Genomic DNA, 56,077 nt, shown 5'->3' with positions numbered 1-56,077 from the left:
GCCGGTGAGGTGCTCACCGCCCACCGCCACGGCGAACAGCGCGGCGAACACCGGCTCCATGGTCATGATGATCGCGGCCCGGGTGGCCGTCAGGTGGGCCTGGGCCCACGTCTGCGCGATGAGCGCGCCGGCGCCGGCCAGCACGGCGGTGTAGAGCACCGCGAACCACGCGCCGGACGTCGTCGGGAGGCGGACGCCGCCGGGCAGCGCAGCGAGCGAGCACAGCGTGGCGATAGCCACCATCTGCACGGTGGCCAACCCCAGCGCGTCCTTGCCCCCCGACCACGCGCCGAGGGCCACGATGTGCAGGGCGTAGAGCAGCGCTGAGGCCAGCACGAGCAGCTCGCCGGTGCCCACCGAGAGCCCGCGCAGCGCCAGCAGGGCGAGGCCGGCGGTCGACATCGCGACCGCCACCCACGTGGCGGCCGGGGCTCGCTGACGCAGCAGCACGGCACCGAGCACGGGCGTGAGCACGACGTACATGCCGGTGACGAAACCGCTCACGGCTGCCGAGGTGTGCGACAAGCCGAAGGTCTGCAGGATCTGGGCGAGTCCGTAGACGACGCCCAGCACCACGCCGCGGCGCACCTGGTCACGGTGCATCCGGCGCAGCGGCACCCAGAACGCGATGACCATGGCGAGCGCCGCGATGACGAACCGGGCGGCCAGGAAGTCGACGACCGGCAGGCTGCGGACGACGTCCTTGATCATCACGAACGTGCTGCCCCACACCGCCGTCACGCCGACGAGCAGCAGGGCGGCGATGAGCGAGGTGCGCGACGCGCGTGCGCCGGCCGGGGGTGCGGGTTCGACCTCCGGGCTGACCAGCCCCTCGCTCACAGGACGGCGATGGTGACGGTGGAGCCCGGCTTGACCTTGCCGCCGGCGCCTGGGCGCTGGGCGATGACGCGCCCGCCGCCGTTACCGAACACCGAGGTGACGCTGACCTTCAGGCCCGCGGCCTCGAGCTTGCTGCGCGCATCCTCAGCCGACATGCCGACGACGCGCGGGACCTCGACGAGCTCGGGACCCTTCGACACGACGAGCTTCACGGTGTCGCCCTTGAACGCCGTGCCGGGGCCGGGATCCTGGCTGACGACGCTGCCCTTCGGCACCTTGTCGTCGAACGCCTCGGTGGTGGTGACCTTCAGCCCGGACCCCTGAAGCGCCTTCGTCGCCTCGTCGGCCGGCTTGCCCACCCAGTCGCCGACCGCCACGGGCTCGCGGCCGCGGCTGATCACCAGGTCGACGGCCGTGCCGCGGCGCACCTTCGTGCCGGGCTTGAGGGACGCCGACACGACCTTGCCGTCGGGGACGGAGTCGTCGAAGGAGCGCGTGACCTTGCCGACCACCAGGTGGGCGGAGGCGATGGCGGCGCGGGCGGCGTCCTCGGTGAGTCCGGCGAGCTTCGGGACTGCGTAGCGTTCTGGCCCGCGGGAGATCACCAGCTGCACCGCGCTGCCCTTGCGGGCTCTGGCGCCCTCAGCAGGGTCGGCCGACACGACGCTGCCCGCGGCGACCGTCTCGCTGAAGGCTTGCGAGGTCTCGGCGTCCAGGCCCCGCTTGGTGAGCGCGGCGGTGGCCTCGGCCTGCGTCAGGCCCACCACGGTCGGCACGCGCACGTACGCGCCGGGCCCGGCCCCCACGTACCAGCCTGCGACGCCCAGCAGGAGCGCCAGCCCCAGCACCACGGCGAGCGCGATGCGGCCCCGCGAGCGCCGGCGCCGCGCGGGGGCCGGGCCGATCGTCGGTGCCGTGACGGCGTCGAGGGCCATCGTGCGCTCGGCGGGCGCGTCGGCGGGCGCGTCAGCGGGTGGCTGGTGCGGCTCGGGGACGACGGTCACCGGGCGGGCGTCGAGGGCCGGCCCGGGCAGCACCCTTCGCGTCTCGCGCAGCGACATGAGCAGCTCGCGGGCGTCCGCAGGCCGCTCGGCGCGATCGCGCGCCGTGGCCAGCAGGACGAGGTCGTCGAGCGCCGGGTGGATCCCCGCAGCCCGGCTGGAGGGCGCCGGCACGCGGCTCGAGACGTGCTGAAGCGCGACCTGCACGGGCGTGTCGCCGCCGAACGGCTTGGTGCCCGTGAGCATCTCGAAGAGCACGACCCCCGTGGCGTAGACGTCGCTGCGCGCATCGGCCGTGCCGCGCTCGACCTGCTCGGGTGCGAGGTACGACACGGTGCCGATCAGCAGGCCGGTCTGGCTGTGCGTGGTGGCGGCACCGACGGCGCGCGCGAGCCCGAAGTCAGCCACCTTCACCCGGCCGTCGTCGCGGATCAGGACGTTCTCGGGCTTGATGTCGCGGTGCACGATGCCGGCGCTGTGCGCGGCCGCCAGGGCGTCGAGCACGGGCTCGAGCAGGTCGAGGGCCTCGTGGGCGGTCATCGGGCCGCGGTCGCGCATCACGTCGCGCAGGGTGCGCCCCGGCACGTGCTCCATGGCGAGGAACACCACGCCGCCGTGGCTGCCCTGGTCGAAGACCTGCACGATCCCCGGGTGGTTGAGCCGCGCCGCCGAGCGCGCCTCGCGGGTGAACCGGCTGACGAACGCCTCGTCGTCCACGAGGTTCGGGTGCATGACCTTCAGTGCCACCTCGCGGTCGAGCCGCTGGTCGAGCGCGAGGTACACCGTGGCCATGCCGCCGCGCGCGATGCGCGAGCGCACCACGTAGCGCCCGTCGAGCTCGCGCCCGACGAGCGGGTCGGCGACCGTCACGTCCACGGCCCCGAGTCTACGGTGGGCCCGGGCCGAGCTACGCGAACTGCCGCCTCAGCGCCAGGACGTTGCGCACGTACTGCTGGGTGTCGGCGTGCATGCCGTGGCTGCGCACCGAGCCCAGGCCCTGGTAGTAGCCGGCGATCGCGTGGTCGAGCCGCCCGGCCGACGTCGTGAGGGCCTTCAGGATCACCACTCCCGCGGTGACGTTGTCCTCGGCGTCGAGCAGGTTGAGGCGCCGGCCCACGAGGGCGCTGGCCCACTGCCCCGACGAGGGGATCACCTGCATGGCACCGATCGCGTTGGCCACCGAGACCTGGCGCTGGTTCCAGCCGGACTCCTGGTAGCCCACGGCCAGCGCGAGCGAGGGGTCGACGCCGTAGCGGCGCGCGGTGCGCTCGATCAGCCGCCTCGTGGCCTCGCGGCTGGGCACGGCGCGGCTGGCGAGGTGGTGGCGGTTCGTGGCCGCGGCACGCACGACGGCGTCGGCGTAGGTGCGGCCGGCGAAGGTGTTCGCGCTGGACCGGCTCGCGGGCTTCGTCGTCGCGGACACGCGGGGGACCCGCAGGTGCTGACCCGGGTGGATCACCGAGGTGACGCGCAGCCGGTTCGCCTTGATGATCGTCGCCTGTGACGTGCGCAGCCGGGCGGCGATGTGGCTCACGGTGTCACCGCTGCGCACCGTGTAGGTGGTCCAGCGCGCCGCGATCGCGCGGGCGGCGGCGGCCTTGGCCTGTGCGCGCGCGGCGGCTGCCGGCACTGCCAGGTGCTGACCGACGTAGATGGTGCCTCGGGCGTCCAGGTGGTTGAGGCGCAGCAGCGTGGACGGCGAGACCTTCAGGCGCAGCGCGATGTGGCTGATCGTGTCGCCCGAGCGCACGACGTAGCGCGCCGTGCGCGCCGGGGTCGTGCGCGTGGCCTTGCGGGCGGGGGCGCGGTGCGGTGTCGCCGCCTTGGCGCGGCCGGGGACGCGCAGCGTCGCCCCGGCGCGGATGAGGTGGCCGCCGTCACTGAGGTGGTTGGCCCGCACGAGCGTGCGGACGTCCGTGCGGTGCTTGCTGGCGATGTCCCAGACGGTGTCACCGGGGCGGACGGTGTAGGTCGTCCACCCCGACGCCGCGGTGCCGAGCAGCAGCGGGGCGCCGGCGGCGGTGGCGATGGCGGCGGTGACGATCGGCATGGCGTTCTCCCCTGGGAACCGGCCGGGCAAGAGGTGTGCCGGGTGTGGCAGGTGTGACTCGTGGTACGACGGTTGACGGTACACGAAATCCGTCGTTCAACAGGACTTACACTGATGTAATTCGTCGCATCGGGGGACGGTTACGCACCTCGCGGCCGGGCGTGGCAGGCTGACCGCCGTGGATGAGCTCGAGAACCTGGTCGACGAGTGGCTGACCCTGCCGGACGTCGCGGAGCGGCTCGGTGTCGACGTCGGCAAGGTCCGCCGGATGGTGCAGGAAGGCCACCTCGTCGCCGTCCGGCGAGGGGAGCGCAACGTGTGGTCGGTGCCCGCACGGCTGCTCGGACCTGAGGGCCTGATGCCCGAGCTGCCCGGCACCGTCACGGTCCTGGCCGACGCCGGGTACACCGGCGCCGACGCGCTGCGGTGGCTGTTCACGCCCGACGACTCGATCCAGGGCGGGAGCCCCATCGGTGCGCTGCACGCCGGGCACAAGACCGAGGTGCGCCGGCGCGCCCAGGCCCTGGCCGTCTGAGCCCCGCGTGCGCCATCTCGGCTACGCCGCGATGCTGGCGTTCTGCGTCGTCGGCACCCTGCCGCTGGAGCTCTACCTGCGGGTGGGCGTCTACCGGCGGCTGCGGCGGCTCGCGCTGACCCTGCTGCCCGTCGTTCCGCTGTTCATCGCGTGGGACCTGTACGCCGTGGCGCACCGGCACTGGTTCTTCGACCGTGGCCAGACGATCGGTGTCGACGTCCCCGGCGGCCTGCCGCTGGAGGAAGTCGCCTTCTTCGCCGTCGTGCCGCTCGCGGCGGTGCTGACCATCGAGGCGGTGCGCGCGGTGCGCGGCTGGCGCGTGGGGGACGAGCCGTGACCTACACCCAGCTGTGCCTGGTGGCCGTGCCCTTCGCGGTGCTGCTCGACGTCGCGCTGCTGCGCACGCGCCTGGTCACGCGCGCGTCGTTCTGGGTGTCGTACGCGATCGTGCTGTTCTTCCAGCTGCTCACCAACGGCTGGCTCACCGGACGCGGGATCGTCACCTACTCCGGTGACGCGATCCTCGGCACGAGCCAGGCCGTGGCCCTCGGTCAGTGGCGGGTGCTGTTCGCGCCGGTCGAGGACATCGCCTTCGGCTTCTCGCTGGTGCTGCAGACCCTCGCCTGGTGGGTGTTCTGGGGCCGCCGCGGGGTGCAGCGCAAGCCGGTGCGCCGGGTCAGGCGCCAGCCGGCGCCGCGTGCCAGCGCGCGCTCTCGCGCCGAGCGCTGACGGCGCGAGCCAAGGCGGGCAAGGCGACGGCCGCCCGCGTGCGGTTCGGCACGCTGACCCGCCCGGTGAGCACCTGGTAGCCGGCGCGTTCGACCTCGTCGAGGATGCCGCCGTACAGGCGGATCGCCGTGCGCAGGCACGGCCGGCTCTCGGGGCGCACCAGCGCCACGCCCTCGGCCGCGAACCGGTAGAGCTCGCGCGTGCGGGCGATCTGGAACTGCAGCAGCGCCTGGACGTTGGCCGTCACGGCGCCGGCGCGCAGGTGGTCGACGGTGACGCCGAAACGGTGCAGGTCAGCCATCGGCAGGTAGACGCGGCCGCGTTGGAGGTCCTCGCCGACGTCCCGGATGAAGTTCGCGAGCTGGAACGCCTCGCCGAGGGCGATGGCGTGCTCGCGGGCGCGCTCGTCGAGCGGGCCCAGCACCGGCAGCATCATGAGGCCGATCACAGCGGCCGAACCCCACATGTAGCCGCGCAGGTCGTCGAAGGTCTCGTAGCGGGTGGTGTCGATGTCCTGGCGCATGGCGGCGAGGAAGTCCTCGAACAGGCTGACGTCGAGCCCCAGCTCGCGCACGGTGTGGGCCGTCGCGCGCACGATCGGGTCGTCGGTGGGGCCGCCGCGCAGCGCGGCGAGCGCCTCGTCGCCCCACCGCACCAGACCGGCGGGATCGGGCTCCACCAGGTCGTCCACGAACTCGTCGGCCGTCCGCGCGAAGGCGTACAGCGCGTAGACGTGCGGACGGCGGTCGGCCGGCAGCAGCAGCGCCGACAGGTAGTAGGTCTTGCCGTGGTCGGCGTTGACCAGGCGGCAGCGCTCGTAGTCCGAGCGCAGCTGCGGGTCGCGGAGCCCGGCGGCGTCCAGAGCCCGCTCGTGCACCGACTTCACGTGGTGGCCCCCGTCCACAGATCGCCAACGACTTGCAGCGCGGCCGGCTGGGACGCCCGGGTCATCGGCGCGCCCGTGAGCGGTAGGTGGGATCGACGCCCAGGATCCGTTCTGCCGCAAGGCGACCGGACACCAGCACCATCGGCACGCCCACACCTGGCTGGGTGCCCGACCCCGTGAAGACGACGTTCTCGCCCCAGATGTTCTTGGGACGAAACGGCCCGGTCTGCAGGAACGAGTGGGCTGCCGCGAAGGGTGCACCGCGCTCCATGCCGCGGGCCGCCCAGTCGAGCGGCGTCGTGACGTCCTCGACCTCGATGGCGTCGCCGAAGCCCTCGTACCCGCGCTGCTCGAGCACCTCGATGACGTGCTGTCGGTACGCCGGGCCGATCTGACGCCAGTCGAGGTCGGAGTCCAGGTTCGGCACGGGGAAGAGTGTGTAGTAGATCTGCCGGCCGTCCGGCGCGAGCGAGGGGTCGGTGCGGGTGGGGTTGGTCACGAGCACCGACGGGTCGCTCATCAGGCGGCCGGACGTGAGGTCCTCGAACACCTCGCGCCACTGGTGCCCGAAGTGGATCGTGTGGTGGGCTCCGTGGTCGTAGCTGCGCCGCGAACCGGCGAGGAGCAGGTAGCACGACGGCGAGTACGTCAGCCGGCGCACCGACCACGGGCTGCGCCCGAGCAGCTCGCGCTGCGCCACGGGCAGGTCAGGGTTGAGCACGACCGCGTCGCACGCGATGCGCTCACCGGACGCCGTGTGCACCGCCACCGCGCGCCCGCCTCGGTGCTCGACGCGGGTCACCTCGGTCGACAGCCGGATCTGCACGCCGTGCTTCTCCGCGGCCGCGGCCATGGCCTCGGGCACGGCGTGCATGCCGCCCTTGGGGAAGAACACGCCCGCCACGGAGTCCATGTACGCGATGACGGCGTAGATCGCGAGCGCGTCGTACGGCGACAGGCCGGCGTACATGGCCTGGAAGCTGAACAGCCGCTGGGTGCGGTCGTCCTTCAGGTACTGCTCGACCTTGGGTGCCAGCCGTCGAAAGCCGCCGATCGCCACGAGGCGGGCCAGGTTGGGCGTCAGCAGGTCGAGGGGGGAGTCGATGTTGCGGTCGATGAAGTCGCTCATCTCGTAGCGGTAGAGCTTCGAGACGAAGTCCACGTACCGCTCGTACCCCGCCGCCTCCGCCGGGCCGCACACGCGTCGCAGCTCCTCGGCCATGGCCTGCGGGTCGGCGTGGACGTCGATCTGCGAGCCGTCGGCGAAGAAGCTGCGGTAGAGCGGGTCGACCGGCAGCAGGTCGAGCCAGTCGGCCATGTCCTCGCCGAGGGCGTCGAAGCAGTCGGCGATGAGGTCGGGCATGGTGAGCACCGTCGGGCCGTTGTCGATCCGGTACGTGCCGGCGCCGTCCGGCGCCTCGAGCTGCACCTGGCCGGCACGACCGCCGGGCCGTGCCTCGCGCTCGAGCAGGGTCACCTGCCGGCCCGCGCCGGCGAGGCGCATGGCCGCCGACAACCCGGCCAGCCCCGCTCCGACGACGACGACGTGGTCAGTGGGGCCCTTGACCGTGCGGGGGCTCATGCCGCACGCGCCGTGGCGGCGTCGACGAGGTCGAACAGCACCGAGCGCGCGGGCTCGTCGACCGGCGCACCAGCCAGCGCGTCGCGCGACTGCTGGGCCAGTGAGGCGATGAGGCCCTCGACGTGGTCGAGCGCACCCGTGGCCGTCATGGCCTCGCGGGCGGCGGCGAGGCGCTGGCCGTCCAGGTCGGCGCACCCGAGGGCGTCGCGCACCGCAGCGGCCTGCGCGGCGTCGGCCCGCTGCAGGGTCTCGGCCACGAGCACGGTCCGCTTGCCCTCGCGCAGGTCGTCACCGGCCGGCTTGCCGGTCTGTGCCGGGTCACCGAAGACGCCGAGGACGTCGTCGCGCAGCTGGAACGCCTCGCCGAGCGGCAGCGCGTACGCCGAGTAGGCGGCCAGCAGCTCGGGGCGGGCCCCGGCGAGCTCGCCACCGACCAGCAGCGGGTGCTCGATCGAGTACTTCGCGCTCTTGTAGATGATGACCCGGCGCACCCGCTCGGCGCTGCCGCCCCCGGCTGACTCGGGCAGCACCTGCTCGAGCACGTCGAGGTACTGACCGCCCATCAGCTGGGTGCGCATCAGCTCGAACGTCGGTCGCGCCCGCTCGATCGCCGCGCGGTCCAGGCCGCTGTGGCTGAGCAGCTCGTCGCTCCACGACAGGCACAGGTCACCGGCCAGGATCGCCGCGGCGGTGCCGTACCGCTCCGCGTCACCGAGCCAGCCGTTCGCCTGGTGCAGCGCAGCCATGCGGCGATGCGCGGCGGGCTTGCCGCGCCGGGTGTCGCTGGCGTCCATGACGTCGTCGTGCAGCAGCGCCGCGGCCTGGAACAGCTCGAACGCGCTGGCGGCCTGCACGATCTGCGGGACGTCGGCGCCCCCGGCCCCCCGCCACCCCCAGTAGCAGAACGCGGGGCGCAGGCGCTTGCCGCCGCTCGTGAGCTCGGTGATCGTCTCCAGCAGCGGCACCAGGTCGGGGCCGAGCGGTTCGAGGCGGCGCGCCTGCAGGCTGAGGTGGTCGTCGAGCACCTTCTGCACCCGCGAGCGCAGGTCCTCGACGTCCAACGGGTTCGTCACGCGTTTCTCCTCGCCTGGTGGGTACGTCGAGCCTAGGCCGCGCCCAGCACGTGAGCAGCCACGGTGAACAACTGTGACGCGGTTTAGGCTCTGAGCATGGCTCTCGGACTCCCGTCGACCCTGCCCAGCGGGGCCGCGACCGTGCACGAGAGCCTGCGCGACCTGCTCGCCGCGGGCGGGCGTTCGTTCTCGTTCGAGTTCTTCCCGCCCAAGGACGACGCGGGTGAGGCCCTGCTGTGGACGGCGCTGCGCCGGCTCGAGCGGCTGCGGCCCACGTTCGTGTCCGTCACCTACGGCGCGGGTGGCTCGACGCGTGACCGCACGGTGCGCATCACCGAGCGCATCGCCCGCGACACCACGCTCACGCCCGTGGCCCACCTGACCTGCGTGTCGGCGTCCGTGGGTGACCTGCGCCGGGTGATCGGCCAGTACGCCGACGCCGGGGTACGCAACGTCATGGCGTTGCGCGGCGACCCGCCGGGCGGTCCGGGCGCCCCGTGGCAGTCCCACCCCGAGGGCCTCGACCACGCCGACCAGCTGGTGCGCCTGCTGCGCGAGATGGGCTCGTTCTGCGTCGGCGTGGCCGCGTTCCCCGACAAGCACCCGGAGTCGCCCGACCTCGACCACGACGCCGACGTGCTGGTGCGCAAGGGCGAAGCGGGGGCCGACTTCGCCGTCACCCAGCTCTTCCTGGACCCGCACGCCTACGTGGGCCTGGTCGAGCGGGTGCGGGCGCGCGGCAGCGACCTGCCGATCATCCCCGGCATCATGCCGATCACCAGCCTGGCGCAGGTGCGCCGCTTCGGTGAGCTGTCGGGGGTCGCGGTGCCCGACGTGGTCGAGCAGCGCCTGCGCCGAGCCGGTGACGACCCCGCCGCGGTGCGCGCAGAGGGGATGGCGATCGCCGTCGAGCTGTGCCGGGACCTGCTCGACGCCGGCGCACCCGGCCTGCACTTCTACACGCTGAACCGCTCGACGGCGACCCTCGAGATCTACGAGACCCTCGGGCTCTCGGCGTGGCCCGCAGCGTCGTGACCCTGCCCAGCCTGGGGGAGTACCTCGCGGGCTGGGAACGGCTGCACGGCACCGACCCCCGGGCGTCGCGGCTCGTGCACGGCTGGCTGCGCGCGAGCTACCTGCTGGCCCGGCCGCTCGCCGGCCGCGGCGTCTCGCCCAACGCCGTGACGGCGGTCGGCGTCGTCGTCGCGGCGGCCGTGGTGCCGCTGGCGCTCGCGGGTGGGCGGTGGCCGCTGCTGGCCGCGCCGGTGGTGGTCGTGTCCGGGGTGGTCGACAACCTCGACGGCGCGGTCGCCGTGCTCACCGGTCGCACCAGCCGGTGGGGGGCCCTGGCCGACGCGCTCGCCGACCGGGTGAGTGACGCCGTCTACGTCGTGGCGTTGTGGCTGCTCGGTGCGCCGGGCTGGCTCGCCGTCGTGGCCGGCGCCCTGGCGATGCTGCACGAGTACGCCCGGGCCCGGGCGGGCGGTCTCGGCCTACCGGACGCCGCCGTGATCACCGTGGCCGAGCGGCCCACCCGCGTCGTCGGAGCGACGATGTTCCTGCTGGCGGCCGGGGTGTACCCGGGTTCGGTCGCGTGGCCGACGGCGGGGGCCGTCTTCGGGGCTGTGGTGGGGGCCACCGGCCTGCTGCAGCTGCTCCCCACCCTGCGCCGCCGCCTGCTCGATGATCACGTGAAGTAGGCCGCCGAGCACTTCACGCGGCGCGCACACCGCGTGAAGTGCTGGCACCCCGTGCAGAGCTCAGGCGCGGCCGATCTGCTCGGCCACGATGGCCGCCGACAGCCCGACCAGCGGCAACCCTCCGCCGGGGTGCGACGACCCACCCACCAGGAACAGTCCCGGCACCGGCGAGCGGTTGGCGGGGCGCAGGAAGGCCGACCGGACGCCGTTGCTCGACGAGCCGTAGATCGAGCCGCCGACGCTGCCGGTGGCCCGGGCGAGGTCGGCCGGGGTGCGCACCTCGCGCCACATCACGCGATCGCGGACGTCGAGCCCTCGCGCGGCCATGACGTCCAGCACCCGGTCGGCGTACGACGAGGCAAGACCTGGCGCGTCCCAGTCGAGACCGGCGGTGGGGTCGTCCGTGCTGTGGCGTGGAGCGTTCACGAGCACGAACCACGACTCGTGCTCGGCGTCCGGTCGCAGGGCCGGGTCGTCCGGCGCGCTCACGTACACCGTGGGGTCGGGCACGGCGCGGGGCCGACCAGCGTGCGGTCCGGTACCGAACACGGAGTCGAACTCGTCGTCATAGTCGCCGGGGAACAGCACCGTGTGGTGGGCCAGGCCCGGGGTGCGACCGCGCAGCGCGAGCAGCAGCACGAACCCCGACAACGACGGCGTGCTGCGGGCCAGGGAGGCTCGCGCGGGGTCGGCCGCCTGGTCGGGCACGAGCTCGCCGTACAGCTGGGCCGCGTCGGCGTTCGACACCACGACGTCGGCCGGCAGCGTCCGCCCGTCGCCCAGCCGGACGCCCACCGCGCGTCCGGACTCGACGAGCACCCGCTCGACCCGCGCGCCTGTCAGCACGGTGACCCCGACGTCGAGCACCCGCTGGTGCAGCGCCTCGCCGAGGCGGCGCAGACCACCGCGCACGTACCACGCGCCGAAGGTCTGCTCGACGTACGGCACGGTGGCCAGGGCCGCCGGCGCGCGGCGCGGGTCGGAGCCGGTGTAGGTGGCGTAGCGGTCGAGCAGCGTCACCAGCCGCGGGTCGCGCAGGTACTGCGAGCCCAGGCCTCGCAACGTGCGCCAGGGCGCCACGGTGGCGACGTCGCGGGTGCGCCGGGCCAGCCGCATCAGGGTGCGGGTGCCGTCGAGCGGCGACTCCAGGAACGGCCCGCGGGTGACCTCCCAGATCTGGCCCGCGCGGTCGATGAAGTCCGCCCACTGGCGTCCGGCACCCGCGCCGAGCGCCTCGTCGAGCGCGGCGGTCAGGCGTCCGCGCGAGGCGTTGGGTACGTCGAGCTCGGTGCCGTCGGCGAAGCGGTAGTGGCACACCGGGTCGACCGGCACGAGCTCCACCGACCGTTCGAGTGCCGACCCGGTCTTGAGGAACAGGTCGCGGTAGACCGCCGGCAGCGTGAGCAGGCTCGGCCCGGTGTCGAAGGCGAAGCCGTCGCGCTCGAACCACCCCAGCTTGCCGCCCACGACGTCAGACTGCTCGCACACCGTGACCTCGTGGCCCTGCGCGCGCAGCCGGGCGGCCACCGCGAGGCCACCCATTCCGGCGCCGACCACCACGATGCGTGCCACGAGGCAGACCCTAGCCAGGGTCCTGGACGTCAGGGCAGGGGGCGGCCCTTCCATCGCAACGCCGCGCGGCGGTGCAGCCGCACCGAGCGGGCCGTGAGCCAGCCGAACAACGCCACCGACGCCGGGTGAGCCAGGGCGTCCGGCCACACCCGTGCGCCCGTGCGGCGTCCGGTGACGACGCGCCCCGCGACGCCGGCGGCGTAGCCGAGCGCACCGACCGGCGACCCGGCCAGCGCGGCGATCGCCGGCCACACGTAGACGGCGGCCAGGCCGCTCGCCACGGCGACCCCACCCGCGGGCGAGCCGAACGCGCGCCAGAGTGACTTGGTGTAGCCCGCCTCCACCTGGTTCCACCCGTCGTACATGCGGCAGGTGGCCAGCTGCGTGCCGTCGGTGACGCCTCCGCGGCCGCCCGCGGCCTTGACGGCACGCAGCAGCGCGACGTCGTCGAGGACGTCGGCCCGCACCGCGGCGTGGCCACCGGCCCGGTCGTAGGTGGCCCGGTCGACGCCCAGCAGCTGACCGTTCGCCGCCACCAGCGACGGGCGCGGCGACCGCTCGGCCAGCCGCAGGGGGAGCGTCGTCAGCCACGACCACTGCAGCAGCGGCTGCACGAGCCGCTCACCCCATCCGCGGGCCTCCTGCCGGGGGTAGGGGCACACGAGGTCGAGGTCGGCCTCGCGCAGCTGCGCCACCGTGGCGCAGATCGCGTCCGGCGCGACGACGACGTCGGCGTCGACGAAGACGAGCACGGAGCTGAGCGAACTGGCCTGGGCCGCGAGCTGCGCGCACGCCCAGGGCTTGCCGAGCCACCCCTTGGGCGTCGGTTCGCCGGTCACCAGGCGCACCCGCACGTCGTGCCCGCAGACCTCGCGGACCAGCTCGGCGGTGCCGTCCGTCGACTCGTCGTCGAGCACGACGAGCTCGGCGCGGTGCTCACAGGCGTCGAGCGCCCGCATCAGGGCCCGCAGCGTGGGTTCGAGGCGGTGGGCCTCGTCACGCACCGGCAGCAGCACCGAGACCCACTCGGCCGGGGCGCCGGCGGGACGCGGCGGCCGGCGCAGCTGGCGGGCGTTCCAGACCGAGTGGGCGGTGAGCGCCACCGCCGCCGCCGAGCTCACCCAGGTCAGCCGGCGGGCGGCCCGGTGCAGCGGGCCGGCGGCCGGTGGGGTCACGGGCGGCCGTCCCACCAGCTGTAGAGGTACGGCACGACGACGACGCCCATGGCCGCCCCACCCCAGACCGCGACGGCCGGGCGGTCGAAGAACACCGCGTTGCCGAGCACCGAGCCCGCCCACGTCCAGGCCAGCAGCGCTCCGGGCACGTCCTCCGAGGCTCGCGGACGGGCGGGCAGCAGCACGTGCAGTGCCGCGACCATGACGAAGGCGACGAGCAGCCAGCCCAGGTAGTTGCTCACCGGGACGCCGGGGACGCCCGGCAGCGCGGGGTGCGGGTCGTGCCAGGCCCAGTGGCCGGCCGCCACCATCTGGGGGTCGAGGAACAGGTCCCAGGCAGCCAGGCAGAGGGCACCGGTCGCCACCGTGACCGACCCGGACGGCGTGCGGGTTCGGCCGCGCCGGGCCGCCGCACGGGAGAGCCGGCGCCCCAGCAGCAGGCTCGGGTAGGCCATCATCACCCAGGCCAGCGGCACGATCACCGGGACGTCCAGCAGCTTCGGCCCGAGCGTGTCGGCGTAGGAGTAGTCGCCGAACGGCAGGCCCGTGCGCACTCCCACCGACTCGGCGGCCAACCCGATGCCGCCGGCCACGACGAGCAGCCCGAGGCCCCAGCGAGGCCCGCGAGACGCCACGGCGTGCAGCACCGAGGCGGCTGCGAAGAGCAGCACGGTGGCGATGGTGAGCAGGCGCAGCGGCTCGCCCTCGGTGAGCGGGTAGGCGATCTGCGCCAGCACGGTCGCGACAGCCAGGGCCACCGACCCGGCGTGCAGCCCGGCGCGCCGCCTGCCGTGGCTGGCTCGGGGGGCTCGCGTGCGCTCTCGGACGGTCACGCTGCCGGAGTCTAGGTGGCGGGCGTCCGCGGCGCGTCGCCCCACCGCCGACGGCGCCAGCCCCGCCAGCGCCGCCGTGCTCGCCGGATCCGCCGCCAGAGCAACGTCACGAGCACCGCGCCGACGACGAGCAGGGTCATCGCCAGCACGGCTGAGACCCACGGGTTGAGCACCGCCAACGAGACGACACCCGCCACCGTGAGGTCCTCTCCGGTGCTCACCACGACGTTGCTGGCCGGCTCGGGGGAGGTGTTGACCGCAGCGCGCAGGCCGGCCTTGACCAGGTGGCTCGCGAGGGCGGACCCACCGCCGGTCGCGGCCATGACGGCCTGCTCCAGGCTCCCTGCGTCGCCTGCCAGCAGCGCGGCGATCGCCGCACCCACCACCGGACGCACCACGGTGTGCACGGCGTCCCAGGCCGAGTCGACGTACGGCACCTTGTCGGCCACCAGCTCGACGACGAACAGCACGGCCGCCACCACGATCACGTCGGTGCGTTGCAGCGCCGAGGGAACGGCGTCGACGCCGAGGCGGCCGAAGGCGCCCATCAGCAGCACGACGGCGTAGGCGTTGATGCCGCTGGCCCAGCCGGAGGTCAGCACCCACGGCAGCAGCTCGGCTCCCATGACGTCTCCCAGTGGTCGGTGGGCGGGTGCGGCGCCTAACCGGTGGGCTGGTCGAGCGGGCGCCCGCGGTAGGTGCCGCGCACGTCGAGCACCGCGAAGCGGGCGAACAGCTCCTCGGCGTACCAGCCCTCCAGCGCGGTTCGACGGATCGCGTCGACGTGCGGTTCCCTGCGGTGGGCGAAGCGCATCAGCGCCTCGGCGTCGTCCCACAGCGAGAAGGTGCCCTGCAGCCCCACGGGGGCCTCGCCGATGCCGAGTGCGAGGCGCAGTCCCTCGACCTGGTGCAGGTCGTGAGACACCGGCGGCACGGCGCGCCAGAAGGTCACCGCCTTGCGTGCGGTGATCCGGGCCCGGGTGATGCTCGCGACCGGCCCGGTGACCTTCTGCGGGGTCGGGTCACCGAAGGGCCGCTGTCGCGACCACTCGCCGCGCGAGGCGATCGGCCGCAGCCGCACGACCAGCTCCTCGTCGGCGATCTGGTGCCAGGAGCGCAGAGCCGGGTGGTCGGCCTCAGCGGCCGCGAACGCGGCGGCGGCGTGGTCGTCGTCCCAGACCGTGAGCAGCGCCCAGTGGTGCGGGTCGGCGTCGCGCACGGTGAAGGTCCGCCCGCTGCCCGTGCCCAGCGCCTTGGTGAAGCGCAGGTGGGGCGTGCGGCGCAGCCGTGCCGGGGTGGTCGCCATGCGCAACAGCGCTCCCGGGACCCGCCGCGCCGGGACGTACCACAGGTGCAGGACGGCGGTGCGCGGGTCGGACACGGGCTCACCGTACCGACGCGCCTGCGGATCGGCCGTGCTGACGGTGGTGGCTGGCACGGTGAGCTCATGACCGAAGTGCGTGACCCGTCCGACCTGCTCACCGCCGCGTCGCCGGACGACGCGCTGCCGGTGGTGCGCGACTCAAGCTTCCGCGAGGCCACGGCGACCCCGCGCGCCCGCACCGGCACCGGCCTGTGCCTGTCTGGCGGTGGGTACCGCGCGGCCCTGGTGCACCTGGGGGCGTTGCGCCGTCTCGACGAGCTGGGCGTTCTGGCGCACGTGCGCACGGTGAGCGGCGTGTCGGGCGGCTCGCTGGCTGCGGCGATGCTGGCGCACCCGGCACTGGACTGGAACCGCGACGACGGTCGGGTCGGTGGTTTCGATGAGCACGTCGCCGCGGGCCTGCGTGCGCTGACCGCGCGCAACATCCGCACACCGGCGCTGCTGTCCCGCCTGCTGCCGTGGCGGTGGTTCGATCCGGACGCCGCCGTCGAGGAGCTCGCGCGTCAGCTCGCGCAGCAGACGCCGTTCGACCAGCCGCTCGCCGCGCCTCGACGGGCCGGCCCGCGGGTCGTCGTCAGCGCCACGGACCTGGTGTTCGGGGTCGACTGGATCGAGCAGACGGCCTGGGGTGACGCGCCCGCTCGCGTCGGCTCGTACCGCGCCGGCTACGCCGCGCCCAGCTCGCGGTGGCGGCTCGGCGACGCGTGCGCGACGTCCTGCGCGGAGCCGCCGTTCTTCGCGCCTCGCCGGGTGGCCCGCGAGCTCACGCAGCGGTTGTCCGGTGGCTACCGCGAGCTCGAGACAGCCGAGCAGCATCGCCGCTTGCTGCGTCGGCTGCAGCTCGTCGACGGCGGCGTCTACGACAACCTCGGGTTGGAGCCGGTCTGGAAGTCGCACCACGACGTCCTCGTCAGCGACGGCGGTGGAGTGTTCCGCGCCACGACCCAACGCACCGTGGTGGGCCGGCTCGCGCGCTCGCTCGAGATCCTCGGGCGCTCGGGCAGCAACACCCGACTGCGCTGGCTGCACGCCGCGTACGCCCGCGACGTCCTGGCCGGCTGCACGTGGGGGATCGACGACGTCGTCGCCGACCTCGACGGCCTGGTCGACGCCGTTGGCTACCCGTTCGAGGTCGTGGAGCTCATCGCCCGCGTGCGCACCGACCTCGACGCGTTCTCACCCGGTGAGCAGCAGGTGCTCGAGCGGCACGGCTACCTCGTGGCCGACCACGCGGTGCGCAAGCACGCGCCCGCGCTGGTGCGGATCGACGCGCCGGTGCGCCCTCCTCACGAGCAGGTCGCGGACCCGCGCGTCGCCGCCGCGGCGTTGCGCGGTTCGGCCCACCGCACGCTGCTCGGGCGCCGGCGCGTGGCCGGGCGCACGCCCTGAAGTGATTCACGATCTTGGAGAACGCTGCTCGGCTTGCTACGGTTCGTGGTGACTCGTCCAGAGACGCGGCGGGCCTGCCACCACGGCACCGACCCTGTCAGGGGACGGCGACCCGTGGGCAGCCCTCGGGGGCCGCGACTGGAAGGCCCTGACTCATGCCTCGAGCGACTCATCTGAGCGCCCCGCTGGTCCCACCGGCGACGCACGCCGGATCGGTGTCCCTGCTCGTCGACACGGACGCCCACGTGCTGGTCGTGCTGCACGGCTGCATCGACTCACGGCTGCAGCCGGAGATCCGCGAGCTCGTCGACGATCTCGTCACGAACCGAGCCGACACCACGGGTCTGCCCGTGCGCGTGCTCGCACAGAACGTCACCGGCTTCGAGCTGGCCGGCGTGTGGCTGCTGCTCGAGCTGCGCCGCGCGGCGCAGCCGGCGAGCGTCACGGTGGTGGCACCGTCGCCTGTGGTGCTGGAAGCCATGCAGCGGCACGGCATCCAGCGGGTGCTGGTGCAGGAGCGAGCGGTGCAGCAGCGAGCGGCCACCGAGTTCAGCGAGGCCTAGACGCGACGCAGCACCGCCTGCACCCGCCCGAGCACTGTCGCCTCGTCGCCGGGAATCGGCTCGTAGGCGGGGTTGTGCGGCATGAGCCAGACGTGCCCGTCACGCCGCTTGAACGTCTTGACCGTGGCTTCGCCGTCGAGCAGGGCCGCCACGATGTCACCGTTGTCTGCCGTCGGCTGCTGGCGCACGACCACCCAGTCGCCGTCGCAGATCGCGGCGTCGACCATGGAGTCCCCGACGACCTTCAGCAGGAACAGCTGCCCCTCGCCGACGAGCTGACGGGGGAGCGGGAAGACCTCCTCCACCGCCTCCTCGGCGAGGATCGGGCCACCGGCCGCGATCCGGCCCACCACCGGCACGTACGACGGGGTGGGTCGCTCGTCGCCTGACCCCGTGACGTCGACGTCCTGAGCGTCCGGCACGGCCTGGGGCGCGCTCGTCGTCACCGGCGGCGCGTCGGGCGACATGACCTCGATGGCCCGAGGCCGGTGTGGGTCACGCCGCAGGTATCCCTTGCGCTCGAGCGCGGCGAGCTGGTGCGACACGCTGCTCGGGCTGGCCAGGCCAGCCGCCTCCCCGATCTCGCGCATGCTCGGGGGGTACCCGCGGCGCTCGACGCTGTCGCGGATCGTCTCGAGCACCCGCCGCTGGCGGGCGGTGAGGCCGTCACCGGTGTCGCGCTCCGGCAGCTCGTGCACGTCGGCCGGTCGTCCCGCCTTGGCCATCGCCCCTCCAGGTCGCATCCGGGCGCCCGCGGCCCGTTCGTCCCCTGACCCTAGGGCCAGCAGGCCCCGGTGTTCAAACACCTGTTCGAACGTGTCGCCCGCGCGTGAGCCGGGCCCGGACTGTCGGTGGTCTCTGGTGGCATGGGGTTGAGCACGAGGAACAGCCCACTTCGAACGTCCGTTCGATTCCGACTCGACAGGTGTCGGCACTGGGTGCTAGAACTCGTACAGGCGTTCGATCGAACAGACGTTCGATCCTCTTCCCCCGGAGGCCCCCATGACCGCGATCACCTTCTCTGCCCCCGTCAGCAACCCGCGTCGTCGCCCTGCGCGCACCGCGGTGGTGGCTGTTCCCGACACCCGCGCTGGCCGTGCCCGTCGCCAGGGCGCGCCGCTGCGACTCACCCGGCGGGGGCGCCTGGTTGTCACCGGGCTGCTCGCCACCGCGGGCGTCGCGGTGTCGCTGTTCGCCGGCGGCGTCGCGGGAGCGGGCACCGACGCCCAGCGCGTCCCGGTCCGTTACGTCACCGTCGCTCCGGGCGACACGCTGTGGTCGATCGCGGGAGAGGTGGCGCCGAGCGAGGACCGTCGCGACACCGTCGCTCGCATTCTCGAGCTCAACGCCCGCGACACCTCTGGGGTCCGCGCTGGCGACCGCATCGCCGTCCCGGCGCGCTGAGCCGGCGCGCTGAGCCGGCCCGCGACCGCCTGGCTCACGTCCGTGATCTGGGTCACTGAGCACGGCGACGTGGATTGTTCGGCCGACACGCCGCGCAACACGCCCAACCTGCTTGCGTAGTCGGTCGGTCACGGCCTAGCGTTCACCCCAACATCTAGTAGTTACACCGATGTGACTCGTCCACAGATTGTGGTCGTCAACCCACAGGTTCTCCCCAGGCAGTCCACAGCTCCATCCACACGGAGCGGCGGGATCACCTCTCGGAGGTCTTCGAGGGCCGTCGGTGCAACGCGTGAAGGGAGGGGCGAGGTGCACTGTCCGTTCTGTCGGCACACCGACTCGCGCGTCGTCGACTCTCGCGCCACGGACGACGGCGCCTCCATCCGTCGCCGGCGCCAGTGCCCCGACTGCGGGCGACGGTTCACGACCGTCGAGACGGCGAGCCTGTCGGTAGTGAAGCGCTCCGGCGTCACCGAGCCCTTCAGCCGCGCGAAGGTGCTGTCCGGCGTCCGCAAGGCCTGCCAGGGCCGCCCCGTCGGCGAGGACGACCTGGCCCTGATCGCCCAGCGAGTCGAGGAGTCGGTCCGGGCCACCGGCTGCGCGGAGATCGAGGCGCACGAGGTCGGTCTGGCCATCCTCGGGCCGCTGCGCGAGCTCGACGAGGTCGCCTACCTGCGCTTCGCGAGCGTCTACCAGGCCTTCGAGTCGCTCGAGGACTTCGAAGCCGCGATCACCCTGCTGCGCGCCGAGCGCGAGCCGACCGGCGTGGAGCCGGCCGCTCACGACGCCGGCGGCGCTCCCTAGTCACCGCTGGTGGCGGCGGAGGGGAAGCCGACGCCACCAGCGGTCACCACTGACTTCCTCGGGGGGACTCGCCCCGAACAGCACCACACGAGTCACGACAGTCACAGCAGTCACAGCAGTCACAGCAGCAGCACCGCAGGCAATACGGCCGACGACGGGTGCGTTGAACCACTTAAGGCGAGGGGACGACGAGATGACAGAGACCACGAGCGGTGCACGCGCAGGCGCGCGCCGTCCGGGCAAGAGCGGCAAGGGTGTGCGCGTCGAGCGCATCTTCACGACCCCTGGCGTGCACCCGTACGACGAGGTGACGTGGGAGCGACGCGACGTCGTCCAGCAGAACTGGAAGACCGGCGAGACGATCTTCGAGCAGCGCGGTGTGGAGTTCCCCGACTTCTGGTCGGTCAACGCCTCGACCATCGTCACGACCAAGTACTTCCGTGGCGCCGTCGGCACCGAGCAGCGCGAGCAGAGCCTGCGCCAGCTGATCGACCGCGTGGTGCTCACCTACGTCAAGGCGGGCAAGGAGCACGGCTACTTCAGCGCCGACGAGGACGCCGAGGTCTTCGAGCACGAGCTCACCTGGGCCCTGCTGCACCAGGTCTTCAGCTTCAACTCGCCCGTGTGGTTCAACGTCGGCACCAGCTCGCCGCAGCAGGTCAGCGCCTGCTTCATCCTGTCCGTCGACGACTCGATGGACTCGATCCTGAACTGGTACCGCGAGGAGGGGTTGATCTTCAAGGGCGGCTCCGGCGCGGGCCTCAACCTCTCGCGCATCCGCTCCAGCAAGGAGCTGCTCCGCTCGTCCGGCGGCACGGCGTCCGGCCCCGTCTCGTTCATGCGCGGCGCTGACGCCAGCGCCGGCACCATCAAGTCCGGTGGCGCCACGCGGCGCGCGGCGAAGATGGTCGTGCTCGACGTCGACCACCCGGACATCGAGGAGTTCGTCGAGACCAAGGCGCGCGAGGAGGACAAGATCCGCGTCCTGCGCGACGCCGGCTTCGACATGGACCTCGGCGGCCACGACATCACGAGCGTGCAGTACCAGAACGCCAACAACTCGGTGCGCGTCAGCGACGAGTTCATGCGCGCCGTCGAGGCCAAGGGGAAGTTCGGGCTCAAGGCCCGCACCACCGGCGAGGTCATCGAGGAGGTCGACGCCGCCGAGCTGTTCGGCAAGATCGCCCAGGCCGCGTGGGCGTGCGCCGACCCAGGTCTGCAGTACGACGACACCATCAACGACTGGCACACCAACCCCGAGACGGGCCGGATCACCGCGTCCAACCCGTGCTCGGAGTACATGAGCCTCGACAACTCCTCGTGCAACCTCGCGAGCCTGAACCTGTTGAAGTTCCTGCAGGACGACGGATCGTTCGACGGTGCGACGTTCGCCAAGGTCGTCGAGCTGGTCATCACCGCGATGGACATCTCGATCTGCTTCGCGGACTTCCCGACCGAGCCGATCGGTGACACCACCCGCAAGTACCGCCAGCTGGGCATCGGCTACGCCAACCTGGGTGCGCTGCTCATGGCCTCGGGCCTGGCGTACGACAGCGACGGCGGCCGCGCGCTGGCGGCGTCCATCACCTCGCTCATGACCGGCACCGCCTACAAGCGCTCGGCCGAGATGGCTGCGGTCGTCGGCGCGTACGAGGGCTACGCCCGCAACGCCGACGCCCACCAGCGGGTCATGCGCAAGCACGCTGCGGCCAACGACGCGATCCGCACCATGCACACCATGGACAAGGACGTGCAGCGGCTGGCCACCAAGGCGTGGGACGACGTCGTGAAGCTGGGGGAGAAGAACGGCTACCGCAACGCGCAGGCGTCGGTGCTCGCCCCCACCGGCACCATCGGTTTCATGATGGACTGCGACACCACCGGCATCGAGCCCGACTTCTCGCTGGTGAAGTTCAAGAAGCTCGTCGGTGGCGGCTCGATGCAGATCGTCAACCTCACGATCCCGCGGGCCCTGCGCAAGATCGGCTACACCGAGGAGACCGTCGAGGCGATCGTCGAGTACATCGCCGAGCACGGCCACGTCATCGACGCGCCGGGTCTGAAGCCCGAGCACTACGAGGTGTTCGACTGCGCCATGGGTGCGCGAGCCATCGCCCCGATGGGCCACGTGCGCATGATGGCGGCGGTGCAGCCGTTCCTGTCCGGCGCGATCAGCAAGACGGTCAACCTGCCGCAGACGGCCACGGTCGAGGAGATCGAGGACGTCTACCTGCAGGGGTGGAAGCTGGGCCTGAAGGCTCTGGCCGTCTATCGCGACAACTGCAAGGTCGGCCAGCCGCTGTCGGACGCCAAGGCCAAGGGTGCCGACAAGGCGCACGACGGTTCGGCGGAGGCTACGGTCGAGAAGGTGGTCGAGTACCGCCCGGTGCGCAAGCGCCTGCCGAAGCGCCGTCCGTCGCAGACGATCTCGTTCGCGGTCGGCGGGGCCGAGGGCTACCTCACCGCCGGCTCCTACCCGGACGACGGCCTCGGTGAGCTGTTCCTGAAGTTCGGCAAGCAGGGCTCCACCCTCGCCGGTGTCATGGACGCGTTCTCGATCGCCGTCTCGATCGGCCTGCAGTACGGGGTCCCGTTGGAGACCTTCGTCGAGAAGTTCACCAACCTGCGATTCGAGCCGGCCGGTCTCACCGACGACCCGGACATCCGCATGGCGCAGTCGATCATGGACTACGTCTTCCGCCGCCTGGCGCTGGACTACCTCGACTTCGACACCCGGTCGTTCATGGGGATCCACACCGCGGAGGAGCGGGCTCGCGAGCTCGAGACCGGCTCGTACGCGCCGGTGGACGACGCCGGCTCGGCCGACGACGAGGAGGCCGAGAACGAGATCGAGGCGCTCTCGCAGTCGGTGTCGATGAAGCCGACCACGAAGCCGGCTGAGGTGTCGGACAAGACCGGCAGCGGGGCTGCGGCTGCCAAGGCCGTCGACTCCGGCGTCCACTCCTCGGCCGAGCTGCTGGAGAAGTTCCAGGGCAAGGCGGCCGACGCGCCGATGTGCATGACCTGCGGTACGAAGATGCGTCCCGCCGGCTCCTGCTACGTGTGCGAGGGGTGCGGCAGCACCAGCGGCTGCAGCTGATGTGAACGACCAGGGAATGTCCCTGGTCAGTCGTTCAGCAATGTCCAGCCAGCGGTCAGCAATGTCGCGGATCCGGTCAACGGAATGTCCGTGGCACGCGCCGACCGAGTACGTCGCAAGTGACTGCACGACCGCCGGCCCGGCCCCCATGGGGCCGGGCCGGTGTGCTTGACGGCCAGACCGGCAGCCTGTCGGAGGGTTGTGATCGACTAACAAGTGCGGACCAACCGGTCCGCGGCAGCACGAAGTGAACCGCCCCGGGTTCAGTGGAGGCTCTGGTCTGCCCCGGGTTCCACGGAGTCGTGATTCTTGGATTCTCATGCCACCGTGATGGTGTTGATGCGTTCGAACTCTATCGGCGTGAGCCACCCGAGTTGGCTGTGACGCCGACGTCGGTTGTGCCAGATCTCGAGGTAGTCATACATCGCGTTGGCCAGCTCGACCCGGGTCTTCCACCTCTTCCGGTCGAGCAGCTCGACCTGCATGCGGGACCAGAACGACTCGATCATCGAGTTGTCGTAGCAGTCCCCGACACTGCCCATCGACGGCACCAGCCCGGACGCCTTCGCGCGATCGGTGAAGGCCCAGGACGCGAACTGGACGCCCTGATCGGAGTGGATCACGGTCCCGGCTTCGGTCGTCTTCCCGAGCCGGCTGTCGATCGCCATCCCGAGCGCGTTCGTCACCAACGCCGCGGTCGGAGAGGCGTCGATCGACCATCCCACGACGCGTCGCGAGTAGGTGTCGAGGACGACGCAGCAGTACACCTTTCCCTCCCGCGTGGGGTGCTCGGTGATGTCGGTGACCCAGAGCTGGTTCGGGCCGTTTCTGCCGAAGGCCCGGTTGACCCGGTCGGTGGCGATATTGTCCGGCTTGGTCCGCTTCCACTTCGGCCGGCCAGTGACGCCGCGCAGGCCGGCTCGCTGCATCAACAGTTCGACCTGACCGTGCCCGACTGCGACCCCGCGGCCGAGGGTGAGCTCGGCATGGACGCGTCGGCCGCCGTAGATGCCGCGCGATTCGAGGTGGATCTGGGTGATCAGGTCGGTCAGCCAGGCGTGCCGGACCGCCCGCTGCGAGGGTGCTCGCTTGATGCGCTCGTAGTAGCCGGACTCCGACACGGCGAGCACGCGGCAGGCGACCTGGGCAGGGATCTTCTCGGCGACCATCACCTCGACCGCCGAGAACCGCCTTTTGGGTCCGCCTCCTCCCGCAGCAGCTCGACTGCACGGCGGGCTGCCTTCAACTCGGTCTCGAGCTCGGCGATCCGCTTCTTCGCCGTGGTCAGCTCGGACTTCTCCTTGGTCGTCAGACCAGGGACGAGTCCCTTATCGATGCGGTCCTGGCGGCGCCAGGTGTAGATCGACTGTTCGCTGATGTCGAGGTCGTGTGCGACCTGGGCGACGCTGCGACCCTCCTCGAGAAGGTCGAGGACCTTGCGACGAAACTCCGGCGGGTAACCCCGTCTTCCCAACTTGGCCTCCTGGTGTCAGGCACCAGAATCCAGAAATCCGGACGCCGCGGAAGCCGGGACACACCAGGTCGTGGACCACTACTTTCCCAACGTGATTGTGGGGCGCGTGACAAAGAACATCATCACGGCATGGCCGACGGGCACACAATGCGCGTAACCATGCAGAAGCTAGCCGAAATCTGCAGACGAGCCGGCCTCACGGTCACGTCCGTCGCGGAAGACCTCGATGAAGTCCACTGTGTCCACGACCGGTGGCCCGACGGCGTGGTCAGCGTCGCTGCCGACGGCGCGGTTCTCGAAGGCGCGTTGTCAGGCGCAGCGGCTGACGTGGAGTACCTCTGGCCCGGTCGGGATCCGGAAGACGGGGCGATGGCGCTGCTCTCGACGTCCTTGCACGCAGTTCTCGACGCGCGATTTGCCACTCCGACGCGAGCGGTGCTCGGCGGCTCGCTCACGTGGGAGGTGACGCCGCCGGAACAGTTCCCTCAGCGCGGTCGTTCTCCCGGGCCCGCCCACTGGGAGGCACCTCGGCGAGACCGACATCGGTGACTCGCACGTTGCCGTCGGTAATGCTGAGCCCAGGGGGCTGTCAGCCTTGGTGGCCCCCCCGCGGAGATTCCGTGACCGTTGGACGGACATTGGATGACCGTCGACAGCTGATGTGAACGACCAGGGAATGTCCCTGCTCAGTCGTTCAGCAATGTCCTGCTAGCGATCAGTAATGTCCCGGGTTCGGTCACGGTATGTCCGTGGCCGGAACCGGGGCGTTGTCGCTTCGGCGCATCAGCATCTCGGCATCAGCGCCCGCGCTCGGCGAGGCGCCCAAACGGTCACCGCCCCGCCCAACGCCCCAGCGCGAAGCTCGACGCGGTGCTGGACAGCGGCAGGTCGATGACCTGCGGGATGTCGAGCTCCATCCGCTGAGCCAGGCGAAGATCGAGCTGCACGTTCTGTTGGTTCATCATCAGCAGCGCGTTGTTGATGAGCTTCGCGGTCTGGCCGGTGCCGGGGCCGCCCACGTGGGCGACCTTCGTCGAGAACGTCTGGAAGATCGGCCGCATTCTCTCCAGCGCGCCGTTGTCGCCGCCCACGATCGTGGTCAGTGTCTTGGCCACTGCACCGAGATGACCGCCGCTCACCGGCGCGTCCAGCGCCGTCACCGCGTGGTCGGCGGCCCGAGCGGCCAGCGACACGGCGTAGTCGGGAAGGCCGGTGCCGTGGTTGACCAGGATGGATCCAGGCGACATGGCCGCCAGGAGTCCGCCGTTCAGTGCCACGTCGGTGATGTCGGAGTCCTCGCGAAGGCACAGGGGGACTGCGTTGGTCGCCCTCGCCAAGCCTGCGAGCTCGTCGTGGACGACGAACGGGACGCCGGCGAGGGCTGTCAGCGAAGCGTCGCGCCGAACCCAGACGTGCAGCTCGATCCCCGCCTCGCTCACGCGCGGGCCATCGGGGCACCTTGGTCACCGGGACCGATCCATCCGAGCGTTCGTTTGTCGGTGTTCATGTCAGACGTCCTTCCAGCGACCGTGGACCGGTCGAGCGATGGGCGTGCACGTGTGCCGCCGATCAGGCGAGGAGCTGCAGGGACAGGTCCCAGAGCCGTTCGGCGCCCTGGGGGTCCAGGGCGTAGGGGGCGACGCCGGTCAGGTCGGGGCTTCGGTGGTCGACGACGGCGGCCTCGTTGTTGTCCTCCAGGTAGCGGCCTCCGATGCCCTTGAGCTGGGGGGAGGTGGCGGCGAGCAGCGTGGTGGACGCCCCCTGAGCGGGCGACTTGCGTCGCTCAACTGGGGCGCGCAGGCCGCCGGTGTGCCGCTGGAGGTTCGTGGGAATCGCCCGCGGCATCACGGCATTCGAGGTGATGCCCTCGTCGACCCATCGGGCGGTCGCCCCCACCGCGAACAGCGTGCAGGCGGTCTTCGACTGCCCGTAGGCCACGATGGGGTCGTAGGGCGTGAAGCGGAAGTCCGGGTCATCGAAGAGCACGGGCGAGAAGAGGTGTCCGCTGGAGCTGACCGAGATGATGCGGGCTTCGTCGGCCCGCGCGAGGGCGCCGTGGAGGCCGAGGGTGAGCGCGAAGTGCCCGAGGTAGTTGACGGCGAACTGCATCTCTCTGCCCTCAGGGGTCCGTTGCAGGTCGGGCAGGGCCATCACTCCGGCGTTGTTCACGAGGATGTCCAGGACGCCCTCCCAGCGGTTGGCGAAGGCAGCGACGGTGCGCAGGTCGGCGAGGTCCAGCGGCTCCACGTGCACGTCAGGGTTGCCGGTGGACGCGGTGATCTGGGCAGCGGCCCTCCTGCCGGCGTCGACGTTGCGCACTGCCATCGTGGTCTGGGCGCCGAGTGCGGCGAAGGCTCGGGTGGTCTCGATGCCGATGCCGGAGGCGGCTCCGGTGACCACGACGCGCTTACCGGTCAGGTCGATGCCGGCGGTGACGTCGGCAGTGCTCGAGCTGAAGCCGAAGGGAGTGTTGATGCGGTCCATGGTTGGTCCTTCTCGTCGGGATGGGGGAGGTGCTGGGGTGTGGCGAAGAGCTGCTTGCGAACGAGCGCGACCACGGTGCGGATGCCGATGCCCCCGATCAGGACCGTCGCCGAGACCAGAGCGAGCCACTCCCACGCCACGTAGCCAGGCGGCCGGGTGCCCTGAAGCCACTGCTGAGCCGCGATAGCGACGGCGGCCCAAGAGAACGTGAACGACCAGAACCCCAGCTGGAACGGCAGTCGTCGAAACAGCGGCACCAGCCGCAGCTGGGCCAGCACCATGAGGACGCCGTAGCCCGCGAGCAGCTGCGTCACGACGTCGATCCGGCCGTCATGGAGGCTGAGCCACGCCGTCGTGGCGACAGCTGCGGGCGCCACCTCGATGGCGAGGGTCGGCTGCAGCGCCTGGGGCAGTGGCGGCCCGGTGATGAGGCGTCCCAGGATGATCGACCCGAGGATGATCCAGCACAGGACGCCGTAGCCGAACAGCGCGAGTCCGAGCCCGCGCTGGCCGACCTCGGCGGCGCTCGTCGCGGCGAGCAGTCCGCCGGCCACGGTGGGCAGGAAGTACCCCGGGTGGATCTGGTGCAGCGGGTAGTCGCCGTAGATGAGCTGCCCGGTGAACCAGCACCCGTGCAGCACGAGCACCACGACGAGTGCGTCGACGACCACCCGGCCGGCGCTGGGTGCGTACGGACGCAGGCCCAGGGCGGCCAACCGCATCGGGGTGATGGCCATCAGAGTGACGAACGGCGCGAGCACCGGGTGCACCAGGTCGGCACCGATGGTGCGGGTGCCCCCGGGCTGTGCGCAATAGGCCACCAGCAGCGCAAGCCACACCACGGCGGTGAGCGCGAGCAGGCCGGTGCCGGCCCAGTGCGGCACCAGCGCTGCGGTGGCGGCGGTCAGCCAGCAGCCCGACAGCCCGATGAGCCCGAAGGCCATCCCGAAGGCGTTGGGCGGTATGCGCCTCTGGAAGGACATGGCGGTCGCCTACGCGATCTGGACGACGACCTTGCCGGCCGGAACGCCGCGCGCCACCTGTCGCAGTGCCTGCTCGGCCTCGGCGAACGAGAAGGTCTGCGCGACGATCGGGCGCAGCTGACCCTCCGCGCCCAGTGTCGCAGCGGAGGCGAGAATCCGACCGTGGGCGGCCCGCTGCTCGCCGGTGATCAGGGGGAGCAGGGTGAAGACCCCCGAGTACGAGGCGCCGCGGAACGACAGGGGAGCCAGGCTGTGGCTGCCCCAGCCGAGGCTGCTCACCACGTGGCCGGTGTAGCGCTTGACCGCCAGGAACGATCGGTCGAGGTTGCTGCCGCCGACGGTGTCGTAGACGATGTCGAAGCCCTCGCCGCCCGTGTGCTCGGCGACGTACTTCTCGACCGGCGTCGTCTCGTAGTCGATCGGGACGGCGCCGAGGCCGCGCAGCACGTCGGCCTGCCCCGCGGCTCCCGTGGCCCAGACGCGGGCGCCGGCAGCCAGTGCCACCTGCACCGCGACGTGACCTACGCCGCCGGCGCCACCGTGGACCAGTACGTCGTGACCCGGGCCGACGCCAGCCCGGTCGACGAGTCCTTCCCACGCGGTGATGACCGACAGCGGCAGAGCGGCCGCCTCCTCCATCGACCATCGCGCCGGTTTGTGGGCCAGCAACGCGACGTCGACGGCGGCGTACTCGGCGAGGCTGCCCTGCACCCCGCCGACCCCGCCGATCATCCCGTAGACCTCGTCACCGGGCCGGAAGCCCTCCACCCCCGAGCCGGTCGCGACGACGACGCCCGCGGCGTCGAGGCCGAGAACGGCCGGTGGTGTGACCTTTGCGTGCGCCGCCTCGCCGGCGGCGATCTTGGTGTCCAGCGGGTTCAGTCCTGCTGCGGCGATCCGCACCAGTACCTCGCGGTGACGGGGCGTAGGCACGGACAGCTCGGCGAGGTGCAGCGGCTCTTCGACGGCGGTGAGCAGCTGCGCCCTCATGACGGTGGGGATGGAAGTGGCCATGGTGGTGTCCTTCGGTTCTGTCGCAGCGGTTTCAGGACTTGAGGAAGTCGAGCAGGGCGGGGTTGACGATCTCGGGGTGCGTCCAGGCGATGTTGTGCGGGCCGTCCTTGACCGTGACGAAGGTGATCCCGGGCACGAGCGCGGGCAGCCGCGCCGCGGTCGATGCGTAGGGCAGGATGCGGTCGGCGTCGCCGTGCACGAGCAGCATCGGCACGTCGACCTTGGCGAGGTCGGGGCGGAAGTCGGTGAGCCAGGTGTCGACGCAGGCGTGGACGGCGTGCGGGCCGGCCTGCAGCGCCATGGCGAAGGCGGCCTGCCAGGCCGGCTCGCTGATCCGGGTGCCGCCGAGGACGTCGACGTTGAAGAAGTCGTCCAGGAAGTTCTTGAAGTAGGCGGGGCGGTCGGCGACGATCGCGGCCTTGATGCCCTCGAACACCTCGCGGTCGACGCCCTCGGGGTTGTCGTCCGCCTTGAGCAGGTACGGCGGGACGCTGGCCATCAGCGCCGCCTTGCTGATGCGGGCGGACCCGTGACGGCCGAGGTAGCGCACGACCTCACCGCTACCCATCGAGAAGCCGACGAGGACGACGTCACGAAGGTCCAGGTGCTCGAGCAGGGCGTGCAGGTCGTCGGCGAAGGTGTCGTAGTCGAAGCCGATGGTGGTGCGGCTGGACTCGCCGAAACCGCGGCGGTCGTAGGAGATGACGCGGTAGCCGGCCTCCAGCAGCACCCGCTCCTGCTTGTCCCACGATCGCCCGTCGAGCGGGAAGCCGTGGATGAGCACCACCGGTTGGCCGATGCCGTGGTCCTCGAAGTGGATCTGGATGTCGTGGCCGTTCTCCTGGCCGACGGTCAGCTTGGTCATGTCGGGCTCCTCAGCTCGTGGGCGGGCGTTGGAGCCAGTCTTCGACCCGGTAGGGCCACCGAGCATCAGTCGATCGACCGCACTGCGGTCGACAAGTTCCTAGTCGGAGAACTCGGACAACGCGTCGCGAAGGCCGGCCCGAGAGGTCACCCCCAGCTTGGGAAACGCCTGGTACAGGTGGGCGCCCACCGTGCGCGGCGACAGGAAGAGCCGCTCGGCGATGTCCCGGTTGCTCAGGCCGGTCGCGGCCAGCTGGGCGACCTGCAGCTCCTGGGGAGTGAGCCGCGGGCGACCGTCGTCGTGCGCCTGTGACCTGGTGCGGCCAGTCGCCCGCAGCACCGCCTCGGTACGGGCGACCCAGGGCTCGGCGCGAAGCCCGGTGAAGAGCTCGAGGGCCCGCTCGAGGTGCGGCCGCGCGCGGCGCATGGCACGGTCGCGCCGCAGCCGCTCACCGTAGGTCAGCTCCACACGAGCCAGCTGGAACGGCCAGCGGTGCGCCTGCGGGTCACCAACCACCCGGTCGAACAAGGGGGCGTAGTCCCTGACCGGCGCGACGAACGCGTCGGCCGCCGCAGCCTGGAACCCCATCCGCGGTGAGATCGCGGCCAGTGTCGTCGTCGCCACGTCAGCGTGCCGCCGTGCCTGCTCGGGGTGGCCGCTGCAGATCGCGGCCTCGACCACGTCGAGCGCGTTCCACACGAGCACCTGCGCGAACGGTGCGAGCTGACCGGGCTCGCAGATGGAGCGATAGGCCGCGTACGCCTCGCCGTACCGGCCCTCGCTCAACGCCGCCAGACCCTCGACGTTCGCGGTGAAGGTCCGTGCGGCGAGCATCTGCCGCGGGACGGCCCACTGGTGCAGGCGGTCACGCACACCAGCCAGGTAAGCCTCGTCACCGCGGGCCGCCGCCACCAGCATCTTCGGGTTGAGCAGACCCCACTCCAGCAAGCGGTACCCGTGCTCGCGGCACAGGGATATGCCCTCGTCAGCCAGCGTGGTGGCGTCGTCCCAGCGCCCCTCGTGCACGGCCGTCATCGCGCGCATTATCAGTGCCTGCGCCGCCAGTGCCACCGGCCCGCCGGACCGGCCCGCGGCCACCACGCGATCCAGAGCGGCTGCGGGCTCGCGGTCGACGTACTGCCCAGCGATGGCGACCTCGAGCACCTGCACCACGTCCGTCGTGTCAGCGACGGAGGCCGTCAGCTGGTCGAGGTCGGCCAGCTCGGAGCCGCTCGCGCGAGCCGGATCGGCGAAGGTGACGGCCGCGAGGCGCAAGGCGGGCGACAGCCAGCTCGACCAGCGGGCGACCGCCTCCTCGAACCCTCTCCACAGCTCGACCCGACCACCGAAGGCACAGACCAGCATCAACGTGTGCACTGCCTCCTGGACCACCTGCGGTCTCAGGCCGTCAGGGACGTCGGCAGCGAGCGCTCGAACGAGCATCTGGTGGGCCGTGTCGACGCCCGCATCACTGTTGAGCAGGTGTGCGGCGGCGGCGGTCGCGACCTGCAGCGTCGTGGTCGCGTCCGGGTCGGCCGAGCGCGCCCGCGCCAGGAGGGCGGTGGCGCCGCTCAGGGTTCCCGTGACGTTGGCCCCGAGGTAGGCAGCTGCTGCCAGCCGGCGTGCTCGGTCGGCGGGTGTGGCCGTGAGGTCGGCCGCCCGCAGGAGCACCGCGACGGCCCGGCCCGCGTCTCCGCGGGCCAGGGTGGCTTCGGCCACGTCATCAAGGAGGGCGGCCACGTCGTCGTCGGTGCCGAGCGCCGCGTCCGCGAGGTGGAGGGCACGGACCTGCGGGTTGGTGGTCAGCTGCGAGAGCCGGCGGTGCGCACTGCGGCGCTGCGGCGGCGAGGCGACGTCGACGACGGCCGCCCGCACCAGCGGGTGCGTGAAGTGCAGCCGGCGCCTGGCCGTGTCCACGACGACCAGCCCAGCGGTCTCCGCCGGGCCGAGGTCGGCGGACGACGCCGCGACGATCTGCATGAGCTCGTCGCCGTCGCCATAGTGCAGCGCAGCCAGCAGCAGAAGCAGCCTGCTGGGCTCCGGCAGCGCCGAGACGCGAGCGGAGAGGTGCTGGCGCAGCCGCTCGCTGAGGGGCAGCGTCGCCGGTAGGGCGGCGGCTGCCGTCTCCTGGTCGGCGCTCAGCCCCCGGGGGAGCTCGATGAGCGCCAAGGGGTTGCCGCGCGCATCCGCGACGATCCGCTGCCGTACCGAGGGATGAAGTCGAGGGTGGTGGGCTCGCAGCAGCGCGTGCGCGTCGAGGTCCGGCAAAGGGGGTAGCGCCAGCGTCGGCACGTCCGTTCGGTCGAAGAACGTGGTGTGTCCGGATCGATGGGCGAGTACGACAGCCACGCCCGAACCGTCCAGGCGACGGCAGACCAGGCTGAGCAGCTGCGCGCTGCTGTGGTCGAGCCAATGCACGTCGTCCGCCACCAGCAGCAACGGGCCTCGTCGTCTCAGCTCACGGAGGAACGTGAGGAGCGCCGTGGTGAGGTGCAGCAGCTCGGGAGCACGCCCGGACTCCAGGCCGAGTGCAGCACGCAGAGCGCCAGCCTCGCGGTCGGGCAGGTGCTGCAGGTCGTCGAACACGGGCAGCAGGAGCTGGTTCAACCCGGCATAGCTGAGGTCCGCCTCGAACTCCACACCGGACACGCGCAGAACGCGGCTGTCCGACTGCGCCGCGACGACGTATGCCGCATGCTGCAGCAGCGCCGACTTGCCGGAGCCAGCCTCGCCGGTGACCAACAGGGCACCGCCCGACCGAGTGGAAGAAGCGACGAAGTCTTGGAGGGCGTCCAGCTCCAGGTCGCGCCCGATCAACCCCTCGGCGGCACTCCCACGTGTGGTCACGCTGCTCCCTGAGGCGGTCCCCGCGGCAGAAGGCTATTCGCGGAGTGGGACAAGATCAACGACGAACCGCGCCGACGCCACTCAACTGCTTGAACCGCTCCATCACGGCCTGCCGTGCCAGGGTCCCGACAGCGATGGGTGCGAATGCGGTCGATCGACTGATGCCCCGAGCCTCCCCGGGACCGCACGATGCGGACAAGGACGACTCGAGGAGGAACCCCAGATGCCTGAAGTGCTGGAGATCACCGCGCTGAGCCTGGTGGCGGGGCTGTCATCGGCCGATTTCATCACTGCCAACGAGGACATCAACGCCTACCTGCGCCGCCAGCCGGGCTTTCGCTGGCGACGGATCGTCGAGGCTGACGACGGCCGCGTCGTCGACATCGTCGCCTACGACAGCCGCGAACGGGCGCTGGCCGGAGCCGCCGGCATCACCGGAGAGATGGGTGACTCGCCGGTGCATGCGACGATCGACCACGGCGACGTCGACTGGCAGTTGACGACGGTGCTCCAGCTGGTCACGGCGGACCGATGAGCCGCCCGTTCGACGACCCCATGGTTCGGGACGGACTGCTGCTCGAGTCGGCGACTGGTGCCTCGGGTGCCGTGCTGGTGCGTGCGGCTGGACGGCTCACCCTCGACACCCGGGCGAGGTTGCGCTGGCTGCTGCGAGCGGTGACGCCGGCTCGCGGCGGCGACGTGCACCTGGACCTACGTCAGGTGACGGAGGCGGACGCGGCGGGCGTGTCGATCCTGCTGGTTCAGGCGAGGTCCTGCCGCGCCACCGGCGGGCGGCTGCGCGTGGTGGCGACCAGTCGGGCGGTCCATGACGTCTTGGTCAAGGTGGGCGCATCGGACCTGGCGCTGGCCGCTGAGCGGTCCACTGAGGCGTCATGAGCGAGCTGTGCCTCACCTCGGGCGCCCACGGCTGCGAGATAATCGGTGGGCGTTGGACGGCCATCGGATGACCGTTGACAGCTGATGTGAACGATCAGGGAGTGTCCCTGGTGAGTCGGTCAGCGATGTCCTGCTAGCGGTCTGACAGCGCTGACGGAGGCCCAGCTCCGCCCGTCAGGCAGGCAGCGTCAGGCGTAGGGGCCGCGGGTGGGCGTGAACTCCACGATCTGGTAGCGGGCGGCACCTGCCTGGACGAAGGGGTCGTGGCAGATCACCTGCTCGAGCTGGCTACGCGACTCGCCCGTCGCCAGGATGGTGCCGCCCTCGCGGGGTACCCGAGGTCCGGACACCAGGAAGGTGCCGTCCGCGAAGTGCGAGTCGAGCCAGGCGCGGTGGGCGTCGAGCAGCTCGTCGATGCGTTCCAGAGGTGCCGTGTACTCGACCAGGAGGACGAAGGCCTGGCCGGCGAAGAGTCGGCGCCCGATGGACGGTGACGCGCTGTTGAGTGACATGAACCTGGGCTCCTGGTCTATCCGGTGCGGTGAGTAGCGAGGCCACCGCCACTGTGCCGCACGGTCCAGGACGCGGCACCGGTGAGGTGGCGCAGCCGCAGCGTGCGGATGCGACGCGCCACGCCTCGCCGGAGGGCAGAGGTCCGCGGCGGCGGCGCCCACGATGGTCTGGACGTCGTCCCACCAGTTCGTGCATCCGCTCGCCTGCCGCTGCTAGGGATGTACCCACGGGGGGTTCTGCCACGTGAAGGGTGAACGTGAAGATGCAAGAGCTAGCCGAGATCTGCAGACGAGCCGGCCTGACGGTCGCGTCCGTCGCGGACGACCTCGACGAGGTCCGCTGTGTCCACGACCGGTGGCCGGACGACGTGATCACCGTCGCCGCCGACAGGGCCGTCCTTGAACGCGGGTTGTCAAGCGCAGCGGCAGACGTCGAGGATCTCTGGCCCGGTCGCGATCCAGACGATGGGGCGATCGCACTTCTGTCGACGTCCTTGCACGCTGTTCTCGACGCGCGGTATGCCATTGCGACGCGGGTGGTTCTTGGTGACTCACCGACATGGGAGGTGACGCCGCCGGACCAGTTTCCTCAGCGCGGCCCTTCCACAGGCCCCGCCCACTGGGTGGCGCCTCGGCGCGACGGTCACCGGTGACGCGCGACGCTGACGCGGCTAGGTCAGTAGCTGGCGCACCTCGTCGAGCTCACCGCGAAGTCGCCGCTGTCGGGCTGGAGAGGCCGCGTTGAGGGGCATGGCCAGCACGGTGCGCGCTGCCGCTTCGTCGCAGGCGAGGAGTGCGGCCACCTCGTGAAGGAGAGTGGCATCGTCACTGGGTGCGGTCTGGACGACGTCCACCAGCTCGTGCAGACGCTCGGCTGCGGCGAGCATGGCGGCCAGGATCGTCTCTCGCTCGGCGAGGCGATCGTGCTCTTCGGCGTCCATGGTCGAGCCCTCCAACCAGTCTGCTGCGGCCCCGTGAAGCCAGGAGGCGTGGCCGTTGCCGCCTGGAGTCAAGCACATCGGGCAGACGGTGCGCCGCGACACTGGGCAGTGCTCACCGACGCCGTGACGCTGCGACATGACTGCGGGGTCAGACTGCCACGGGGAGCGAGGTCAAGGCAGTCGGTGCTCGTGCCGACGAGACCGGTGTGACAGCACATACGAGGTGCCGTCTCCGACGCGGGCATGATGGTCGCTCAGGGTTCAGCTCAGTCCAGGCTCAGAGCTAAGAATGGACGCAGCGATGTTCGCCGGTACACCCCCCTCGAACTGCGGGGACCCTCGCGGGCCCTTGCCAACCGCCCCCGCTGGGGGACTCGTCCCGACGGCCGTGTCTCCGGCCGAGCTGGAGGGTGCCCGGGACAGCGGGGCAGACTGGCGCAACGTGGTCGAGACGCTGCCCCACATCGTCTGGATCGCACGGCCCGACGGCTACCACGTCTACTTCAACCAGCAGTGGATGGACTTCACCGGTCGCTCGCTCGAGGAGAGCTTGGGTGAGGGGTGGAACCCGCCGTTCCACCCGGCCGACCGCCCTCGTGCTCGCCACCTCTGGGCGCAGGCCACGCAGACTGGCGAGCCGTACGACATCGAGTACCGGCTGCGGCGCCATGACGGCGTGTACCGCTGGATGCTGGGCCGGGCACAGCCGCTGCGCAACGAGGCCGGTGAGATCGTGAAGTGGTTCGGGACCTGCACCGACATCGAGGAGATGAGGGCGGCCCTGGAAGAGGCGGCCGCGCTGCGCGAGAAGCTGGAGCACCGCGCCTCCCACGACTCGCTCACCGGGCTGGCCAACCGGGAGCTGCTCTTCGAGCAGATGGAGCTCATGTTCAGTCAGCGTGGGCACGGGGGCATTGCCGTGGCTTTCCTCGATCTCGATCGGTTCAAGGCGGTCAACGACAGCTTCGGCCATCGCGTCGGTGACGAGCTGCTGGCTCATGTGGCAGACCGCCTGCGAGCAGGGGTGCGCCAAGGCGACGTGGCCGCTCGCGTCGGTGGCGACGAGTTCGTGGTGGTCGGAGAGGTCGACGACCCAGTGGACGCCCGGCGCTTCGGCCAACGCGTCGTCGCAGCCGTCCAGGGGCCGGTCAGTCTGAAGGGGGAGCAGGTCGACGTGGCCGCCAGTGTCGGGGTGACCTATGTCGAGCGTGGGGGCAGGCCCGATATCGACCTGGTGCTGTCGCGCGCCGACGATCGGATGTACGAGGTCAAGCGGCGCCGGTACGCCGACGAGTAGGCCGCAGGTCCAGGCGAGCCGGGCCACGGCGTCCGGTCGACAGTCCGTCCGAGAGGGGCCGGTCACGCGAGCGCGTGACCGGACCCTCCCGTCGTTGCGTGCTCACTCCTGGCTCAGCAGCCGGTGGCCGCCTGCTGGAAGCCGGCGAAGGGGTTGAGGTCGCCCATGAACGTGTACCGCCCGGTCGCTGCGTGCTGCAGCGGCTGGGAGGTGGTGTTCGGCGTCTCGCGCGCGAACCAGGGCAGGAGCACCTCGTCCTCGGGGTGCCAGGTCGGGTCACCGGCCACGTTGTCGAACGTGTTGCCCGGCATGGTGAACCCGATGCCCACGACCGGGTCCCCGGTCTCCAGGATGTCGGTGCAGCCGTACTGCGGCGCCGTCGGCGTCAGCCACGGGTTGACGAGGTTGTTGACGAACGGGTCGTCACCCCACTCGGCGATCTCGTGACTCAGGGCGTGGATGTCCCGGACGAAGTACGCGCCGAACGTGCCCGGCGTCGTGTACGCCGCGTACGCGAACGTCTGCACCGGTTGGTTGCCCTGACCGCGGGTGCTGCCGCTGCCCCCGCCCACCGCCACCGAGGCCCCGTGGTACCCGATGACGCAGCAGTTGTCGAGACTGCCGATGTACAGCATCACGTTGTCGGTCAAGAAGATCGGCAGATGGGTGGCGTCCGTGTGCAGCTGCCCCATGAGCTGCTGGATGCGCGTCGAGAACCACGAGATGTCGACCAGGCCGTAGACGATGCCCTGGCTGTTCTGGAAGGCCGAGCCCTTGCCCTGGGGCACGGTCAGTGTGATCGCTGGGAGCACCGTCGGTGTTCCGAGGTTCACGTGGTACGACGTGCCGGTCTTGTTGAACTGCGAGCGCAGGACGGCGTCCTCGTACTGGACGCCGACGTTGCCCGCGGAGAGCGGGCCGGCGCCACCCGTCGACCGCGCGGTGCTGGTGTAGTCGCCCGGCTGGAAGATCGGCGAGGCCTCGGTGCGTGCCACGACGTCGGTGCCGTTGAGCGCGTAGCCGCCGTTGGCGGAGAAGGCGATGTTCACCGGGACGATGTCAGTGGGCACGGTCGTCGAGGCGTTGCTGGTGCGGGGGTCCGTACCGACCATGTTGTAGCCGTAGGTCGTGCCGTTGGTGGGGTCGGTGAAGGAGCCGTGCCAGTGCGGCACGGTGCGGCTCGTCGCGAGCGGGGTGGCCCCGCCCATCGTGGTGAAGGTCGGCGAGCCGGCATCTCTGACCGGCAGCGCCGGGCCGTTGGTCGCGGTCGCCGAGGGTGCCGCGACGACGCTGATGGCAAGGGCCGCCGTGGCGACCCCCGCAAACCTGGTGAATCCGTTCATGACTCTCCCAGACGGTTCCGCCCCCGAGGGACGTGGCGACCACATCGTGCTCCTGCGGCGACCTGTTGAGAAGATCCCGACGCCGGCCGGCAGGGCAGTCGAGCTCGGGGCTCGCCGCCCGTCAGTCACTCCGGGTCGGCGCCGCCACCACCCCGTGCGGGGTGTGCGGACCGCAGCGAGACGAGGCTCTCGTACGCGCAGTATCGGCACGTGACCACGAGTCGCGGGTGGGAGAACCCTGCGACGAGCGCACGGCCCTTGCAGCACCGGGGGCACCTCAGGTCCAGCTCACCCCGATGCTCTTTCGTGCGCTGCGACGGCAGCAGTGGACTGGTCATGCGCGGGCTCCTCCTGGTGACCGGGACGCCAGGTGGCGTCGCAGTCCACTGTCCGTGACGACGGCGGGCAGGTCCTCACCCGATGCGAGTGAACTGGGCCCTCGTGTCCCGAGCTGCCGTCAGCGGATCGTGATCGGCGTCCCGAGCGGCAGCAGGTGCGCCAAGGCCGTGATGTCGCGGTTGGTCATCCGGATGCACCCGTGACTGACGGAGTGGCCGATGCTCGACGAGTCGTCGGTGCCGTGCAGGCCGATCTGACCCGGGCCACCACCGAAGCTCGACAGGGCCTCGGAGAACGCCGAGAGCCCGAAGGCGAACGGCCCGTAGCCGTGGTTGGTCGGCGAGAGCAGCTCGGTCAGGTAGAAGGAGCCGTGCGGCGTCGGTGTGCCACCGGTGCCCGTCGCCACGGTGTACCTCGCGACCCGGACGCCGCCGTCGAACAGCGTCAGGGTGTTGTCCTCAGTCGACACCACGAGCCGGTAACTCACTCGCGTCAGGCGCACGTCTGCCGCCACGACCCAGCCGGTCGAGCCGTTGGGTCGTTGGGGCAGCTGGACCTGCAGCCATCCGCCACGGGCGGCAACCACCCGGAACGTGAGCGGCACGCCGGCCCGTCGTGGGTTCTTCCACGTGCTGGACACCGGCCCACCCGGGCTGCGGTGCGCGGCGACGGACCGCACCACCGCGGTGGCCACGAGCGAGTCGTGCTGTTCAGGCGGCCGCGCTCTCGAGGTCGGGGTCGGCGAGGCCGATGGGCTCACGGAGGGCACGTTCGCCGTCCGCGTGGGCGTCGGATTCGCCTCCGGCGCGCCGCCTGAGCACGCGCACAGCAGGGCGGTCGTCGAGGCCGCCACGATCAGCGCGCGCGCGGCCCCGACGGCCAGCCCCCGTGGCTGCCTCATGACCGGCGTGCGCCGTCACCCCTCACGGGTCGCCTAGCCGGTGAAGCGAGCGTGGTCGCGCACCGCGACGGCCGGCCGGGCGGCGGGCGCTGCCGCAGGCGTGGACGTCGGGGGCTGCGTCGTCGGGGGCTGCGTGGTCGGGGGCTTCGTCGTCGGCGGGACGGCCACCGCATCCGCGGAGACGGTGACCGCAGCCATCGCCGAGTAGATGGTGTAGATGCTGTTGTTGGCGCCGACGAAGTACGAGTCCGGGCCCGGCGTCTGGCCGAAGCGCTTGGTGTAGGCGGCGGTCCAGACGCACGTGGCCGTCACGCTGCCGGTCGTGTCCGCGGTCAGGGGCGCCCCGCACGGTGAGCCGTTGATCTGGCTCGCCATCCCGACCTCCACGGTCTCTCCGGGCAGGAACCCGTCGAAGCGCACCGTCACCCCAGTCGTGCGCATCTGGGAGACCGTGCGCGCCAACGAAGCCGGCGTGGCCACGGGGGAGGGGATGACCTTCAGGGTGACCGAGGCGCTGCCACCGGCGGTGTCGGTCACGGTGAGGGTGTGGGTGCCCAGCGAGCCGCCGGACGCGCCGGGAAGGCGCAGGTTGCCGAGCACCTGGCTGATGGACCCGTCGGACTCGGTGGTCGTGTGGACGAGCTCGTCCGTCACGTCCGTGCCGTCGATGGTGAACGTGAGCGCGGCGTTGGCGGCGAACCCGCTCACGCCGTCGACTTCGAGGGCTCCGTAGGGGCTCATCGTGGTGCCGATCACGGTGACGGACGGCGCCGGGGCGGCCTGCGCCGTCGCGGCGGCGTTGACCAGCAGCGCCGCGAGCGGCACGGCGGCCACCGCGAGCAGCAGTGGGCGCCTCGGGCGGCGCTGCGTGGACGTGGACAGGCTGGACGGCTGGACAGGCGGCACGGGTCCCCCGGGGTAGCAAGCATGGTTCTACGACACGTGCTCGCAAACGGTGACGTGCGGCGCCGGCGAAGGGCTGGACGACTTCCTGCCCCACGTGAGAGTAGCCGACGTGGTGAGTGGCGCCTCGGACCTCGGTCGACGTGTCCGGTCGAGATCGCGGGCACTGGCCCAGCGGCGCTGGGGTGTCGGTCAGCGCACCGGCTCGGCGAACACGACGACGTTGTCGGTGTAGTGACGCGTCACGGGGTCGAAGTCACCACCGCAGGTGATCACCACGAGCCGGGGCGTGCGGCCCTGGGCGAACAGCGACGCGGCCGGTAGCGCGGCCTTGGCGTAGCGGCGTCGGCCGACCACCTCGTAGACCTGGCTGGAGGCCGTGCCTGAGGTGTCGATCCGGTCGCCGGAGAGCGTGATGCGACTACCCACCGGTGCGTCGTCGAGGTGGAACAGCGCCCCGGGCCCGGCGCTCGCCGAGTCGACGTGGCCGGCCAGCACCACCGTGCCGACCGGTGAGCCCGGAGCCGCGCCTGAGCGCCACCAGCCCACCGTGCGGACGTCCTCGGGGATCACCAGGTTGCCGTCAGGCAGCACGTCGACGGGTTGGATCCGCGCGTCGACGGCGGGTCGGCTCATCACGATCCGCGCGGGCGTGAACGACTCATCCACCAGCACCGACGGGGCGGGCGACGTCGTCGTCGCGGGCTGCGGCTGCCTCGCCCGGAGGGAGGTCGGCGGCGGGGCGGGCGCATCGGCCCGCGGCACGGTGCCGATGGCCTCGAAGTGCCGGCCTCGGCCGTCGACGAGCCGGACGACGCAGTAGCCGATGAGCAGCACGCCGAGGACGGCGACGACGCTCAGCACCGAGCGCCGTCGCCGTCCTGCGGCGCGGGAGGAGCTCACGCGCAGGTACTCACGAACGGTTGTCGACGGTGACGCGACGGCGTGCGCCCACCGCACCGACACCGGCGAGCAGCGCGAGCCCGACGATGCCGGCAGCGACGGCCGTCCACGGCGTGGTGGCGTCCGTCGCCTGACCGCCAGTGCCCGCCGCGACCGCCGAGGGACCGGAAGCGTTGCTGGAGTAGGTCTGCGTCACAGCGGTGAGGGTCTTGCCCTCGAGGCTGCCGATGGCGTACACGATGGTCGTCGAGCCGCCGGCGAGGTTGAGTGCCACCGGGCCGATGACCGGGTCGGTCGTGCCGGCCGCCGCCACCGACGCGTTGACCGTGCCCTTCGGCACCATGAGCGACTTCTCGTTCGGGTTGGTGAGCGAGGTGATGACCGCCTTGCCGCCCGCCAGGACGTCGACGGCGGGCGCAGCGGCGGTGTGCCGGACGATCAGGCGGCCCATGGACGACGGCACCGCGGTCGTGGGGTTGACGAACGGCGTGAGCGTCGGCTTTCCGGCGGCGGTGAGGTTGGCGACGATGGTGGCGTTCTCGCCGGCCGTCAGCTTCGCCGTCGCGGTGAGGATGGGCTTGGCGCTGGCGGGGTCACCGGCCTTGCGCACGGCGATCGCGTGCGATCCGGCCGGCAGCGAGATCGGCTTGGTCACGGTCTTGAAGGTGAAGTCCGACAACGCCTTCGCGCCGTCGACGTACACGTCGACGTTCGTCGCGGGGATGCCGTGCACCACCGTGACGGTGGCCGTCGAGGCCGCCTGGGCCGGCGCGGCCAGCAGCAGTCCGCTGCCCGCCAGCGCCACCGCGGCGCTCACGCGGGCCGCCATCGTGAGGGTTCGTGCCATCTCGTGCTCCTTTGGATGCGGTTCGACGGTCCGTCGCGACGTCCGTCACTGGGGTCGGTCACGGGTACTTCGTCGGGGACGGCGATTCGGTTCCACCTGGCGCGGTTTCGCAGCAACCGTGACGAGCGCGCCACCGACGTCGGCCCGGGCGGCGCGGGCGGCCCGGGTCGCCGTTGTGGTGGCCCCTGGGCATGGTGGTTGGCGTGCAGACCTTCGTGCCCTACGCCGGCCTCGACGCGAGCGCAGCGGTGCTCGACGACCGGCGGCTCGGCAAGCAACGGGTCGAGACGCTGCAGGTCCTGCGAGCGCTGCTGCTAGCGGACTACGGCTGGCAGCGGCACCCCGCGGTGCTGATGTGGGCCGGTGCCCTGCCGGGGCCGGCTGAGTCAGTCGCCGAGCCCGATCACGGTCCAGCCGCGGTCGGGGAAGCCGGCGGAGTCGGCCAGGTGCGCCGAGGCGACGTTGTCGGTCGCGTGCAGGTACGTCGGCACCGTCCCGGACCGCAGCACGTGCCGGGCGGCTTGGGTGACCAGCCCTCGGCCGAGGCCGCGCCCGCGCGCCTGCGGAGCCGTCACGACCGCCAGCTCGTGGCCGAACGCGTCGTGCCGCTTGATGCCGACGCCGGCGAGGTGCGATCCGTCGTCCGCCGTGGCGACCAGCACCTGGCCACCGAACGGGTGCAACCACTCGGGAACGCCGGGCGCGTCGGCGGCCACCCAGCGTCCGGTGGCCGGAGCGTCGGCCGGACGGGTGGTCCAGCGGAAGACGGCCCGGAACGCCTGGCGCGACGCGTCACCGAGCAGGGCGGGCAGCTGCGCGAGCAGCGGCTCGACGCCGCCGGTGGCCGCCTCGCGCACGGCGTCCGCGACGTCGGGCGGCACCGACAGCACCGTGGCCCCGGTGGCGTCGGCGACACCCAGCACGGGGTGGATGCGCCCGTCCCACGCCGGCTGCGTGCGCTGGGGTGCGGCGACGACGTCCACCGCGCTGAGGGGAGGCCACGCGCCCAGCCAGTGCCGCAGGTGCTGCACCAGTCCGTCGGGGGCCGCGGAGCTCGCGGCGTCGAGCGTGGGCTCGTCGAGCACGGTGCCTCCTGGGTCGGTTCGCGCGGAGCGGGTCGTGGCGACGTGGCGCGCTCGCCCACCCTAGAGGGGGCGGCATCGACGCGGCGCGAGCAGAATCGGTTGGGGCATCCGCCCGTCGTCTGTCGGTCTGGTCGAAGGAGTGGCATGAAGCTCGGACTGCACATCGCGGACTTCACCTGGGACGGCGGGCCGGGCGCGCTGCGCGGCCAGCTAGCCGATGTCGCCCAGCGGGCTGAGGCCGCTGGCTTCGACCGGGTCAGCGTGATGGACCACGTCTGGCAGATCGGAGCGATCGGGCCGGTCGAGCACGAGATGCTCGAGGCGTACACCGCGTTGGGTTACCTGGCTGCGGTGACCGAGCGAGTCAAGCTGCTCACGGTCGTCACGGCCGTCGTCTACCGCGACCCCGGCCTGCTGGCCAAGGCCGTGACGACCCTCGACGTGCTGTCGGGGGGTCGCGCCATGCTCGGCATCGGCGCGGCCTGGAACGAGGAGGAGGCGCGCGGGCTGGGGCTGCTCTTCCCGTCCACCAAGGAGCGGTTCGAGCGACTCGAGGAGGCGCTGCAGATCTGCCTGCAGATGTGGAGCGACGACGACGGCCCGTACGTCGGCGAGCACTACCGGCTCGAGCGCACCCTCAACTCGCCGCAGTCGCTGAGCCGTCCGCACCCACCGATCCTCATCGGCGGCGCGGGGGAGAAGAAGACGCTGCGCATGGTGGCGCAGTACGCCGACGCCTGCAACATCTTCGACTCACCCGAGCTCGGCCGGAAGCTCGACGTGCTGCGCGAGCACTGCGAGCGGCTCGGCCGCGACTACGACGCGATCGAGAAGACGGCGCAAGTGCGGTTCGACCTCGGCCCGGACGGCGAGAACGTCGACGCCACCATCGAGCACCTCACGCAGCTGGCCGGGCTGGGCATCGAGGTGGCTCACGGCACGCTGGCCCGCGTCAGCCAGCCGGGCGTGCTGGAGATGATGGGGGAGCGGATCGTGCCCGCGGTGGCCCACCTGTAACGGCCCGCGCTCACCGCGCCGCGAAGGCGCTCGCGTACACGGCACGCAGCCCCTCGGCACCCAGGTGCTGCACCAGGCGTACCCGGCCGTCGCCCTTGCGCTGCAACCGACCTGGCTCGGATGCGCTCACGGTGAACGACCCCGAGGTGAGGACGGCGGCGTCGGGCGCCACGAGCGCGGCGGCGGTGGCGGCGTCCCACCACGCTGGCAGCTGGGCGGCGGCCGCGACGGCACCGACGACGGGCCCGGTCAGCTCCCGAGGCGTGCCTGGCGGCACGGCGTCCAGCGGGACGACGGTGAGCCTCGGCTGACCGCTGGCGGCCGCAGCGAGGACGGCCTCGAACGACGCAGGGTCGGCGGCGGCGTTCCACTCGCCGACATCGCCCTCACCCACCCCGTCGAGCACACCACCCATGGCGTGGATCTCGCCCAGCCGGGAGAAGGCCGCAGGATCGGACGACGCGAGGTCGGCCAGGTTCGTGAGCGGCCCGAGCGCCACGATCGTGAGATCCGGCGTCTGGCGCGCGAGCCGGCCGATCACCCCCGCGGCAGGCTGCGTCACCATCGGCGCTGAGGCGAAGTGACGCACCTGCGCCGAGGGAGCAGGCAGCCCGCTACCGGACGCCGCGGCGGTCCGCCACGCGGCGGGCATCGAGCGCCCACGCGGGCCGGGCTCGCTGCGCCCGCACGCGACGGGCGGAGGCGGCGTGCCGACCGCTGCGGCGAGCGCGGTGACGACGTCCCCGGCGTCCGGGCAGCCCACCAGGCCGGTGGCGGCGACGGTGACCGCGCGGACGTCGACGTCTGGTCGGCGCAGCAGCAACCCGAGCGCGACGACGTCGTCGGCGCCGAGATCGGTGTCGACGACCACCGGCCGCGCCGACGGCAGGCGCCCGGGGGCGGCGACCAGCCGGCCTGCGCTCGCCGGCTCACCGTCGGCGTCGTACGCCCCGCTGCAGCCCGTGAGCGCCGCGCTGAGCGCCATCGTCTGTGCCAGCACGCCACCGGCGCCTCGTCGACCGGCCCGCCGCGACCTCACGTCTGCACCACCAGCTGGCCGGCCACCCCTGCCGCAGCGAGGAGGAGCCCGACGGCTGCGACGCGACGTCCGTGGCGTAGACCCATCGCGACCCAGACCAGCAGACCCGCCACCCCCAGCAGGTACACGTCGTGCCACGCCGCCATCGCCGGGCTCACGACGAGCCGCCCCCAGAAGTCCTGGTACTGCCCCGGGGCCGACAGCAGCCACGACGAGGGGAGCGTGAGCGGGTCCGTCCCGGCCTCGGCGGCCCGCACCGTGATCGGTTGGCTCTGCACGAGGGCGAACGCGCGCACCGTGGGGCCGTTGAACGCCCAGTAGACGAGCGATGCCGCGAACCACACGAGGAACAGCAACGTCACCGCGCCCAGCCGATGGCGTACCCACCGCGCCGCAGCCGCCCCCAGCGCGACCGCGACGACGGTGAGAGCCACCGGCTGCAGGATCTCCGGCAGGGTGAGCTGCGCATGCAGCGTGCGGCCCGGTTCGTCCCCGAGGTCCAGGCCGCCACGACTGCGCAGCCACAGCGCCGTCGTCCCGGCGACGACCGCCATGAGCACGACGAACACGCCGCCGCCGAGCAACCGCGCCGTCAGGCGTTGACGCTCACCCACCGGGGCGTCCTGAGCGAGCGGGGCGCGGTCGCGGCCGCACGCAACGGCCACCGCGACCGAGACGGCGAACAGCGCTGGTCCGGCGACCGCCGGCAGGGAGGTGTAGGCCGCGCCGGACCAGTTCGCCTGCAGCGTCGTGCGCCCGGCGAGCCACGTGACCGGGACCGTCAGCAGCAGCCACGGCGACCACAGCATCCGCCGTGCCTCCACGGCCGCGAGCTGCCTCACCGCCCTGCGGCGCGGGCCAGCCGCGGCGCCGTCCGCGACGCCGTCCGCGACCTGGTCCGGCACGCGGCCCTCAACAGCCGACGCGCTCATCGCCGCCACCCCGCGAGCAGCGCGCCGACGGCGACCGCCACGACGGTCCACGGAGGCAGCGTCCAGGCCGACAGCGTCCACCCCGACACCGCAGACCCCGCGACCCCGTCGGACTGGCCGACGAACCGGTCGAGGACGAACCACACCAGCGGCACTCCCACGGCCGCCGGGACCGCCCGCTCGTGGGGCACCCAGGTGGCGACGGCGAGGCCGGCCAGCAGGAGCGCCGTCACCGGCGCGACCGGCCAGCTCGCGGCCGCCTCGCTCGGCCCGCTGGCGGCGGCCAGCAGCAGCAGCCACACCACCGCCGTCGCCGGCGCCAGCAGCACCACCCGCTGCCGGCGCCGACGGCCCGGAGCGGTCGACACGGCGGCCAGCAACGCCGCCGCAGGATCGTGCAGCCCGGCCAGCGCGCCGGCGGCCACCGTGGCCGCTGCGAGGGCGTACAGCTCGCTCGGGTGCTCCCCGGAGGCGGCGACCGCGCCGCCGACGACGCCCAGCGCAGCGGCGCTCCCGAGCAGGGGCGTCCAGGGCACGGCACGGCCGGTGAAGCGCAGCAGGGCGAGGGCCGCGCTCGCCTGCGGACTGACGAGTGACCTCATGAGCTGCGTCCTTCGCGCGCGATGAGCAGGTAGCCGTCGTCCAACGTCGGCTCGATGACCTCGGCTCCGGTCGGCGGGACGCCCAGGTGCCGGAACGTGCCGTCCGCGGTCTGCCAGCAGCGCAGGGCCTGGGAGTCCTCGCGATCATCGACCCACACCTGGCCGTCGGCGACGGCGGCCAGCTCGGCCGGAGTGCCTCTGAAGCGCACCTGACCGTGCAGGACGACGTAGACCTCCTGGCACAGCGCCGCCACCTCGGCCGTGTTGTGCGTGCTGAGGACGACGGTCGCCGACGCCGCGGCCCGTGACAGCACCGAACGCAGCCGCAAACGCTGGTCGGGGTCCAAGCCGGTCGCCGGCTCGTCGAGCACGAGCAGCTCCGGCGAGCCGATGAGCGCCGTGGCCAGCGCCACCCGCTGACGCGTCCCACCCGACAGCGTCTTGACCTTGCGGTGCATCGCGTCGCTCAGCCCCACCGCCTCCAGCACGCGCCGGCACTCCTCGCGGCGCCAGGTCGCGTCGGTGTGCTCCTTGAGCAACGCCACGTAGTCGACGAGGTCGAACGCGGTGAAGCCCGGGTAGAGCGCGGGCGACTGCGGCAGGTAACCCAAGCGGCGCCGGATCTCGAGCCGCTCGGCCGGCCGCGACGGGTCGCGTCCGAGCAGGGTCAGCGAGCCGTCGTCGGGCGCCAGCACGGTGGCCAGCATCCGCAGCAGGGTGGTCTTGCCCGCGCCGTTGGGGCCGAGCAGGCCCACGACGCCGGGCGACAGCGTGAGCGAGAGGTGGTCGACGGCCCGCGTGGCACCGAAGGACTTGGTGAGTCCTTCGGCCCTCATGGCGGACGCCGCGGTCGTGACGGTCATGCCGACCTCCGGTAGGCGATGGTCTGACGGCGGCTGAGGGTCACGGCGACGGCGGCCAGCCCGACGGCGACCGCCGTGAGCTGCATCGCGGGCGAGGCCACGACATCGACCAGGTGCGCGGCCGCGGAGGCCCGCACCGACCCGGGGGCGCCCACGGCCAGGGCCCACGTCGCCCCGAGGCCGGCGGCGACGTCCAGCGGGTCGAACCGCGTGGTGGCGCTCGCGAGCACCATCGCGGCCAGCGCGAGCCCCGGCAGCAACCACGCCAGCGCCACGTGCGGTGAGAGCCCGGAAAGCCAGCCGCTCAGCACACCGGCTGGCAGGGCACCGAGCCCGACCGCCGTGGCTCGCATCGCCACCAGTCGAAGCCCGGCGGACGGTGTCGCCAGCGCGATCTCGCCCACGGGGTCGCTGGCGTGCCGGTAGGCGATGGCGACCGCTGTGAGAGGGATGAGCGGCGCCAGCGCGAGCAGCAGTGCGGTCGCGCGAGGCTGGTGGACGGCGCTCGCGACCGCGGGCAGCGCGGCCGAGGTGGCCGCGGAGATGAGCGCGGCCCACATCAGGGGTGGCGTCCCCACGGCCACGCGGCTGAGGCGCGAGCCGCCCCGGCTCGGGTGGTCGACCGCGTCCGCGAGGCGCTCCCAACGGCGCGCGGCCTCACCGGAGTCCGCGAGCCGCGCGAGCGCGGCCCGACACGGCCCGCACCGCAGCAGGTGCGCCTCGGTCGAGGCGGCGACCACCGGGTCGCTCGTCTGGTCGTGGTAGTCAGCGAGCTGGTCGCTGCGCACGTGCCACGGGGTCGTCACAGGAGAGCCTCCTTCAGCTCGGTGCGGGCTCGGCTCATCCGGCTCTTGACCGTGCCGGCCGGGATGCCGAGCAGCGTCGCCGCCTCTCGGGTGGTCAGGCCGTCGAGCACGGTGGCCTGCACGACCGCCCGCAGCTCGGGCGACAGGCGCGCGAGCGCCCGGCCGGCGTCGCTGTGCTCGAGGCGCTCCAGCACCGCCTCTTCAGCCGACGGGTCGTGCTCGGTGCGCAGGTGGGTCAGCCGGTGCAGCACCGACTTGCGCGGCCGCAGTCTGTGCAGCAGCGTGCGGATCGCGATACCCCAGATCCACGCCGCGACGTCCCCGGAGCCGCTGTAGCGGTCGGCTGACCGCCACACGGTGAGGAACGTGTCCTGCACCACCTCGTCGACGACGTCCGGGTCGGCGCAGCGCCGGCGGACGCGCGCCGCCACCCAGGCCTCGTGCCGCAGGAACAGCTCGTGCAGGGCACCGCGGTCACCCTCGCGGACGTGGGCCAGCAGCTGGACGTCGCTGAGTGCGTCGTCCAGCTCTGCGCCCGGCGCGTCCGGCCATCTCACGGGTGTCACGCCTCTTTGTGCCATCGAGCGGGCGGATCGGTTCACGACAGGGTGACAGCGCCGACCAGCCGACGTCAGGTAGTTGGCCGCCCGGTGCGGTCGCGAGGCTCACCGGTCAGCGCGAGGATGGCGGCATGATCCGCCTCATCCTGCTGCTGCTCTTCATCTGGCTCGTGCTGGCCATCATCGGCTTCGTGATCAAGGGCCTGCTCTGGCTCGCCGTCATCGGCCTGGTGCTCTTCTTGGCCACGAGCGTCTGGGGCTGGCTGAAGCGCGAGCGCGCCTGAGCCGGCGGTCGTTCGCCGCCGACCTGCTAGCTCTGGTCGACCATCAGCGACTCGAGGAAGCGGTTCGTCTCGGCGTCAGGTGAGTGGATGACCAACCCGCGCATCCCGCGCGTCAGCAGGACCTTGTAGACGTTTCGCACGAGCCTGTCGAAGTCGGCGTCGCTGACCCGAGTGCGGTTCCTGAAGTCCGGGTCCCGGTTGGCAGAGCGGACGGACACCCAGTGGTCCCCGCGCCAGACCAGGTCCGGCCCGATGATCACTCCGGCGTAGTCGTACTCAAATCCTTGGGCGGTGTAGATGCATCCCACCTGCCCGAACCCTGCGGGATCCGTGGCCCAGAGAGCCGCCGCGGGGGCCCCGCCGACCGAACGGTCTCCCTTGAGGTTCCATGGACGTGACCAGTCGCCGATCCGGACGTCCTTCACCAGCTGACCATCGCGGGTGGGGTCGCTCCACGGCCAGCAGTAACCCGCTGCGATCCGCGCACCGTAGCCGTCGTCGTTCCGTGCCGCGAGCAGTGCCTCCATCTCCTGGGGTGAGTCGACCACCTGGACGTCGAAGCGGCCGTCGCCCGCCCAGACAAGGGGCCCACCCGGTTCGAGCTCAAGCAGCCGCTTGGTCCAGTCGATGAAGGCAGCCGAGCCGCCGCAGCGGAACTGCGAGTCCAGATAGATCTTCTCCACGCTGATGCCCTTGCTGGCCGCGTGGCGTTCGATCTCCTCGACCGTTCCCTGCTCGCCGGGCCGCACCACCTGGAACTCGTCCAGCAGGAACACGGGTACGTGTGCCGCATCAAGCAACTCGTCGATCTGGGGCCGGCCGGTGCGGTGCTCGGCTCGCGTCCACCGCGAGACCGACGTCTCCCGGATGCGGTGCGCCTCGTCCAGGATCAGCGCGTCGAGATCGTTGGGCTGGGCCGTGATGAAGGAGTTGAAGTACTGAAAGAGCTTCTGCACGGCGGGAGCGCGCCGTCCTGCCACCTTGCGCAGCGTGTGGGTGAACGACCGCGATCCCGTCGCGTGCACGACGGCACGACCCTGACGTGACAGCTCCCCGAGGAGCGAGAGCGCGATGACGCTCTTCCCGCTCCCGGGGCCGCCGGAGACGACCACGGCCGTCTTGGTGTTGGAGCGTTGCGCTCGCTCGACCGCGTGCAGGACGAAGTTGTAGGCGTCGCGCTGCTCGTCCAGAAGGACGAACATCTCACGCCGCTGGACCTCGTCCGCAGCGACCGAGAGCAGCTGCCTGGATGGCGCGATGCGGCTGGCGAGCAGCTCGTCAGCGTAGGGTGCGCCGCTCACCCCAGGTGTGAATCGCGAAGCCAAGAACTCCTGGAACTCGCTGCGTCGCTGCCCAGTGAACAGTCTTCCCAGCGCGTCGTCGGGTCGGCGGAACAAATCCGCGACGCCGTGGTCCGTTGCGTTGTGCAGGTAGGCCGCGCCCGCAACACGGTCTTGTTGGCCTTCCAGCGACGCCGTGAAGTCCAGGAGGTAGTCGCAGTACGCGCGCACCTGGATCGCAGGATGCGTCACTGCTCGGTGGCCGTACTGCTCGACCTGCACCAGCGAGTCGCTGTCCTCGAAGGCGTGAGCGGTGCTCCACTGCTTGAGCTCCACGATCACGTACGACGGACCACCGGACACCGGATGCCGCCCAGCCAACACGACGTCGGCGCGCTTGCTGCTGAGCGGTAGCTGGTACTCGACCAGCATCTCGACGTCCTCCAGGCCGGCCGCGAGCAGGTCCGCCCGAAGTGCAGGCAGGCTGCGCTCCCACGATCGGTACTCGCCCGGAGAAGGGCGCCGACCGCCGCGAATGGTCATCTGCTCCGCCAGCAGGTCAGCGAGCCGATGCTCGACGGCAGAGAATCCGCGGACCGATTGCCGGTACAGCGTCACAGGTCTTGTCCCCAGGCAGCACGAAGTGACTCGTGCGGGTGGGGGCGTGTCCTGTGTCGGAAGCCCGTCGTTCCGCGATGACGATGCCGACTCTAGCGGGGCCCTCCGTGGCGACGGCGGACGTGGACGGCATACTCGCGACCGTGTCAGATCTGGTCGAGATCAGGAATGCCGCCCGCGCGTTCATCGCGGAGCGAGAGTGGCAGCGGTTTCAGGACCCCAAGTCGGTGTTGCTCGCGCTGGTGGGTGAGGTCGGCGAGCTGGCTGAGCTCTTCCAGTGGCTACCCGCGGACACCGCTGCGGATGCTGTCAAGGAAGAGCCGCTGCGCGCGCGAGTCGCCGAGGAGCTGGCCGACGTGCTCGTGTACCTCGTGGGTCTCGCCGACCAGTGTGATGTCGATCTGCATGCCGCTGCGCTGTCGAAGATCGCCGCCTCGGCTGCCAAGCACCCCGTCGAGCGGAGCCGAGGAGTCGCCCCGAGCAAAGTCGCTCCTCGGCCCGCTCAGGACCGCTGACGCCATGAACGCGCCGGCGGTCTGGTTACTCACGTTCGGACCGGTGAGCCGGGGTCGGCCTGACGCGGGATGAAAGCTGTTGCTGCAGCGTCGTCCACGATCGTCCTCAGCTCACGCAGGCTGAGGTTCTCCTTGTCGAGCAGCTCGACGGCGACCCGCCGCAGCAGCTCGTGGTGCTCGCTCAGCAAGGCGTAGGCGTCGGTGTGGGCCTCTGACAGCAGCTCTTCGGCGACCTCACGGACCTGCAGCGCCACAGGGCCGCCCATGCGCACGGTCTCGTCGTCCACCAGGACGTAGCCGAGCCGGGACATGCCGTACTTCGTCACCATGGCCATGGCCCGGCGGGTGGCGGCGTCGAGGTCGCCGTGCGCGCCCTGGGTGTACTCGCCGTCGAGCAGGATCTCCTCGGCGGCCCGGCCGGCCAGCGAGACCCGAAGATCGGCCAGCGCGCGGGCGCGCGTGAGGAAGATGTCGTCGTTGCCGCTCATCCAGGTGACGCCGCCCGCCGGGCCGCGCGGGATGATCGACACCTGCACCGGGTCGTCGGCGTCAGGCAGCAGCAGCGCGGCCAGTGTGTGACCGGCCTCGTGCCACGCCGTGACCTCGCGGTCGAAGTCCGTGACCAGCGCGGACGTCCGGGCGCGGCCCAGGGCGACCGTCGCGATCGCGGAGTCGAAGCAGTCGGCGTCGACCAGGTCCGTGGACCGGCGCGCCGCCTCCATGCACGCCTCGTTGACGACCTGCGCGAGCTCGGCACCGCTCATGCCCGGCGTCCGGCGCGCGATCGTGACCAGGTCGACGTCGTCGCTCACCGGACGCCCACGGGTGTGCACGCGCAGGATCGCGGTGCGGCCCAGGCGATCAGGCGCGGGCACCTGAATCTGCCGGTCGAGCCGTCCCGGGCGCGTCAGCGCGGGGTCGAGGACGTCGGCGCGGTTGGTGGCGGCCAGCACGATGATGCGGTGGGCGGTGTCGAAGCCGTCCATCTGGTCGAGCATGGCGATGAGGGTGTTCTCCCGCTCGCTGTCGGCGCCGCTGACCGACCCGCTGCCGCGAGCTCGCCCGATGGCGTCGATCTCGTCGATGAACACGATGGCCGAGCCGGCCGCGCGGGCGGCGTCGAACAGGTCGCGCACCCGCTTGGCGCCCACCCCGGCGAAGGTCTCGACGAAGTCCGAGCCAGCCAGGGCGAAGAACGGGACTCCGGCCTCACCGGCCACGGCGCGAGCCAGCAGCGTCTTGCCGGTGCCGGGCGGTCCCACGAGCAGAGCGCCGCGGGGCGGCTTGGCGCCGACGCGCGTGAATCGCTCGCCGTCCCTTAGGAACTCCACGAGCTCCTGCATCTCGGTGAGCGCCTCCTCGGCCCCGGCGACGTCCTCGAAGCGGGTGCTCGGCACCTCGCTGATCTCGCGACCGCGGCGACCACTGAACTTGCCGATACCGCCGGTGAGGCCGCCGGACTTCGCGACGTAGAGGAGGAACCCGATGATCAGCGCCACCGGCACGAGGGTCAGCAGCAGCGGGCTCTCCCACACGCTGGTCTCGAGCGACGCCGCCTGCGTGCGGACGCCCGCCGCGATCAGGTCGTCGGTGAGGGTGTCGGAGTAGCCGAGGGGGAAGCGCGCCTGGATCCGGCTGCCGCCCGCGTCCTGCGTGCGGGTGAGCACGACGCGTGCGGTGGTGTCGTCGACCTTGGCGGCGGCGATGTCGCCGGACTTGATCTCGCTCACTGCCTGCGACAGCGGCACCGTCGTCGCGTCAGGGCCCGACGACGACCCCCAGCCGATGAGCGCGGCTCCCGCGAGGACGGCCGCGAGCAGCACGACCGTGGCCCAACGCCGGCCGCGTGGCTGACGCTCGAACCAGCCGTGGGCGCGCCGGACCGACCGGCGCGCCAGGGCGACGGCACGTGACGACCGCGCGGGCACCGGGCGGGTGGGGCCGGAGCTGCGCTGGGCTCGGGGGGACTCGTTCGGGCTCACCGTCGTGTTGTCGGCGGCTGAGGTTCAGCCCTTGACCGCGCCACCCCGGACATTCCGGGGGCTGAGACGAGAGCCTGTGGACGACGGCAGCGACAGCCACCCAGAACTCGTCACCATGGTGATCATGGACGACGAGACCGACCACTTGCTCGATGCCTTCCTCGACGCCGCCTCGGGGGAGCGGACCCCCACGACCCGTCAGCGTTACGAGCGGACCCTGGCGCCACTGCGGTCGCCGGTCGACGGTGAGAGCGACTGCGGACCCGGTGTGCGCCTGCTGCTGCGCGTGGCTGACCAGTTGGGGAGGGCGGCCGCGGATCAGCTGCCCAGCGACCAGTACGACACCATGCCCTCGCTGTACGGCAGGCTCGTCACGTGGCTGCGCCGGCACTCTGACGCCGGGGCGCCGGCAGCGCAGTGCGTGCGGCTCGAGACGCTGGCGGTGCTGCGCGACGTCCGTCGAGAGCGCCTGCGTGAGCGGTACGGCGACCCGACCCGCCCGGCGGTCAGCGCCTACGACGACGAGCTGCCTGATCCGTGGTGGGAGGACGCGGTGTACTCCGAGAACCTCTACACGTTCCCCGCGCCGCGCTGAGCTGAGGGCGGCGCGTGGTCAGCCGAGCGGGGCGCCCTCGCAGCACGGCACGATGTGCCCGCAGGTGTCGCAGCGCTGGTGCGACGTCTCCCAGCGCATGGGCGCACCGCAGTTGTCGCAGGGTGCGAGACCGGCCATGGCGGGCTGGCAGGTGGCTGGGCGCGCGGAGGTCGTGGTGCGATCCATGGCCGGCACCGTACCCGTCATCGCGCAGCCACCGGCCGAGGTTCGGCTGCGACACCCCGGCCCGTGCCGCCAGGCCGGACGACGGCGGGTTCTTGCGAACAGCAGCCGTTGGCCCTGGATCTCAAGGCGCCGGCAGGCGCACCATGGTCGGGGGAAGGGAGCCGGTCATGAGCGTGCAGGTACAAGCTCCTGGAAGGTGCGACGTCGGCGTCGACGAGGAGGTGGTCATCAGCCTCGAGGAGACGCCCACCACGGGGTACCAGTGGGAGGTGGCCGATGCCCCGCAGGGGGTCGAGGTCGACGACACGCGGTTTGAGCCGCCGAAGTCGCAGGCCCCTGGAGCGGCTGGACGGCGCGTGATCACGGTGCGAGCGACCGCCGTCGGCGAGCACCACCTGCACGTGCAGCGGCGGCGGGCGTGGGAGCCCGCCGCCGCTGAGACGCTCGAGGTCGTCGTCAACGCCTCGTGAGCGCCTACCAGAGGTAGATCTCGTGCACCATGCCGTCCGCCTCCTCGCGGATCGCCATCTGGTGCCCGGTCTGCTTGGCCTGCGCCGCCAGCGTGCACAGCGCCATGAAGGCGCCGTCGGTGCCGTTGAAGATCTTCTTCCACGCGCCACCCGTGACGTGGAACCACGCGTTGCGCGTCTCGTTGATCGACCACGTGGCGTCCACCATCACGCCGGACGTCCACGTGCCCGTGACGCCGGTGACGGCCGCGGTCGTGGCCGCACCGGCGGTCCCCGGTGGCGTGAGCACCGGCCACTGCTCGCCAGCGCCGACGGCAAGAGCCGCGCCGTGGGTGTCGGGCATCTCGGTCGGCCGGCTCATGCCCCCCGTGTCGACGGACAGCCCTTCCGTCGTCGTCTGCGACGGCACGAGCGACGGGCTCGCGGTCCTGGTCTTCGTCGTCATGGCTGGTCCTCTCACCACGCGTAGATCTGTTGCACGGAGCCGTTGTCCTCGAAGAGGCCGACCTTCTTGCCGGCCGCCTTGGACGCCGCGAGCTCGGCCAGCATCGCGGAGTTCGTGGCCACCGTGCCGCTGTCGAGCTTGAGCCAGCCGCGGTCGGAGCCGTAGGCCCAGACGTTGCCGTCCGCCTCGTTGCTCCACAGCCCGGCGATGGTCTGGTCGGGGTTCCACCAACGCAGGTTCACGCCCTGCGCGCCGCACACCTGGTAGGACTCGATCCGGCACTCGCCGTACCCGATCCGCACGAAGCCGCCGTCGCCCCAGCCCGGCCCCCAGGAGTTCTTCGCGATCCAGCACTGGTCGCTGTCGGAGTAGCCGATGAGCGTGACGCAGTGGCCGCCGGCGTAGCTGCCGGTGACGTGCCGGTACACGCCGCTGCCGTAGCTGAAGAAGTCCTGGTAGACGTCCAGGCAGGCGCTGATCGCGCCGTACGTCGAGATGTACTGCTTCATCCCGGCCGCGTTGCCGCTCAGCATCTGCCAGGTGGTCACCTTCGCCAGTCGGTTGCGCCAATCGGCGTTGATCTTGGTGTTCCCGTCCTGGTCTCCTGCCGTGTACGGGTAGTAGTCCTCGAACGTCACGCCGCTGTCGCGCGCCGCGTTGTACGCCTGGTCGGGCCACCAGCCCGTTCCACAGGTGGCGCCGGCCGCGCGCCCGTAGACGTAGAACAGGTGGGCCTCGGAGAGGTCGACCTTGAGGGCGGGCGTCCTGCGGGCGTACCTGGCGACGCCCTCGAGCGCCCCGACGGTGCCGAACGCGACGCACGAACCGCACGACCCCTGGTCGCGTACGGGAGTCACGTAGCTGACGCCTCCGACGTTGCGCAGGTCGAATGCCGCCGGTGCGCCCACGGCATCGGCACGAGCGCCGATGGCTGCGGCCCGGTGGACCTCCTTGTCGTCCTCGAGGCGGGCGGTGTCGAGCCCGGGCGTCGGGGGGACGCCGAGACGCAGCCGCCGTTCGCCCTCGGTGAGCGCGGTCATCGTCGTCATCGACATCGACCACGCCTCAGGTTCCTTTGCCAGCGCGCTGCGCAGCGCGCCAAGGTCAAGTGATGCCTTCTCGGCCATGGGGTTTCCTCACTGGAGCGAATGAGGACGTCGCCGTCGGGGCGTCGCAGGTCGACCGCCCCCCGGCGGTGTCCGCTGTCGTGGAAACGGGCCGGTACGGACCCGCGGTGCCTGTCCCTCGCCACCCGGCGGGGCTCACTGTGACGCTGCCGGTCGTGATCCGGCGTGGGTGCGGCGGTGCCGCGACAGTCGATGACGTTACTCGCGCGGTGGGTCCGCCGACAGGGGTTCGCCCACATTTGCTGACAGCCGGGACCCTTGGGCTTGTTCTGCCGCAATGCAACTGATCGCCGGGGCCGAACGGGCGCGTCGCGCTCGTCATCCACAGGTTGACGAATCAACCGGCGCTGTCCACAGACCGGTTGCGGGACAGCGCGTCTGTCGGTGGTGGTGCGTAGGTTTGTCGCATGACGAATCGGGCGGACAGCGGCGGCGCGACAGCGCTGGACGTCGTGCTGTCCGACCTCGAGGAGGTCTTGGACCGCCTCAGTGCGCTGCCGT

At 71.8% G+C, this 56,077-nt stretch carries 56 protein-coding genes and 2 pseudogenes (1 of these 58 cut by a window edge); 20 read left to right on the top strand and 38 right to left on the bottom strand.

The features are described 5' to 3' along the window. The 3 genes in view from ASD06_RS11375 to ASD06_RS11365 are tightly spaced (at most 31 nt apart) and all read right to left on the bottom strand, a layout consistent with a single transcriptional unit that may run on beyond the window. Positions 1-840 carry the 5' portion of a DMT family transporter gene (locus ASD06_RS11375; RefSeq protein WP_200942090.1) on the bottom strand. Its footprint begins 144 nt before the window's first position, so 840 of the gene's 984 nt are visible here — the first part of the coding sequence; it begins with the start codon at positions 838-840; its stop codon lies beyond the left edge, outside the window. After that, entirely contained in the window at positions 837-2,717 is a 1,881-nt protein-coding gene (gene pknB / locus ASD06_RS11370) for a Stk1 family PASTA domain-containing Ser/Thr kinase (RefSeq protein WP_056677357.1), read from the bottom strand. Before pknB ends, ASD06_RS11375 begins: the two co-directional genes overlap by 4 nt. 31 nt (positions 2,718-2,748) lie before the next feature. Then, entirely contained in the window at positions 2,749-3,891 is a 1,143-nt protein-coding gene (locus ASD06_RS11365) for a LysM peptidoglycan-binding domain-containing protein (RefSeq protein WP_056677355.1), read from the bottom strand. A 178-nt stretch (positions 3,892-4,069) separates the two neighbouring features. Here ASD06_RS11365 and ASD06_RS11360 point away from each other — a divergent pair, with 178 nt between their 5' ends. The 3 genes from ASD06_RS11360 to ASD06_RS11350 are packed head-to-tail and all read left to right on the top strand — an operon-like array spanning position 4,070 to position 5,155. Then, positions 4,070-4,426, top strand: a complete 357-nt coding sequence (locus tag ASD06_RS11360) for an Rv2175c family DNA-binding protein (protein WP_056677352.1) — start codon at positions 4,070-4,072, stop codon at positions 4,424-4,426. 7 nt (positions 4,427-4,433) lie between these two features. Beyond that, entirely contained in the window at positions 4,434-4,763 is a 330-nt protein-coding gene (locus tag ASD06_RS11355) for a lycopene cyclase domain-containing protein (RefSeq protein WP_056677349.1), read from the top strand. Continuing rightward, on the top strand, positions 4,760-5,155 hold the full coding sequence (locus tag ASD06_RS11350) for a lycopene cyclase domain-containing protein (RefSeq protein WP_056677346.1): 396 nt from the start codon (positions 4,760-4,762) through the stop codon (positions 5,153-5,155). Before ASD06_RS11355 ends, ASD06_RS11350 begins: the two co-directional genes overlap by 4 nt. Here the strand turns inward: ASD06_RS11350 and ASD06_RS11345 are convergent. The 3 genes from ASD06_RS11345 to ASD06_RS11335 form a co-directional block, all read right to left on the bottom strand. After that, a complete protein-coding gene (locus ASD06_RS11345; RefSeq protein ID WP_056677344.1) occupies positions 5,103-6,041 on the bottom strand; it encodes a phytoene/squalene synthase family protein in 939 nt (312 codons plus the stop codon). The genes ASD06_RS11350 and ASD06_RS11345 overlap by 53 nt on opposite strands. Positions 6,042-6,102: 61 nt before the next feature. Beyond that, complete coding sequence (crtI, locus tag ASD06_RS11340; protein ID WP_056677339.1) at positions 6,103-7,623, bottom strand: phytoene desaturase family protein; 1,521 nt, start codon at positions 7,621-7,623, stop codon at positions 6,103-6,105. Next, positions 7,620-8,696: a polyprenyl synthetase family protein gene (locus ASD06_RS11335; RefSeq protein ID WP_056677335.1), complete on the bottom strand. Its 1,077-nt coding sequence runs from the start codon at positions 8,694-8,696 to the stop codon at positions 7,620-7,622. The genes crtI and ASD06_RS11335 overlap by 4 nt, the downstream gene beginning before the upstream one ends. A gap of 96 nt (positions 8,697-8,792) precedes the next feature. Between ASD06_RS11335 and metF the strand changes: the two genes are divergently transcribed. Both metF and ASD06_RS11325 read left to right on the top strand, forming a co-directional pair. Next, positions 8,793-9,731 (top strand): methylenetetrahydrofolate reductase [NAD(P)H], encoded by a 939-nt coding sequence (gene metF / locus ASD06_RS11330; protein WP_056677333.1) that lies wholly within the window; start codon positions 8,793-8,795, stop codon positions 9,729-9,731. Beyond that, complete coding sequence (locus tag ASD06_RS11325) at positions 9,713-10,396, top strand: CDP-alcohol phosphatidyltransferase family protein (protein WP_056677330.1); 684 nt, start codon at positions 9,713-9,715, stop codon at positions 10,394-10,396. Before metF ends, ASD06_RS11325 begins: the two co-directional genes overlap by 19 nt. A gap of 60 nt (positions 10,397-10,456) precedes the next feature. On the opposite strand, the gene ASD06_RS11320 is transcribed toward ASD06_RS11325, so the two are convergent. The 5 genes from ASD06_RS11320 to ASD06_RS11300 are packed head-to-tail and all read right to left on the bottom strand — an operon-like array spanning position 10,457 to position 15,357. After that, positions 10,457-11,968: an NAD(P)/FAD-dependent oxidoreductase gene (locus ASD06_RS11320; protein WP_056677328.1), complete on the bottom strand. Its 1,512-nt coding sequence runs from the start codon at positions 11,966-11,968 to the stop codon at positions 10,457-10,459. Between the two features lie 29 nt (positions 11,969-11,997). Then, positions 11,998-13,143 carry a glycosyltransferase family 2 protein gene (locus ASD06_RS11315; RefSeq protein WP_235502312.1) on the bottom strand — a complete coding sequence of 382 codons (1,146 nt, stop codon included), beginning with the start codon at positions 13,141-13,143 and terminating at the stop codon, positions 11,998-12,000. Next, positions 13,140-13,976, bottom strand: coding sequence for a carotenoid biosynthesis protein (locus tag ASD06_RS11310; protein WP_056677804.1), 837 nt, complete (start codon positions 13,974-13,976; stop codon positions 13,140-13,142). The genes ASD06_RS11315 and ASD06_RS11310 overlap by 4 nt, the downstream gene beginning before the upstream one ends. 11 nt (positions 13,977-13,987) lie before the next feature. Beyond that, entirely contained in the window at positions 13,988-14,602 is a 615-nt protein-coding gene (locus ASD06_RS11305; protein WP_056677325.1) for a DUF4126 domain-containing protein, read from the bottom strand. A 35-nt stretch (positions 14,603-14,637) separates the two neighbouring features. Beyond that, complete coding sequence (locus ASD06_RS11300) at positions 14,638-15,357, bottom strand: hypothetical protein (RefSeq protein WP_056677801.1); 720 nt, start codon at positions 15,355-15,357, stop codon at positions 14,638-14,640. 66 nt (positions 15,358-15,423) lie between these two features. Between ASD06_RS11300 and ASD06_RS11295 the strand changes: the two genes are divergently transcribed. Beyond that, positions 15,424-16,749 carry a patatin-like phospholipase family protein gene (locus ASD06_RS11295; protein ID WP_056677321.1) on the top strand — a complete coding sequence of 442 codons (1,326 nt, stop codon included), beginning with the start codon at positions 15,424-15,426 and terminating at the stop codon, positions 16,747-16,749. A gap of 215 nt (positions 16,750-16,964) precedes the next feature. Next, positions 16,965-17,312, top strand: a complete 348-nt coding sequence (locus tag ASD06_RS11290) for an STAS domain-containing protein (protein WP_056677318.1) — start codon at positions 16,965-16,967, stop codon at positions 17,310-17,312. Here the strand turns inward: ASD06_RS11290 and lexA are convergent. Further along, positions 17,309-18,055: a transcriptional repressor LexA gene (gene lexA / locus ASD06_RS11285; RefSeq protein ID WP_369853731.1), complete on the bottom strand. Its 747-nt coding sequence runs from the start codon at positions 18,053-18,055 to the stop codon at positions 17,309-17,311. The genes ASD06_RS11290 and lexA overlap by 4 nt on opposite strands. Positions 18,056-18,314: 259 nt before the next feature. Here lexA and ASD06_RS11280 point away from each other — a divergent pair, with 259 nt between their 5' ends. The 3 genes from ASD06_RS11280 to ASD06_RS11270 all read left to right on the top strand — a co-directional run bounded on the left by ASD06_RS11280 (position 18,315) and on the right by ASD06_RS11270 (position 22,620). Then, the gene (locus ASD06_RS11280; RefSeq protein ID WP_082537958.1) at positions 18,315-18,716 is read left to right on the top strand and encodes a LysM peptidoglycan-binding domain-containing protein; all 402 of its coding nucleotides are present in this window, start codon (positions 18,315-18,317) and stop codon (positions 18,714-18,716) included. Positions 18,717-19,025: 309 nt separating this feature from the next. After that, positions 19,026-19,520, top strand: coding sequence for a transcriptional regulator NrdR (gene nrdR / locus ASD06_RS11275; RefSeq protein ID WP_056677311.1), 495 nt, complete (start codon positions 19,026-19,028; stop codon positions 19,518-19,520). 193 nt (positions 19,521-19,713) lie between these two features. After that, positions 19,714-22,620: a vitamin B12-dependent ribonucleotide reductase gene (locus tag ASD06_RS11270; protein WP_056677307.1), complete on the top strand. Its 2,907-nt coding sequence runs from the start codon at positions 19,714-19,716 to the stop codon at positions 22,618-22,620. Positions 22,621-22,937: 317 nt separating this feature from the next. Here ASD06_RS11270 and ASD06_RS11265 read toward each other — a convergent pair. From ASD06_RS11265 to ASD06_RS11225, 7 genes and pseudogenes are all read right to left on the bottom strand, one after another. Beyond that, positions 22,938-24,094 (bottom strand): annotated as a pseudogene (locus ASD06_RS11265) (IS3 family transposase). An 830-nt stretch (positions 24,095-24,924) separates the two neighbouring features. Next, entirely contained in the window at positions 24,925-25,533 is a 609-nt protein-coding gene (locus ASD06_RS11250) for an NAD(P)-dependent oxidoreductase (RefSeq protein WP_056677295.1), read from the bottom strand. A 130-nt stretch (positions 25,534-25,663) separates the two neighbouring features. Next, positions 25,664-26,578 (bottom strand): SDR family NAD(P)-dependent oxidoreductase, encoded by a 915-nt coding sequence (locus ASD06_RS11245; RefSeq protein WP_056677293.1) that lies wholly within the window; start codon positions 26,576-26,578, stop codon positions 25,664-25,666. Further along, positions 26,509-27,561, bottom strand: coding sequence for a hypothetical protein (locus ASD06_RS11240; protein ID WP_082537957.1), 1,053 nt, complete (start codon positions 27,559-27,561; stop codon positions 26,509-26,511). Before ASD06_RS11240 ends, ASD06_RS11245 begins: the two co-directional genes overlap by 70 nt. A gap of 9 nt (positions 27,562-27,570) precedes the next feature. Then, positions 27,571-28,575 carry a zinc-dependent alcohol dehydrogenase family protein gene (locus ASD06_RS11235; protein WP_056677291.1) on the bottom strand — a complete coding sequence of 335 codons (1,005 nt, stop codon included), beginning with the start codon at positions 28,573-28,575 and terminating at the stop codon, positions 27,571-27,573. Between the two features lie 31 nt (positions 28,576-28,606). Then, on the bottom strand, positions 28,607-29,440 hold the full coding sequence (locus ASD06_RS11230; RefSeq protein ID WP_056677290.1) for an alpha/beta fold hydrolase: 834 nt from the start codon (positions 29,438-29,440) through the stop codon (positions 28,607-28,609). Between the two features lie 99 nt (positions 29,441-29,539). Continuing rightward, positions 29,540-32,287: an AAA family ATPase gene (locus tag ASD06_RS11225; RefSeq protein WP_082537955.1), complete on the bottom strand. Its 2,748-nt coding sequence runs from the start codon at positions 32,285-32,287 to the stop codon at positions 29,540-29,542. Between the two features lie 223 nt (positions 32,288-32,510). On the opposite strand from ASD06_RS11225, the gene ASD06_RS11220 reads away from it, so the two are divergent. Beyond that, positions 32,511-32,822: a hypothetical protein gene (locus tag ASD06_RS11220; RefSeq protein WP_056677284.1), complete on the top strand. Its 312-nt coding sequence runs from the start codon at positions 32,511-32,513 to the stop codon at positions 32,820-32,822. Next, on the top strand, positions 32,819-33,184 hold the full coding sequence (locus ASD06_RS11215; protein ID WP_056677281.1) for an STAS domain-containing protein: 366 nt from the start codon (positions 32,819-32,821) through the stop codon (positions 33,182-33,184). The genes ASD06_RS11220 and ASD06_RS11215 overlap by 4 nt, the downstream gene beginning before the upstream one ends. Positions 33,185-33,372: 188 nt before the next feature. Here the strand turns inward: ASD06_RS11215 and ASD06_RS11210 are convergent, their stop codons facing one another. Then, the gene (locus ASD06_RS11210; protein WP_056677278.1) at positions 33,373-33,696 is read right to left on the bottom strand and encodes a YciI family protein; all 324 of its coding nucleotides are present in this window, start codon (positions 33,694-33,696) and stop codon (positions 33,373-33,375) included. Between the two features lie 671 nt (positions 33,697-34,367). Further along, the gene (locus ASD06_RS11200; protein ID WP_056677272.1) at positions 34,368-34,637 is read right to left on the bottom strand and encodes a hypothetical protein; all 270 of its coding nucleotides are present in this window, start codon (positions 34,635-34,637) and stop codon (positions 34,368-34,370) included. 289 nt (positions 34,638-34,926) lie between these two features. Between ASD06_RS11200 and ASD06_RS11195 the strand changes: the two genes are divergently transcribed. Then, on the top strand, positions 34,927-35,934 hold the full coding sequence (locus ASD06_RS11195) for a sensor domain-containing diguanylate cyclase (protein WP_082537954.1): 1,008 nt from the start codon (positions 34,927-34,929) through the stop codon (positions 35,932-35,934). A 113-nt stretch (positions 35,935-36,047) separates the two neighbouring features. Here the strand turns inward: ASD06_RS11195 and ASD06_RS11190 are convergent, their stop codons facing one another. Next, a complete protein-coding gene (locus ASD06_RS11190; RefSeq protein ID WP_056677266.1) occupies positions 36,048-37,277 on the bottom strand; it encodes a hypothetical protein in 1,230 nt (409 codons plus the stop codon). Positions 37,278-37,734: 457 nt separating this feature from the next. Then, a complete protein-coding gene (locus tag ASD06_RS19405; protein WP_200942084.1) occupies positions 37,735-38,220 on the bottom strand; it encodes a L,D-transpeptidase in 486 nt (161 codons plus the stop codon). Here ASD06_RS19405 and ASD06_RS19400 point away from each other — a divergent pair. Beyond that, positions 38,210-38,554, top strand: coding sequence for a hypothetical protein (locus tag ASD06_RS19400; protein WP_200942083.1), 345 nt, complete (start codon positions 38,210-38,212; stop codon positions 38,552-38,554). The genes ASD06_RS19405 and ASD06_RS19400 overlap by 11 nt on opposite strands. Here the strand turns inward: ASD06_RS19400 and ASD06_RS11180 are convergent. From ASD06_RS11180 to ASD06_RS11170, 3 genes are all read right to left on the bottom strand, one after another. After that, on the bottom strand, positions 38,551-39,351 hold the full coding sequence (locus ASD06_RS11180) for a hypothetical protein (protein WP_056677260.1): 801 nt from the start codon (positions 39,349-39,351) through the stop codon (positions 38,551-38,553). The genes ASD06_RS19400 and ASD06_RS11180 overlap by 4 nt on opposite strands. A gap of 261 nt (positions 39,352-39,612) precedes the next feature. Next, the gene (locus ASD06_RS11175) at positions 39,613-40,323 is read right to left on the bottom strand and encodes a class F sortase (protein ID WP_157371664.1); all 711 of its coding nucleotides are present in this window, start codon (positions 40,321-40,323) and stop codon (positions 39,613-39,615) included. Between the two features lie 10 nt (positions 40,324-40,333). Further along, positions 40,334-41,170, bottom strand: coding sequence for a DUF4397 domain-containing protein (locus ASD06_RS11170; protein ID WP_200942082.1), 837 nt, complete (start codon positions 41,168-41,170; stop codon positions 40,334-40,336). Between the two features lie 191 nt (positions 41,171-41,361). Here ASD06_RS11170 and ASD06_RS19670 point away from each other — a divergent pair. Further along, positions 41,362-41,526 (top strand): annotated as a pseudogene (locus ASD06_RS19670) (pyrimidine dimer DNA glycosylase/endonuclease V); the annotation flags it as partial. A 30-nt stretch (positions 41,527-41,556) separates the two neighbouring features. Here ASD06_RS19670 and ASD06_RS11165 read toward each other — a convergent pair. Next, positions 41,557-42,255, bottom strand: coding sequence for a GNAT family N-acetyltransferase (locus ASD06_RS11165; protein ID WP_056677255.1), 699 nt, complete (start codon positions 42,253-42,255; stop codon positions 41,557-41,559). A gap of 144 nt (positions 42,256-42,399) precedes the next feature. Here ASD06_RS11165 and ASD06_RS11160 point away from each other — a divergent pair, with 144 nt between their 5' ends. Then, positions 42,400-43,272 (top strand): LLM class F420-dependent oxidoreductase, encoded by an 873-nt coding sequence (locus ASD06_RS11160; protein ID WP_056677252.1) that lies wholly within the window; start codon positions 42,400-42,402, stop codon positions 43,270-43,272. 10 nt (positions 43,273-43,282) lie between these two features. Here the strand turns inward: ASD06_RS11160 and ASD06_RS11155 are convergent, their stop codons facing one another. From ASD06_RS11155 to ASD06_RS11130, 6 genes are read right to left on the bottom strand one after another with little or no spacing between them, the layout of a single operon-like run. Beyond that, a complete protein-coding gene (locus tag ASD06_RS11155) occupies positions 43,283-44,272 on the bottom strand; it encodes a nucleoside hydrolase (RefSeq protein WP_056677249.1) in 990 nt (329 codons plus the stop codon). Between the two features lie 35 nt (positions 44,273-44,307). Beyond that, positions 44,308-45,243, bottom strand: a complete 936-nt coding sequence (locus ASD06_RS11150) for a hypothetical protein (protein WP_157371663.1) — start codon at positions 45,241-45,243, stop codon at positions 44,308-44,310. Next, positions 45,240-45,845: a hypothetical protein gene (locus ASD06_RS11145; protein WP_056677242.1), complete on the bottom strand. Its 606-nt coding sequence runs from the start codon at positions 45,843-45,845 to the stop codon at positions 45,240-45,242. The genes ASD06_RS11150 and ASD06_RS11145 overlap by 4 nt, the downstream gene beginning before the upstream one ends. Then, a complete protein-coding gene (locus tag ASD06_RS11140) occupies positions 45,842-46,708 on the bottom strand; it encodes an ABC transporter ATP-binding protein (RefSeq protein WP_056677239.1) in 867 nt (288 codons plus the stop codon). Before ASD06_RS11140 ends, ASD06_RS11145 begins: the two co-directional genes overlap by 4 nt. Then, positions 46,705-47,514 carry a hypothetical protein gene (locus tag ASD06_RS11135; protein WP_056677235.1) on the bottom strand — a complete coding sequence of 270 codons (810 nt, stop codon included), beginning with the start codon at positions 47,512-47,514 and terminating at the stop codon, positions 46,705-46,707. Before ASD06_RS11135 ends, ASD06_RS11140 begins: the two co-directional genes overlap by 4 nt. Then, entirely contained in the window at positions 47,511-48,071 is a 561-nt protein-coding gene (locus ASD06_RS11130; protein ID WP_200942081.1) for an RNA polymerase sigma factor, read from the bottom strand. Before ASD06_RS11130 ends, ASD06_RS11135 begins: the two co-directional genes overlap by 4 nt. A gap of 134 nt (positions 48,072-48,205) precedes the next feature. On the opposite strand from ASD06_RS11130, the gene ASD06_RS19395 reads away from it, so the two are divergent. Then, entirely contained in the window at positions 48,206-48,358 is a 153-nt protein-coding gene (locus ASD06_RS19395) for a hypothetical protein (protein ID WP_200942080.1), read from the top strand. Positions 48,359-48,384: 26 nt separating this feature from the next. Here the strand turns inward: ASD06_RS19395 and ASD06_RS11125 are convergent, their stop codons facing one another. After that, a complete protein-coding gene (locus ASD06_RS11125) occupies positions 48,385-50,256 on the bottom strand; it encodes a DUF2075 domain-containing protein (RefSeq protein WP_056677232.1) in 1,872 nt (623 codons plus the stop codon). Between the two features lie 107 nt (positions 50,257-50,363). On the opposite strand from ASD06_RS11125, the gene ASD06_RS11120 reads away from it, so the two are divergent. Then, positions 50,364-50,771 (top strand): nucleotide pyrophosphohydrolase, encoded by a 408-nt coding sequence (locus ASD06_RS11120; RefSeq protein WP_200942079.1) that lies wholly within the window; start codon positions 50,364-50,366, stop codon positions 50,769-50,771. A 29-nt stretch (positions 50,772-50,800) separates the two neighbouring features. On the opposite strand, the gene ASD06_RS11115 is transcribed toward ASD06_RS11120, so the two are convergent. Continuing rightward, a complete protein-coding gene (locus ASD06_RS11115; RefSeq protein ID WP_082537953.1) occupies positions 50,801-52,753 on the bottom strand; it encodes an ATP-dependent metallopeptidase FtsH/Yme1/Tma family protein in 1,953 nt (650 codons plus the stop codon). A 76-nt stretch (positions 52,754-52,829) separates the two neighbouring features. On the opposite strand from ASD06_RS11115, the gene ASD06_RS11110 reads away from it, so the two are divergent. Then, positions 52,830-53,348 carry a hypothetical protein gene (locus tag ASD06_RS11110; protein ID WP_056677226.1) on the top strand — a complete coding sequence of 173 codons (519 nt, stop codon included), beginning with the start codon at positions 52,830-52,832 and terminating at the stop codon, positions 53,346-53,348. Positions 53,349-53,366: 18 nt separating this feature from the next. Here ASD06_RS11110 and ASD06_RS18895 read toward each other — a convergent pair whose 3' ends face one another. Next, positions 53,367-53,534: a hypothetical protein gene (locus ASD06_RS18895; RefSeq protein WP_157371662.1), complete on the bottom strand. Its 168-nt coding sequence runs from the start codon at positions 53,532-53,534 to the stop codon at positions 53,367-53,369. Positions 53,535-53,701: 167 nt separating this feature from the next. Here ASD06_RS18895 and ASD06_RS11105 point away from each other — a divergent pair, with 167 nt between their 5' ends. After that, on the top strand, positions 53,702-54,004 hold the full coding sequence (locus ASD06_RS11105) for a protease inhibitor I42 family protein (RefSeq protein ID WP_162248073.1): 303 nt from the start codon (positions 53,702-53,704) through the stop codon (positions 54,002-54,004). A 4-nt stretch (positions 54,005-54,008) separates the two neighbouring features. Here ASD06_RS11105 and ASD06_RS19390 read toward each other — a convergent pair whose 3' ends face one another. Together ASD06_RS19390 and ASD06_RS11095 are read right to left on the bottom strand one after the other, a co-directional pair. Then, complete coding sequence (locus tag ASD06_RS19390) at positions 54,009-54,449, bottom strand: hypothetical protein (protein WP_056677219.1); 441 nt, start codon at positions 54,447-54,449, stop codon at positions 54,009-54,011. Positions 54,450-54,460: 11 nt separating this feature from the next. Further along, positions 54,461-55,498, bottom strand: coding sequence for a C1 family peptidase (locus ASD06_RS11095; RefSeq protein WP_200942078.1), 1,038 nt, complete (start codon positions 55,496-55,498; stop codon positions 54,461-54,463). Between the last annotated feature and the right edge of the window lie 579 nt (positions 55,499-56,077).

This window comes from Angustibacter sp. Root456 (assembly GCF_001426435.1).
GTDB lineage: Bacteria > Actinomycetota > Actinomycetes > Actinomycetales > Angustibacteraceae > Angustibacter.
Note: the sequence above shows the minus strand (reverse complement) of the source record. Positions and strands in the feature narration are given on the sequence as shown.

What these genes read in the sequence shown, in the direction of transcription:
- ASD06_RS11365 (WP_056677355.1), bottom strand. Translation starts at nt 3,891, where the DNA reads ATGCCGATCGTCACCGCCGCCATCGCCACCGCCGCCGGCGCCCCGCTG.
- crtI (WP_056677339.1), bottom strand. Translation starts at nt 7,623, where the DNA reads ATGAGCCCCCGCACGGTCAAGGGCCCCACTGACCACGTCGTCGTCGTC.
- metF (WP_056677333.1), top strand. Translation starts at nt 8,793, where the DNA reads ATGGCTCTCGGACTCCCGTCGACCCTGCCCAGCGGGGCCGCGACCGTG.
- ASD06_RS11305 (WP_056677325.1), bottom strand. Translation starts at nt 14,602, where the DNA reads ATGGGAGCCGAGCTGCTGCCGTGGGTGCTGACCTCCGGCTGGGCCAGC.
- ASD06_RS11295 (WP_056677321.1), top strand. Translation starts at nt 15,424, where the DNA reads ATGACCGAAGTGCGTGACCCGTCCGACCTGCTCACCGCCGCGTCGCCG.
- lexA (WP_369853731.1), bottom strand. Translation starts at nt 18,055, where the DNA reads ATGCGACCTGGAGGGGCGATGGCCAAGGCGGGACGACCGGCCGACGTG.
- ASD06_RS11280 (WP_082537958.1), top strand. Translation starts at nt 18,315, where the DNA reads ATGACCGCGATCACCTTCTCTGCCCCCGTCAGCAACCCGCGTCGTCGC.
- ASD06_RS11270 (WP_056677307.1), top strand. Translation starts at nt 19,714, where the DNA reads ATGACAGAGACCACGAGCGGTGCACGCGCAGGCGCGCGCCGTCCGGGC.
- ASD06_RS11245 (WP_056677293.1), bottom strand. Translation starts at nt 26,578, where the DNA reads ATGGACCGCATCAACACTCCCTTCGGCTTCAGCTCGAGCACTGCCGAC.
- ASD06_RS11240 (WP_082537957.1), bottom strand. Translation starts at nt 27,561, where the DNA reads ATGTCCTTCCAGAGGCGCATACCGCCCAACGCCTTCGGGATGGCCTTC.
- ASD06_RS11235 (WP_056677291.1), bottom strand. Translation starts at nt 28,575, where the DNA reads ATGGCCACTTCCATCCCCACCGTCATGAGGGCGCAGCTGCTCACCGCC.
- ASD06_RS11230 (WP_056677290.1), bottom strand. Translation starts at nt 29,440, where the DNA reads ATGACCAAGCTGACCGTCGGCCAGGAGAACGGCCACGACATCCAGATC.
- ASD06_RS11220 (WP_056677284.1), top strand. Translation starts at nt 32,511, where the DNA reads ATGCCTGAAGTGCTGGAGATCACCGCGCTGAGCCTGGTGGCGGGGCTG.
- ASD06_RS11215 (WP_056677281.1), top strand. Translation starts at nt 32,819, where the DNA reads ATGAGCCGCCCGTTCGACGACCCCATGGTTCGGGACGGACTGCTGCTC.
- ASD06_RS11210 (WP_056677278.1), bottom strand. Translation starts at nt 33,696, where the DNA reads ATGTCACTCAACAGCGCGTCACCGTCCATCGGGCGCCGACTCTTCGCC.
- ASD06_RS11200 (WP_056677272.1), bottom strand. Translation starts at nt 34,637, where the DNA reads ATGGACGCCGAAGAGCACGATCGCCTCGCCGAGCGAGAGACGATCCTG.
- ASD06_RS11195 (WP_082537954.1), top strand. Translation starts at nt 34,927, where the DNA reads ATGGACGCAGCGATGTTCGCCGGTACACCCCCCTCGAACTGCGGGGAC.
- ASD06_RS11190 (WP_056677266.1), bottom strand. Translation starts at nt 37,277, where the DNA reads ATGAACGGATTCACCAGGTTTGCGGGGGTCGCCACGGCGGCCCTTGCC.
- ASD06_RS11170 (WP_200942082.1), bottom strand. Translation starts at nt 41,170, where the DNA reads ATGGCACGAACCCTCACGATGGCGGCCCGCGTGAGCGCCGCGGTGGCG.
- ASD06_RS11160 (WP_056677252.1), top strand. Translation starts at nt 42,400, where the DNA reads ATGAAGCTCGGACTGCACATCGCGGACTTCACCTGGGACGGCGGGCCG.
- ASD06_RS11150 (WP_157371663.1), bottom strand. Translation starts at nt 45,243, where the DNA reads ATGAGCGCGTCGGCTGTTGAGGGCCGCGTGCCGGACCAGGTCGCGGAC.
- ASD06_RS11145 (WP_056677242.1), bottom strand. Translation starts at nt 45,845, where the DNA reads ATGAGGTCACTCGTCAGTCCGCAGGCGAGCGCGGCCCTCGCCCTGCTG.
- ASD06_RS11140 (WP_056677239.1), bottom strand. Translation starts at nt 46,708, where the DNA reads ATGACCGTCACGACCGCGGCGTCCGCCATGAGGGCCGAAGGACTCACC.
- ASD06_RS19395 (WP_200942080.1), top strand. Translation starts at nt 48,206, where the DNA reads ATGATCCGCCTCATCCTGCTGCTGCTCTTCATCTGGCTCGTGCTGGCC.
- ASD06_RS18895 (WP_157371662.1), bottom strand. Translation starts at nt 53,534, where the DNA reads ATGGATCGCACCACGACCTCCGCGCGCCCAGCCACCTGCCAGCCCGCC.
- ASD06_RS11105 (WP_162248073.1), top strand. Translation starts at nt 53,702, where the DNA reads ATGAGCGTGCAGGTACAAGCTCCTGGAAGGTGCGACGTCGGCGTCGAC.
- ASD06_RS19390 (WP_056677219.1), bottom strand. Translation starts at nt 54,449, where the DNA reads ATGACGACGAAGACCAGGACCGCGAGCCCGTCGCTCGTGCCGTCGCAG.
- ASD06_RS11095 (WP_200942078.1), bottom strand. Translation starts at nt 55,498, where the DNA reads ATGACGACGATGACCGCGCTCACCGAGGGCGAACGGCGGCTGCGTCTC.